53 protein-coding genes and 1 riboswitch (1 of these 54 only partly in view) are annotated in these 56,496 nt (G+C 65.9%); of the genes, 31 read left to right on the top strand and 22 right to left on the bottom strand.

Features of this window, described 5'->3' with window-relative positions; genetic code table 11:
• Positions 1-1,277, bottom strand: the 5' portion of a protein-coding gene (mutS, locus tag ACK41U_RS08935; RefSeq protein ID WP_409678629.1) for a DNA mismatch repair protein MutS. Its footprint begins 1,348 nt before the window's first position; the window shows 1,277 of its 2,625 coding nt (coding positions 1-1,277); it begins with the start codon at positions 1,275-1,277; its stop codon lies beyond the left edge, outside the window.
• 59 nt (positions 1,278-1,336) lie between these two features.
• Positions 1,337-1,436, top strand: a riboswitch (TPP riboswitch).
• A gap of 28 nt (positions 1,437-1,464) precedes the next feature.
• Between mutS and ACK41U_RS08930 the strand changes: the two genes are divergently transcribed.
• The 11 genes from ACK41U_RS08930 to ACK41U_RS08880 are packed head-to-tail and all read left to right on the top strand — an operon-like array spanning position 1,465 to position 13,447.
• The gene (locus ACK41U_RS08930) at positions 1,465-2,436 is read left to right on the top strand and encodes a thiamine ABC transporter substrate binding subunit (protein ID WP_409678612.1); all 972 of its coding nucleotides are present in this window, start codon (positions 1,465-1,467) and stop codon (positions 2,434-2,436) included.
• Positions 2,415-3,950, top strand: a complete 1,536-nt coding sequence (locus ACK41U_RS08925; RefSeq protein WP_409678609.1) for a thiamine/thiamine pyrophosphate ABC transporter permease ThiP — start codon at positions 2,415-2,417, stop codon at positions 3,948-3,950. The genes ACK41U_RS08930 and ACK41U_RS08925 overlap by 22 nt, the downstream gene beginning before the upstream one ends.
• Complete coding sequence (locus ACK41U_RS08920; RefSeq protein ID WP_409678606.1) at positions 3,940-4,632, top strand: ATP-binding cassette domain-containing protein; 693 nt, start codon at positions 3,940-3,942, stop codon at positions 4,630-4,632. Before ACK41U_RS08925 ends, ACK41U_RS08920 begins: the two co-directional genes overlap by 11 nt.
• A gap of 54 nt (positions 4,633-4,686) precedes the next feature.
• Entirely contained in the window at positions 4,687-6,261 is a 1,575-nt protein-coding gene (locus ACK41U_RS08915) for an FAD/NAD(P)-binding protein (protein ID WP_409678603.1), read from the top strand.
• A complete protein-coding gene (gene fni, locus ACK41U_RS08910) occupies positions 6,258-7,340 on the top strand; it encodes a type 2 isopentenyl-diphosphate Delta-isomerase (RefSeq protein WP_409678600.1) in 1,083 nt (360 codons plus the stop codon). The genes ACK41U_RS08915 and fni overlap by 4 nt, the downstream gene beginning before the upstream one ends.
• A 3-nt stretch (positions 7,341-7,343) precedes the next feature.
• Positions 7,344-8,093, top strand: a complete 750-nt coding sequence (locus tag ACK41U_RS08905) for a fatty acid desaturase (protein WP_409678597.1) — start codon at positions 7,344-7,346, stop codon at positions 8,091-8,093.
• The gene (locus ACK41U_RS08900) at positions 8,090-8,614 is read left to right on the top strand and encodes a sterol desaturase family protein (RefSeq protein WP_409678594.1); all 525 of its coding nucleotides are present in this window, start codon (positions 8,090-8,092) and stop codon (positions 8,612-8,614) included. The genes ACK41U_RS08905 and ACK41U_RS08900 overlap by 4 nt, the downstream gene beginning before the upstream one ends.
• Before the next feature lie 6 nt (positions 8,615-8,620).
• Positions 8,621-9,883 carry a glycosyltransferase gene (locus ACK41U_RS08895; protein ID WP_409678591.1) on the top strand — a complete coding sequence of 421 codons (1,263 nt, stop codon included), beginning with the start codon at positions 8,621-8,623 and terminating at the stop codon, positions 9,881-9,883.
• Positions 9,880-11,052: a lycopene beta-cyclase CrtY gene (crtY, locus tag ACK41U_RS08890; RefSeq protein ID WP_409678588.1), complete on the top strand. Its 1,173-nt coding sequence runs from the start codon at positions 9,880-9,882 to the stop codon at positions 11,050-11,052. The genes ACK41U_RS08895 and crtY overlap by 4 nt, the downstream gene beginning before the upstream one ends.
• A complete protein-coding gene (locus ACK41U_RS08885) occupies positions 11,049-12,533 on the top strand; it encodes a phytoene desaturase (protein ID WP_409678585.1) in 1,485 nt (494 codons plus the stop codon). The genes crtY and ACK41U_RS08885 overlap by 4 nt, the downstream gene beginning before the upstream one ends.
• Positions 12,530-13,447: a phytoene/squalene synthase family protein gene (locus ACK41U_RS08880; RefSeq protein WP_409678583.1), complete on the top strand. Its 918-nt coding sequence runs from the start codon at positions 12,530-12,532 to the stop codon at positions 13,445-13,447. Before ACK41U_RS08885 ends, ACK41U_RS08880 begins: the two co-directional genes overlap by 4 nt.
• Here the strand turns inward: ACK41U_RS08880 and ACK41U_RS08875 are convergent.
• From ACK41U_RS08875 to ACK41U_RS08860, 4 genes are all read right to left on the bottom strand, one after another.
• Positions 13,444-14,331, bottom strand: a complete 888-nt coding sequence (locus tag ACK41U_RS08875) for a polyprenyl synthetase family protein (RefSeq protein ID WP_409678581.1) — start codon at positions 14,329-14,331, stop codon at positions 13,444-13,446. The two genes, ACK41U_RS08880 and ACK41U_RS08875, sit on opposite strands and share 4 nt — an antisense overlap.
• A gap of 184 nt (positions 14,332-14,515) precedes the next feature.
• Entirely contained in the window at positions 14,516-18,994 is a 4,479-nt protein-coding gene (locus tag ACK41U_RS08870) for a translocation/assembly module TamB domain-containing protein (RefSeq protein WP_409678578.1), read from the bottom strand.
• Complete coding sequence (locus ACK41U_RS08865; RefSeq protein ID WP_409678575.1) at positions 18,994-20,862, bottom strand: autotransporter assembly complex protein TamA; 1,869 nt, start codon at positions 20,860-20,862, stop codon at positions 18,994-18,996. The genes ACK41U_RS08870 and ACK41U_RS08865 overlap by 1 nt, the downstream gene beginning before the upstream one ends.
• Before the next feature lie 90 nt (positions 20,863-20,952).
• On the bottom strand, positions 20,953-21,906 hold the full coding sequence (locus tag ACK41U_RS08860) for a glucokinase (RefSeq protein WP_409678572.1): 954 nt from the start codon (positions 21,904-21,906) through the stop codon (positions 20,953-20,955).
• 236 nt (positions 21,907-22,142) lie between these two features.
• Between ACK41U_RS08860 and ACK41U_RS08855 the strand changes: the two genes are divergently transcribed.
• Positions 22,143-22,562 (top strand): hypothetical protein, encoded by a 420-nt coding sequence (locus ACK41U_RS08855; RefSeq protein ID WP_409678569.1) that lies wholly within the window; start codon positions 22,143-22,145, stop codon positions 22,560-22,562.
• Here ACK41U_RS08855 and ACK41U_RS08850 read toward each other — a convergent pair.
• Entirely contained in the window at positions 22,541-23,185 is a 645-nt protein-coding gene (locus ACK41U_RS08850) for an enoyl-CoA hydratase/isomerase family protein (protein ID WP_409678566.1), read from the bottom strand. The two genes, ACK41U_RS08855 and ACK41U_RS08850, sit on opposite strands and share 22 nt — an antisense overlap.
• A 75-nt stretch (positions 23,186-23,260) precedes the next feature.
• Between ACK41U_RS08850 and ACK41U_RS08845 the strand changes: the two genes are divergently transcribed.
• The 3 genes from ACK41U_RS08845 to ACK41U_RS08835 all read left to right on the top strand — a co-directional run bounded on the left by ACK41U_RS08845 (position 23,261) and on the right by ACK41U_RS08835 (position 27,060).
• Positions 23,261-24,820: a DUF2125 domain-containing protein gene (locus ACK41U_RS08845; protein WP_409678564.1), complete on the top strand. Its 1,560-nt coding sequence runs from the start codon at positions 23,261-23,263 to the stop codon at positions 24,818-24,820.
• Between the two features lie 109 nt (positions 24,821-24,929).
• Positions 24,930-26,294, top strand: a complete 1,365-nt coding sequence (locus ACK41U_RS08840) for a TldD/PmbA family protein (RefSeq protein ID WP_409678561.1) — start codon at positions 24,930-24,932, stop codon at positions 26,292-26,294.
• Positions 26,281-27,060 (top strand): inositol monophosphatase family protein, encoded by a 780-nt coding sequence (locus ACK41U_RS08835; protein WP_409678558.1) that lies wholly within the window; start codon positions 26,281-26,283, stop codon positions 27,058-27,060. Before ACK41U_RS08840 ends, ACK41U_RS08835 begins: the two co-directional genes overlap by 14 nt.
• Here the strand turns inward: ACK41U_RS08835 and ACK41U_RS08830 are convergent, their stop codons facing one another.
• The 7 genes from ACK41U_RS08830 to ACK41U_RS08800 are packed head-to-tail and all read right to left on the bottom strand — an operon-like array spanning position 27,061 to position 33,801.
• Positions 27,061-27,702 (bottom strand): membrane integrity-associated transporter subunit PqiC, encoded by a 642-nt coding sequence (locus ACK41U_RS08830; protein ID WP_409678555.1) that lies wholly within the window; start codon positions 27,700-27,702, stop codon positions 27,061-27,063. It lies immediately after the preceding gene.
• A 2-nt stretch (positions 27,703-27,704) separates the two neighbouring features.
• On the bottom strand, positions 27,705-29,771 hold the full coding sequence (locus ACK41U_RS08825) for an intermembrane transport protein PqiB (protein ID WP_409678553.1): 2,067 nt from the start codon (positions 29,769-29,771) through the stop codon (positions 27,705-27,707).
• Between the two features lie 39 nt (positions 29,772-29,810).
• Complete coding sequence (locus tag ACK41U_RS08820) at positions 29,811-30,467, bottom strand: paraquat-inducible protein A (protein WP_409678550.1); 657 nt, start codon at positions 30,465-30,467, stop codon at positions 29,811-29,813.
• Positions 30,464-31,159: a paraquat-inducible protein A gene (locus tag ACK41U_RS08815; RefSeq protein ID WP_409678547.1), complete on the bottom strand. Its 696-nt coding sequence runs from the start codon at positions 31,157-31,159 to the stop codon at positions 30,464-30,466. The genes ACK41U_RS08820 and ACK41U_RS08815 overlap by 4 nt, the downstream gene beginning before the upstream one ends.
• A 53-nt stretch (positions 31,160-31,212) precedes the next feature.
• The gene (locus ACK41U_RS08810) at positions 31,213-33,003 is read right to left on the bottom strand and encodes a sensor histidine kinase (protein WP_409678544.1); all 1,791 of its coding nucleotides are present in this window, start codon (positions 33,001-33,003) and stop codon (positions 31,213-31,215) included.
• A gap of 14 nt (positions 33,004-33,017) precedes the next feature.
• Complete coding sequence (locus ACK41U_RS08805; protein ID WP_409678541.1) at positions 33,018-33,614, bottom strand: RNA polymerase sigma factor; 597 nt, start codon at positions 33,612-33,614, stop codon at positions 33,018-33,020.
• Positions 33,615-33,654: 40 nt separating this feature from the next.
• Positions 33,655-33,801 carry a NepR family anti-sigma factor gene (locus ACK41U_RS08800; RefSeq protein WP_409678539.1) on the bottom strand — a complete coding sequence of 49 codons (147 nt, stop codon included), beginning with the start codon at positions 33,799-33,801 and terminating at the stop codon, positions 33,655-33,657.
• Positions 33,802-33,897: 96 nt separating this feature from the next.
• Here ACK41U_RS08800 and ACK41U_RS08795 point away from each other — a divergent pair, with 96 nt between their 5' ends.
• The gene (locus ACK41U_RS08795) at positions 33,898-34,701 is read left to right on the top strand and encodes a response regulator (protein WP_409678536.1); all 804 of its coding nucleotides are present in this window, start codon (positions 33,898-33,900) and stop codon (positions 34,699-34,701) included.
• Here the strand turns inward: ACK41U_RS08795 and ACK41U_RS08790 are convergent, their stop codons facing one another.
• From ACK41U_RS08790 to ACK41U_RS08775, 4 genes are all read right to left on the bottom strand, one after another.
• Complete coding sequence (locus tag ACK41U_RS08790; protein ID WP_409678533.1) at positions 34,702-35,610, bottom strand: YihY/virulence factor BrkB family protein; 909 nt, start codon at positions 35,608-35,610, stop codon at positions 34,702-34,704.
• Positions 35,611-35,671: 61 nt separating this feature from the next.
• Entirely contained in the window at positions 35,672-36,379 is a 708-nt protein-coding gene (gene dnaQ / locus ACK41U_RS08785; RefSeq protein WP_409678530.1) for a DNA polymerase III subunit epsilon, read from the bottom strand.
• Positions 36,372-36,959, bottom strand: coding sequence for a dephospho-CoA kinase (gene coaE / locus ACK41U_RS08780; RefSeq protein WP_409678527.1), 588 nt, complete (start codon positions 36,957-36,959; stop codon positions 36,372-36,374). The genes dnaQ and coaE overlap by 8 nt, the downstream gene beginning before the upstream one ends.
• Positions 36,956-37,810 (bottom strand): shikimate dehydrogenase, encoded by an 855-nt coding sequence (locus ACK41U_RS08775; RefSeq protein ID WP_409678524.1) that lies wholly within the window; start codon positions 37,808-37,810, stop codon positions 36,956-36,958. The genes coaE and ACK41U_RS08775 overlap by 4 nt, the downstream gene beginning before the upstream one ends.
• Before the next feature lie 486 nt (positions 37,811-38,296).
• Between ACK41U_RS08775 and ACK41U_RS08770 the strand changes: the two genes are divergently transcribed.
• From ACK41U_RS08770 to ACK41U_RS08740, 7 genes are all read left to right on the top strand, one after another.
• The gene (locus ACK41U_RS08770) at positions 38,297-38,743 is read left to right on the top strand and encodes a CopD family protein (protein ID WP_409678521.1); all 447 of its coding nucleotides are present in this window, start codon (positions 38,297-38,299) and stop codon (positions 38,741-38,743) included.
• 128 nt (positions 38,744-38,871) lie between these two features.
• Positions 38,872-40,143 (top strand): transcription termination factor Rho, encoded by a 1,272-nt coding sequence (rho, locus tag ACK41U_RS08765; RefSeq protein WP_409678518.1) that lies wholly within the window; start codon positions 38,872-38,874, stop codon positions 40,141-40,143.
• 10 nt (positions 40,144-40,153) lie between these two features.
• Positions 40,154-41,419, top strand: coding sequence for a tRNA uridine-5-carboxymethylaminomethyl(34) synthesis GTPase MnmE (gene mnmE, locus ACK41U_RS08760; RefSeq protein ID WP_409678515.1), 1,266 nt, complete (start codon positions 40,154-40,156; stop codon positions 41,417-41,419).
• 13 nt (positions 41,420-41,432) lie between these two features.
• A complete protein-coding gene (mnmG, locus tag ACK41U_RS08755; protein WP_409678512.1) occupies positions 41,433-43,295 on the top strand; it encodes a tRNA uridine-5-carboxymethylaminomethyl(34) synthesis enzyme MnmG in 1,863 nt (620 codons plus the stop codon).
• Positions 43,292-43,882 (top strand): 16S rRNA (guanine(527)-N(7))-methyltransferase RsmG, encoded by a 591-nt coding sequence (gene rsmG / locus ACK41U_RS08750; RefSeq protein WP_409678509.1) that lies wholly within the window; start codon positions 43,292-43,294, stop codon positions 43,880-43,882. The genes mnmG and rsmG overlap by 4 nt, the downstream gene beginning before the upstream one ends.
• A complete protein-coding gene (locus ACK41U_RS08745; RefSeq protein ID WP_409678507.1) occupies positions 43,875-44,660 on the top strand; it encodes a ParA family protein in 786 nt (261 codons plus the stop codon). The genes rsmG and ACK41U_RS08745 overlap by 8 nt, the downstream gene beginning before the upstream one ends.
• Positions 44,660-45,562 carry a ParB/RepB/Spo0J family partition protein gene (locus ACK41U_RS08740; protein WP_409678504.1) on the top strand — a complete coding sequence of 301 codons (903 nt, stop codon included), beginning with the start codon at positions 44,660-44,662 and terminating at the stop codon, positions 45,560-45,562. The genes ACK41U_RS08745 and ACK41U_RS08740 overlap by 1 nt, the downstream gene beginning before the upstream one ends.
• A 40-nt stretch (positions 45,563-45,602) precedes the next feature.
• Here ACK41U_RS08740 and ACK41U_RS08735 read toward each other — a convergent pair whose 3' ends face one another.
• Genes ACK41U_RS08735 through rph form a run of 5 tightly spaced genes read right to left on the bottom strand, consistent with a single transcriptional unit; the run spans position 45,603 to position 48,806 of the window.
• Entirely contained in the window at positions 45,603-45,956 is a 354-nt protein-coding gene (locus ACK41U_RS08735; protein ID WP_409678501.1) for a YbaN family protein, read from the bottom strand.
• Between the two features lies 1 nt (position 45,957).
• On the bottom strand, positions 45,958-47,124 hold the full coding sequence (gene hemW / locus ACK41U_RS08730) for a radical SAM family heme chaperone HemW (protein ID WP_409678498.1): 1,167 nt from the start codon (positions 47,122-47,124) through the stop codon (positions 45,958-45,960).
• The gene (locus ACK41U_RS08725; RefSeq protein ID WP_409678495.1) at positions 47,121-47,495 is read right to left on the bottom strand and encodes a RidA family protein; all 375 of its coding nucleotides are present in this window, start codon (positions 47,493-47,495) and stop codon (positions 47,121-47,123) included. The genes hemW and ACK41U_RS08725 overlap by 4 nt, the downstream gene beginning before the upstream one ends.
• Entirely contained in the window at positions 47,488-48,096 is a 609-nt protein-coding gene (rdgB, locus tag ACK41U_RS08720; RefSeq protein ID WP_409678492.1) for an RdgB/HAM1 family non-canonical purine NTP pyrophosphatase, read from the bottom strand. Before rdgB ends, ACK41U_RS08725 begins: the two co-directional genes overlap by 8 nt.
• Complete coding sequence (rph, locus tag ACK41U_RS08715) at positions 48,093-48,806, bottom strand: ribonuclease PH (RefSeq protein ID WP_409678490.1); 714 nt, start codon at positions 48,804-48,806, stop codon at positions 48,093-48,095. The genes rdgB and rph overlap by 4 nt, the downstream gene beginning before the upstream one ends.
• Before the next feature lie 71 nt (positions 48,807-48,877).
• On the opposite strand from rph, the gene hrcA reads away from it, so the two are divergent.
• From hrcA to ACK41U_RS08675, 8 genes are all read left to right on the top strand, one after another.
• Positions 48,878-49,933: a heat-inducible transcriptional repressor HrcA gene (gene hrcA / locus ACK41U_RS08710; protein WP_409678488.1), complete on the top strand. Its 1,056-nt coding sequence runs from the start codon at positions 48,878-48,880 to the stop codon at positions 49,931-49,933.
• 7 nt (positions 49,934-49,940) lie between these two features.
• Positions 49,941-50,471 carry a nucleotide exchange factor GrpE gene (locus tag ACK41U_RS08705; RefSeq protein ID WP_409678485.1) on the top strand — a complete coding sequence of 177 codons (531 nt, stop codon included), beginning with the start codon at positions 49,941-49,943 and terminating at the stop codon, positions 50,469-50,471.
• A 104-nt stretch (positions 50,472-50,575) separates the two neighbouring features.
• A complete protein-coding gene (gfa, locus tag ACK41U_RS08700; RefSeq protein ID WP_409678482.1) occupies positions 50,576-51,160 on the top strand; it encodes an S-(hydroxymethyl)glutathione synthase in 585 nt (194 codons plus the stop codon).
• A gap of 106 nt (positions 51,161-51,266) precedes the next feature.
• Positions 51,267-52,397: an S-(hydroxymethyl)glutathione dehydrogenase/class III alcohol dehydrogenase gene (locus tag ACK41U_RS08695; protein ID WP_409678479.1), complete on the top strand. Its 1,131-nt coding sequence runs from the start codon at positions 51,267-51,269 to the stop codon at positions 52,395-52,397.
• An 81-nt stretch (positions 52,398-52,478) separates the two neighbouring features.
• The gene (locus tag ACK41U_RS08690; protein WP_409678477.1) at positions 52,479-53,117 is read left to right on the top strand and encodes an ATP-dependent Clp protease proteolytic subunit; all 639 of its coding nucleotides are present in this window, start codon (positions 52,479-52,481) and stop codon (positions 53,115-53,117) included.
• Positions 53,114-53,635: an N-acetyltransferase family protein gene (locus tag ACK41U_RS08685; RefSeq protein WP_409678474.1), complete on the top strand. Its 522-nt coding sequence runs from the start codon at positions 53,114-53,116 to the stop codon at positions 53,633-53,635. The genes ACK41U_RS08690 and ACK41U_RS08685 overlap by 4 nt, the downstream gene beginning before the upstream one ends.
• Positions 53,625-54,458 carry an S-formylglutathione hydrolase gene (fghA, locus tag ACK41U_RS08680; RefSeq protein ID WP_409678471.1) on the top strand — a complete coding sequence of 278 codons (834 nt, stop codon included), beginning with the start codon at positions 53,625-53,627 and terminating at the stop codon, positions 54,456-54,458. The genes ACK41U_RS08685 and fghA overlap by 11 nt, the downstream gene beginning before the upstream one ends.
• A 168-nt stretch (positions 54,459-54,626) precedes the next feature.
• Entirely contained in the window at positions 54,627-56,429 is a 1,803-nt protein-coding gene (locus tag ACK41U_RS08675; protein WP_409678468.1) for a methanol/ethanol family PQQ-dependent dehydrogenase, read from the top strand.
• Positions 56,430-56,496: the final 67 nt, after the last annotated feature.

Raw genomic sequence — 56,496 nt, 5'->3', positions numbered from 1 at the left:
ACAAAGCCACCATCGCGGGCCAGCAGCGGCGGCTCGGCCACAAGGGCCGCGTCCAGCAGGGCGATCAGCGCATCGTGCCCCACCAGATCGGCGGCGGCATCGCGCAGCGCCGGCGGCGCGTCGCCCGGCAGGCGCGCGGCAATCGCCGCCCCCTGCACCAGCCCCGCCCGGACCGAGGCCAGATCGCGCGGCCCGCCCCTCTCCAGCGCCAGCCGCGACAGCGCCCGGTCCATATCAGGCACCCGCGCAAAGGCCGTGCGCAGATCGGCCATCAGCCGGGGATCGCCCGCCAGCGCCGCAACCGCATCATGCCGCGCATGGATCAGCGCCAGATCGCGCGAAGGCGCGCTGACCCGGCGTTCCAGCAGCCGCGCGCCGGGTGCGGTCACGGTGCGGTCGATCGCGGCCAGCAGCGACCCCTCGCGCCCACCCGACAGCGCCTGCGTCAACTCCAGATTGCGCCGGGTCGCCGCGTCGATCTGCATCGCGCCGCCCGCACGTTCGCGGACCGGAGGCCGCAGCAGCGGCAGCTTGCCCTTTTGCGTCATGTCCAGATAATCGACGATGGCGCCCATCGCGGCCAGTTCCGCGCGGCTGAAATGGCCAAACCCGTCCAGCGTGTCCACGCCATACAGCGCGCAGAGGCGCCGCGCTCCCGCGCCGCTGTCAAAGGCGCTGGCATGCAGGTCGGTCATCGCGGCGCCGGCCTCGGTGACCAGTTCCTCCAGCGCGGTATCGCAGCACAGCACCTCGCGCGGGGCCAGCCGGGCCAGTTCGGGGGCCAGACGCGGCAGCGGGCAGTCCATCACCTGAAACGCGCCGGTGGAAATATCGACCCAGGCCAGCGCGCCCTCATCCCGCACGACGACGAAAGCGGCCAGATAATTGTGCCGCCGCGCCTCCAGCAGCGATTCCTCGGTCAGCGTGCCGGGGGTGACCAGCCGCACCACGTCGCGCGCCACGACCGATTTGGACCCGCGCTTTTTCGCCTCGGCCGGGTCCTCCATCTGCTCGGCAATGGCCACGCGGAACCCTTTGCGGATCAGCGTCAGCAGATAGCCTTCGGCGGCATGGACCGGCACGCCGCACATCGGGATCGGCTGACCCAGATGGGTGCCGCGTTTGGTCAGCGCAATGTCCAGCGCGGCGGCGGCCGCGACCGCGTCGTCAAAGAACATCTCGTAGAAATCGCCCATGCGATAGAACAGCAGCGCACCGGGATTCGCGTCGCGGATCGCCAGATACTGCGCCATCATCGGGGTCGGCTGGTCGGTCATGTCCTTGGTCATGGCGCTGGTTCTAGCGGCTTGCGCGTGGCCGCGAAACCTCTACATTCGTGCCCACCTCGGGGTGCCCCTCACGGGCTGAGACGCAAGCGCGGACCCGTTGAACCTGAACCGGCTGATCCCGGCGGAGGGAAGGTGCGGTCCATCCTTCTTTTCGTGACCAATGAAAGGAGGCGCCATGAAACTTGCCCTGTCCCTGACCGCCCTGATCGCCACGCCCGCTTGGGCACAGGACCGCGTGCTGACCGTCTATGCCGAGGATTACACCGCCAGCGAATGGGGCCCCGGCCCGGCGATCAAATCCGGCTTCGAGGCGTTCTGCGACTGCGAGCTGCGCTTTGTCACCGGCGACATCCTGCCCCGCCTGCTGATGGAGGGTGCGGGCACGCAGGCCGATGTGGTCTTTGGCCTGAACACCGACGTTCTGGCGCGGGCGCGGGCCTCGGGTCTGTTCACGCCGCACGGGCAGGACACCTCGGATATGTCGCTGCCCATCGACTGGGATGACCCGATTTTCCTGCCCTATAACTGGGGCGAGACCGCCTTTGTCTATGACGAGACGCGGCTGGAGAACCCGCCCGCCAGCTTTGCCGAATTGCTGGAGGCGGAGGATCTGCGCATTGTGATCCAGGACCCGCGCAGCTCGATCTCGGGTCTGGCGCTGCTGCTGTGGGTGCGGCAGGTCTATGGCGACGACGCGCCCGCGGCATGGGCGAAGCTGGCGCCCAAGGTGCTGACGGTGACGCGCGGCTGGTCGGAAAGCTACGGCATGTTCACCAGCGGCGAGGCCGATATGGTGCTGTCCTTCACCACCTCGCCCGCCTATCACATCGCCGCCGAGGAGGACCCGACCAAAAAGGCCGCGATCTTCCCCGAGGGGCATTATTTCATGACCGAACTGGCCGCGCAGCTTGCAGGCACCGACCAGCCCGAGCTGGCGCAGTCCTTCATGGACTGGATCGTGACGCCCGAGTTTCAGGCCGAAATCCCGCTGGCCAACTGGTCGCTGCCCGCGAAACTGCCGCCGCAGGACTGGCCGCAGGTCCTGCGCGACCTGCCACGCCCCGACCTGACGCTGTTCTACGATGAGGATCAGGCCGAGGCGCTGCGCCAGCCCGCGCTGGACGAATGGCTGCGGGCCTTCAACTGAGCCCCGGTCACGCCGTCGCAGCCGCCCTTGGCGCGGCGATCCTGGGCACGCTGGCGGCGGTCGCATGGGTCGCGGGCGGGCTGACCAGCCTCAGCGAATGGGACTGGCGCGCGGTGCGCTTCACGCTGTGGCAGGCGGCGCTGTCGGCCACGATCTCGGCGGTGCTGGCGGTGCCGGTGGCGCGGGCGCTGGCGCGGCGCCGGTTCCGGGGGCGCGGGCTGCTGGTCACGCTGCTGGGGGCGCCGTTCATCCTGCCAGTGATCGTGGCGATCATGGGGCTGATCGCGGTGTTTGGGCGGAATGGCGCGATCAATCAGGCGCTTGGCGCGATGGGCCTGCCCGAATTCTCGGTCTATGGCTGGCAGGGCGTGATTCTGGCGCATGTGTTTTTCAACCTGCCCTTGTCCGTGCGGCTGATCCTGCAAGGCTGGCAGGCGATCCCGGCCGAGCGGTTCCGCCTTGCGGCCAGCCTGAATTTCGCGCCGTCTGATATTGCGCGCCATCTGGAACGCCCGATGCTGCGCGCGACTTTGCCGGGCGTCTGGCTGGCCGTGTTCCTGGTCTGCCTCACCTCGTTCACCGTTGCCTTGGCCTTGGGAGGCGGCCCGCGCGCCACCACGGTCGAGCTGGCGATCTATCAGGCGTTCCGCTTCGATTTCGATCTGGGCCGGGCGGCGACACTGGGGCTGGTGCAGATCGCGCTGTGCATCGGCGCGCTGCTGGCCGCGCGCTGGATCGCGGTGCCTGCAGGCTTTGGCGCCGGGATGGACGCGGCCCCCCTGCTGCCCGCGCCCGGTGGCTGGCGCCGTTGGGGCGACATTTCTGTGATCACACTCGCCTCGGCCTTTCTGCTCTGGCCGCTTCTGGCTGTGATCACAATCGGCCTGCCCCGCATCCCGTCCCTCCCGCCCGAGGTCTGGGACGCGGCGCTGCGTTCAGTCGTCATGGCGGTGATCTCGGCGTTTCTGGCGATTGCCGCCTGTCTGGCGCTGGCGCTGGCCATTGCGCGCGGCGCCGGGCGCTGGGTCGAGGTCGCGGGGATGCTGCCGCTGATCGCCTCGCCTCTGGTGCTGGGAACGGGGCTGTTCATCCTGCTGCGCGGCGCGGCCAGCCCGCAGCAGATGGCGCTGCCGGTCACGGTGGCGGTGAATGCCGCGATGGCGCTGCCCTTCGGGCTGCGCGCGCTGATCCCGGCGGCGCAGGCGCTGCAGGCCGATTACGGGCGGCTGGCCGCATCGCTGGACCTGCGCGGATGGGCGCGGCTGCGGCTGCTGGTGCTGCCACGTCTGGCGCGTCCCCTGGGCTTTGCGGGCGGGCTGGCGGCGGCGCTGGCGATGGGCGATCTGGGTGTGATCACGTTGTTTGCCAGCGACCAGCCGACGCTGCCGCTGAAACTATATCAGTTGATGAACAGTTACCGCATGGCCGATGCGGCGGCGGCATCGGTCCTGCTGATGGCGCTCAGCTTTGCGCTGTTCTGGGCGTTCGACAGAGGGGGCCGGCTTGAGCCTTGAGTTCCGCAATATCCTGATCCGGCAGGGCGATTTCACCCTCGCGGCCGCGCTGACCCTGCCCAGAGGGCGCTATGCGGTCATCGGCGCCTCGGGGTCCGGCAAATCGACGCTGCTGTCGCTGATCGGGGGCTTTCTGGCGCCCGCGCAGGGGCGGCTGATCTGGGACGGGCAGGACATCACGGATATGGCGCCGGGACAGCGCCCCGTTTCGATGCTGTTTCAGCACCACAATCTGTTTCCGCACCTGACAGTGGCGCAAAATGTGGGGATGGGCCTGCGCCCGGACCTGCGGCTGGACCGGGCGCAGAAGGGCCACGTGGCGCAGGTGCTGGATCAGGTCGGCCTGACCGGCATGGATGACCGGCGCCCCGGCGCGCTGTCGGGTGGCCAGCAAAGCCGCGTCGCACTGGCCCGCGTGCTGCTGCGCGCCCGCCCCCTGCTGCTGCTGGACGAGCCCTTTGCAGCACTTGGCCCGGCGCTGAAATCCGAGATGCTGGCCCTGCTGGCGCAGATCTCGGACCAGACCGGCGCGACGGTGCTGATGGTGACCCATGACCCCGCCGATGCCCGCGCCTTTGCCCCCGACACGCTGCTGATCGAGGATCACCGCGCCCATCCGCCCCGCCCGACCGGCCCGCTGCTGGACAACCCGCCCCCCGGCCTGCGCGCCTATCTGGGCTGAACCTTGCAGGACCGCCCGCCACCCCTCTGCCGCGCCCATCAGACAGGAGCCGCCATGCCGCTGCCCACCCTTGCCATCATCGGCTCCGGCCCCCGCGCCCTTGGCGCGCTGGAGGCGCTGGCCCGGACGGGGCTGGCGGCAGAGGTGACCCTGTTCGACCCGCAGCCTGATCCGGGCGCCGGGCCGAATTTCGCGCCCGGTCAGTCGGATCTGATGCTGCTGAACATCCCGCTGCGCGCCATCGACCTGCCACCCGCGCCGGTCGCGGGCTTTCCCGATCTGGCGGGCTGGCTGGGCGATGCGGACCCCGAAGCCTACCCCTCGCGCGCGGAACTGGGCGCCTGGCTGGCGGCGCGGTTTGACGCGCTGGTCCAGCACGGGCCGCTGCGGATCAGCCATTGCCGCGATGTGATCACAAGCATCGCGCCGCTGGATGGCGGCTGGCAGATGGCCGGGCGGCGCTTTGACGCGGTGCTGCTGACGCCCGGCCAGCCCGCCACCGCGCCCGACGATCAGCTGGCCCGCTGGCAGGATCACGCCGCCCGGACCGGCGCCGGTCTGCGGCCCGTCTATCCCGACGCGGCGCTGCTGGCTGCCGCGCAGGGCTGGGCGGGCACGCAGGTCGGCATCCGGGGCCTTGGCCTTGCCACGCTGGACGCGCTGCGCCTGCTGACCGAGGGGCTGGGCGGGCGGTTTGCGGCGGGCCGCTACCACCGCTCGGGGCGCGAGCCTGCGCGCATCCTGCCGTTTTCCCTGAACGGCCTGCCGCCCTTTCCCAAACCCGCGACCGCCGCGCTGGATGCAGCCCTCGACCCGACCGACGCCGAGACCGCCGCATTCGAGGCCGCGCTGGCGCAGGCCCTGACCCTGCCGCCCGATGCCGCCTTGCGCGCCCTCTGTGCACCTCTGGCCGATGCGGCGGCGCGCATTCTGGGCACCCGGCCCGATGACTGGCTGGCGGCCGAACGCGCGGCGCCGGGGTCGCAGCATACCGATGGCCCGGTCCGGACCCTGCGCCACGCCATCGCCATGGCGCGTGGCGACGCGCCGCCCGATGCCGGCCATGTCATCGGCGCGCTGTGGCGCAAATGGCAGAACCCGCTGCGGCGCGGCTTTAACCCCGCGCGCCTGCCCGACCCCACCGCCGAGGCGCTGATCGGCTTTGACGAGGGGCTCAAGCGCTATTCCTATGGCCCGCCCCTGTCTGCGGCGGAGCGCCTGCTGGCGCTGATCGGGGCCGGGCTGGTCGATCTGCGCGCCACCGACGATCCCGACATCCGCCTGACCCCGCAAGGCTGGCAGCTGCACGAGGGCAAGACGCGGGCCGAGGTGACGGCGATGGTCGACGCGGTGCTGCCCTCGCCCCGGCTGGACGCGCTGTCGGACCCGCTGTTTGCGGACCTGCGGGCACAGGGGCTTATCCAGCCCACAGGTCAGGGAATGGGCGCGCGGCTGGCCCCCGATGGCAGGCTGATCGCTGCGGACGGGCAGCCGGTGACGGGGCTGGCGCTGCTGGGCCGGATGGGTCTGGGCTGCGTGATCGCCGTGGACAGCATTCACGATTGCTTTGGCGCTGCAGCCACCCGGTGGGCCAGCGGCGTTGTGCTGCAGATGAGGGCACAGACATGAACGACATCACCAGCCGCAAATCCGAACATCTGCGCATCGTCACCGAGGGGCGCGGCCAGCAGCACCGGCAGGGCACCGGCTTTGACGGGGTGCAGTTCCTGCACAACGCCCTGCCGGATCTGGATTTCGACCTGATCGACATGGGCACGCGGCTGCTGGGCCGGACCCTGCGGGCGCCGCTGCTGGTCTCGGCCATGACCGGCGGGCCGTCCGAGGCGGGGCGCATCAACGCCCATATCGCCGAGGCGTGCCAGCATCTGGGCATCGCGCTGTCGGTCGGCTCGCAGCGGATCGCAGTCGAGCAGGGGGCCACCGGCGGTCTGGGGCGCGATCTGCGCGCACGGGCGCCCGATATTCCGATCATGGGAAATATCGGCGCGGTGCAGCTGAATTACGGCTTTGGCGCTGATGAGGCGCTGCGCGCGGTCGAGATGATCGGCGCCGATGCGCTGATCCTGCACCTGAACCCGCTGCAAGAGGCGATCCAGCCGGGCGGTGACCGCAATTTCGCGGGCCTTCTGCCCCGGATCGAGGCACTGGTGCGCGCGCTGCCGGTGCCCCTGGGGATCAAGGAGGTCGGCGCGGGGCTTGCCCCGCAACTGGTGCAGCGCCTGCTGGATGCCGGGGTCACGATCATCGACGTGGCCGGGCTGGGCGGCACCAGCTGGGCACGGGTCGAGGCGGAACGCGGCCCCGAGGCCCTGCGCCGGATCGCCGCGCCCTTCCACGACTGGGGCATCCCCACGGCGGATGCGCTGCGGATGGCGGCGCCGCTGATGGCGGCCGGGCAGGTGCTGGTGGCCTCGGGCGGGGTGCGGCACGGGCTGGATGTGGCCCGCGCGATCCGGCTGGGCGCCGATCTGGCGGGGCAGGCGGGTCACGCGCTGGCCGCCGCGCGCGACAGCACCGGCGCGCTGGTCGCGCATTTCGACGAGGTGATCGCGCAGTTGCGGATTGCCATGTTCTGCACCGGCTCGGGCGATCTGGCGGCGCTGCGGGCTGCGGCACTGCTGCGACAGGATGAAGGCTGGCAAAGCGACGGCCACGGCGCTAGCCTTGATCCCCAAGGCAGGACATAGGCCATGACAATGCCCGACCTCATGCACCCCACCGAGGCACGCACCAGCCTGACGCTGGCCGCTGTCGTCACCGCCCTCTGGCTGGGGCTGCATGTGCTGGCGGTCTGGCATCTGGAGGCGCAGGCCCAGCCACTGCTGGCGCTGGCCGCTCTGGCGGGGCTGACATGGCTGTCGACGGGGCTGTTCATCATTGCCCATGACGCGATGCACGGCACCGTGGCGCCGGGCCGCCCGCGCCTGAACGCCGCCATCGGTCAGGTCACGCTGTGGCTGTTTGCGGGCTTTTCGTGGCGCAGGCTGATCGTCAAGCATATGGCCCATCACCGCCATGCCGGCACCGATGACGACCCCGATTTCGGGCCGGATGCGGGCCGGGGCGGCGCGGCCCGCTGGTATCTGAAATTCCTGCGCACCTATTTCGGCTGGCGCGAGGCGCTGCTGCTGGGCGGGGTGACGCTGCTTTACGCGCTGATCCTGGGGCCGCGCTGGCCCTATATCGCCTTCTGGTCGCTGCCCGCGATCCTGGCCTCGATGCAGCTGTTCTATTTCGGCACCTATCTGCCCCATATGCCGCGCGAGACCGGTGATTTCCCCGACCGCCATCGCGCCCGGTCGTCGCGGATGAGCGATCCTGTCTCGCTGCTCAGCTGCTTTCACTTTGGCGGCTATCATCACGAGCATCACCTTTACCCGCATGTCCCGTGGTGGCGCCTGCCGCGCACCCGATGCCCCCACAAGGAGGCCGCGAAATGAGCTGGGCGATCCCTCTGGCTATTGTGATCACAACCGTCGGGGTCATGGAACTGGTCGCCTATTCGGTGCATCGCTGGATCATGCACGGATCGTTCGGCTGGGGCTGGCACAAGTCGCATCACGACGAACATGGCGACCATCAGGGCGGGTTCGAGAAGAACGACCTTTACGGTCTGGTCTTTTCGGTGATCGCGGCGGGGCTGTTCATCCTGTCAGATGGCTGGCTGTGGTGGGTTGCGGTCGGCATGACGGTCTATGGCGTGATCTATCTGCTGCTGCATGATTGTCTGGTCCATCAGCGCTGGCCCTTCCGCGCGATCCCGCGCCGGGGCTATCTGCGCCGCGTCTATCAGGCGCACCGGCTGCATCACGCGGTCGAGGGGCGCGAGGGCTGCGTCAGCTTTGGCTTCATCTACGCCCCCCCGGTCGAGCGGCTGAAGAATGAGCTGCGCCAGACCGGCGGGCTGCGACAGGACCGGCAGGCGGCGGATGCGGATGCCGCCCGCGATCAGACCCGCTAGGCAGGGATGGCGCGGATCGTCCTTTGCCTGCCTGCGATGCGGGGCCATCTGGGCGCCCATGCGCCGCTGGCCCGCGAGCTGGCGCGACGCGGGCATGACTGCGTGTTGCTGGGCAGCGCCGGGCTGGGCGATCTGTCCAGCGGGCAGGGGGTACCGGTCCGTGTTCTGCCCTGGGCCGAGCCTGACCTTGGCGGCGCGGGGCTGGCGCTGACGCTGTGGCGCACGGCGGCGGCCACGCGCGGGGTGATCCGTCACGCGCCACAGGTGCTGCGCGACCTGCGCCCCGATCTGGTCATCGCCGATCAGGCCGAGCCGGGCTATGCGCTGGCCGCCGAGGCCGCAGGCGTGCCCCTGCGCGCCACGCTGACACCGGGCCTGCCTGTCGATGACGACCCCGCCGCGCCGCCGCCCTTTCTGGACTGGCCGCACGGGGACGGCCCGAAGGCGCGGCGCCGCAATGAGGGCGGCTGGCGGGTGGCGCGCGCGCTGATGGTGCTGCAGTCGCGGGCTCTGGCGCAGGGCTGCCGCCGCCACGGCCTGCCGTTGCGGACGGGCATCGCGCAATGGACCAGCCCGGCGCTGGAGCTGCGCCAGCTTGTCCCCGCGCTGGACTTTCCCCGCGACTGGCCGCGCGCTGCGGTGGGCCTTGGACCTCTGCGCGACCCGCATGACATGGGGGCGCGGCCCACAGACCTGCTGCGCCCGGACCTGCTGCCCCCGGACCTGATGCAGGACGACCGACCGCTGGTCTTTGCCTCGCTGGGAACGCTGGCGGGTCGGCGCAGGCGCCTGCTGCATGCGATCTGCGAGGCTGCGGCCCGCCTGCCGGTGACGCTGGCGCTGGCCCATGCCGGGGCGCTGACCGAGGCCGAGGCCGCAGCGCTGCCGGGCCGCCCCCATGTCCGCGCGCTGTGGCCGCAGCAGGCGATGCTGGCCCGCGCCTCGGTCTGCATCACCCATGGCGGGCTGAACACCGTGCTGGATTGCGCGGCGGCGGGCGTGCCCATGCTGGCCCTGCCGCTGGCCTTCGAGCAGCCGGGCATCGCCGCCCGGATCGAGGCGCACGGGCTTGGCCTGAGCCTGAAGCCCGTGCAGGCGGGTCCACAGGCCATTGCGAAGGCGCTGCATCATCTGCTGGAGGCGCCGCAATGGCGTGACACCCTGTCCGCCATGTCGGGGGAACTGCGCGCGGCAGGTGGCGTTCGCAGGGGGGCTGATCTGATCGAGGGGCTGCTGGCAGGTGACAGGCTGCAACAGGCTGCGCCATGAACGCTGACGGCGTGGGCGCTGACATCATCATGGCTGGCGCGGGTCTCGCGGGCAGCCTGATCGCGCTGGCCCTGCGCCGGGCGCGGCCCGATCTGTCGGTGCTGATGCTGGATGCGGCGCCCGGCCCTTCCGAGGCGCATACATGGTCGTTTCACGGCCCCGACATCCCGGCCCGCTGGCACGCGATGCTGGCCCCCGCCAAGCGCGGCGACTGGCCGGGGCAGGAGGTGCGCTTTCCCGCCCATTCGCGCCAGCTGCGCGCGGGCTATTCCTCGATCGACGGTCCGGGGCTGGCGCGGCTGCTGGATCAGGCCGGGGTGCGGATCCGCTATGGCACACGGGTCGACCAGCTTGGCGCCGGTCACGCGCGGCTTGCGGACGGCGCGGAACTGACCGCGCCCTGCGTGCTGGACGCGCGCGGTGCGCAACCGGGGCCGCATCTGGTCACCGGCTTTCAGAAATTCGTAGGCGTCGAGATCGCCTGCGACGCCCCCCACGGCATCGACCGCCCGGTCATCATGGACGCGACCGTCCCGCAGGTGGACGGCTACCGCTTTATGTACCTGCTGCCTTTCACCGACCGGCACATCCTGATCGAGGACACGCGCTACAGCGACGGCGCCGGTCTGGACGATGCCTCGCTGGCGCAGGCCGTGCTGGATTACGCCGCCGCGCGCGGCTGGCAGGGCCGCGAGGTCCGGCGCGAGCGGGGCGTGCTGCCCATCGCGCTGGCCCATGACGCGCCGGGGTTCTGGGACGCGCATCGGGCGGGCGCGGTGCCGGTGGGCCTGCGCGCGGGGCTGTTTCACCCGGTCACCGGCTATTCGCTGCCCGTCGCGGTTCAGACAGCCGACCTGATCGCGGCCACCGCGCCGCTGACCACGGATGCGGTCCGCGACCGGCTGCGCGCCTTTGCGCTGGCGCGCGCGCGGCAGGACCGGTTTCTGCGCCTGCTGAACCGGATGCTGTTTCACGGCTGCCCCGGACCCGACCGCTATCGCCTGCTGGAGCGATTTTACCGCCTGCCGGAACCGCTGATCGAACGCTTTTACGCGGGCCGGCTGACATGGGCCGACCGGGCGCGGATCGTGACCGGAAAACCGCCCATTCCCATCAGCCGCGCCCTGCGCTGCCTGCCCGAGACACCCCTGCTGAGAGGTAAGACATGACGACAGCCATCGTGATCGGCGCAGGCTTTGGCGGCCTTGCGCTGGCGATCCGCCTGCAATCGGCGGGCATCGCCACGACGCTGGTCGAGGCCCGCGACAAGCCGGGCGGGCGCGCCTATGTCTGGCACGATCAGGGCCATGTCTTTGACGCGGGCCCCACGGTCATCACCGATCCCGACGCGCTGCGCGAACTGTGGGCGCTGTCGGGGCAGGACATGGCGCGCGACGTGACGCTGATGCCGGTCTCGCCGTTTTACCGGCTGATGTGGCCGGGCGGGAAGGTGTTCGACTATGTCAACGAGGCGGATCAGCTGGAACAACAGATCGCGCGCTTCAACCCCGACGATCTGGAGGGCTATCGCCGCTTCCGCGATTACGCCGAGGAGGTTTACCAGGAGGGCTATGTCAAACTGGGCACCGTGCCGTTCCTGAAGCTGGGTCAGATGCTGCGCGCGGCCCCCGCATTGATGCGGCTGGAGGCGTATCGCTCGGTCCATTCCAAGGTCTCGACCTTCATCAAGGACCCCTATCTGCGGCAGGCGTTTTCCTATCACACGCTGCTGGTGGGCGGGAATCCGTTCTCGACCAGTTCGATCTATGCGCTGATCCATGCGCTGGAGCGGCGCGGCGGTGTCTGGTTCGCCAAGGGCGGCACCAACCGGCTGGTTGCGGGGATGGTGGCGCTGTTTGAACGTCTGGGTGGGCAGGTGATGCTGAACGCCCGCGTGGCCCGGATCGGGACCGAGGGCGCGCGCGCGACCGGGGTGACGCTGGCCGATGGCCGCGTGCTTGCCGCTGATATGGTCGCCAGCAATGGCGATGTCATGCACAACTACCGCGACCTGCTGGGCCATACGGCGCGGGGGCAGGGGCAGGCCCGCGCGCTTGGCCGCAAGCGTTGGTCGATGTCGCTGTTCGTGCTGCATTTCGGCCTGCGCGAGGTGCCGAAGGACATCGCCCATCACACGATCCTGTTCGGCCCCCGCTACAAGGAACTGGTGAACGAAATCTTCAAGGGCCCGGACCTGCCCGATGATTTCTCGCTCTATCTGCATTCGCCCTGCGCGACCGACCCCGACATGGCGCCGCCGGGCATGTCCACCCATTACGTGCTGGCGCCGGTGCCGCATCTGGGGCGGGCGGACATTGATTGGGCCGTCGAAGGCCCCGCCTATGCCGACCGCATTCTGGCCAGCCTTGAGGACCGGCTGATCCCGAACCTGCGCGCCAATCTGACCACGCAGCGCATCTTTACCCCCGCCGATTTCGCCAGCGAACTGGGCGCCCATCACGGCAGCGCCTTTTCGGTCGAGCCGATCCTGACGCAATCGGCATGGTTCCGGCCCCATAACCGCGACAGCACGTTCCGCAATTTCTATCTGGTCGGCGCGGGCACCCATCCGGGGGCGGGCATTCCGGGCGTCGTGGGCAGCGCCAAGGCCACGGCGCAGGTGATGCTGAGTGACGCGGGGATGGCATGAACCAGACCGTCGCCGCCGCGCAGGACGCCATCGCGAAAGGCTCGCAGAGCTTCGGCGCCGCCGCCCGGCTGATGCCAGCGGGTATCCGCGAGGATACGGTCATGCTGTATGCTTGGTGCCGCTACGCCGATGACGTGATCGACGGGCAGGATCTGGGCGGCCGCCCGGACGGCGCCGATGATCCCGCGGCCCGGCTGGCGGGCCTGCGCGCGGACACGCTGGCGGCGCTGCACGGCACGGCCCCGATGTCGCCCCCGTTCGAGGCGCTGCGCGCCGTCGCCCGCCGCCACGATTTCCCCGAACGCTGGCCGCTGGACCTGATCGAGGGTTTTGCGATGGATGTGAGCGCGCGCGACTATCGCTCGCTGTCCGATACGCTGGACTATTCCTATCATGTCGCGGGCGTGGTGGGGGTGATGATGGCGCGCGTGATGGGTGCGCGCGATCCGGCGGTGCTGGACCGTGCCTGCGATCTGGGGCTGGCGTTCCAGCTGACCAATATCGCGCGCGATGTGATGGATGATGCCGCCATCGGGCGGGTCTATCTGCCGGGCGACTGGCTGGATCAGGCGGGCGCCCGGATCGAAGGCACAACCCCGTCACCCGCGCTCTATGGCGTGATCCTGCGGCTGCTGGACGCGGCTGAACCCTATTACGCCTCGGCCATGGCGGGCCTGCCGGCGCTGCCGCCGCGCTGTGCCCTGTCGATCGCCTCGGCGGCACGGATCTATCGCGCCATCGGCACCCGCATCCGCGCAGGCGGCCCCGGGGCCTATCGCGCGCGCATTCGCACGTCGGGCGCGGCCAAGGCGGGGCTGGTGCTGCACGGCGGCTGGGATGTGATGCGCAGTCGCGGACCCGGCGCCGCGCCCCCCCGCGACGGGTTGTGGACCCGCCCCGACGAAGGCGGCTAGGCGCTGCGCTGCAGCCGGTGTGGCAGCACGCGGGCCAGCAGCGCCTGCATCTCGGGGTGGTGAACGCGGCGGCCCTGCAGCATCTCGTCCAGCTCGGCGCGGCGCTGTTCGTATCCGCGCGACACCTCTTGCAGGCTGGCCACGGCCAGCGCGCCGCGCGCCGGACCCGCGGCCGCCTGATCGCGGCCCGTGTCCTTGCCGATGCTGGCGCTGTCGCCCGACAGGTCCAGCAGATCGTCATAGGACTGGAACACCCGGCCAAGCTGGCGGCCAAAGGCCGTCATCGCGTCCAGTTCCTCCTGATCCAGCGACTTGATCGCGGCCAGCATTTCCAGCCCGGCGACAAACAGCACGCCGGTCTTCAGATCCTGTTCGCGCTGGACCCCTTCGGGCGTCTTTTCCGCCGACAGGTCCAGATCCTGCCCCGCGCACAGGCCAAGCGGCCCCAGCGCATGCGACAGGATCGCCACCAGCCGCGCCTGCACCTGCGGCGGGGCGCCGCGCGCGGTGGACAGAAGGCGCATCGCCTCGGTGATCAGCGCAATCCCGGCCAGCACCGCGCGGCCTTCGCCATGCACGATGTGGCTGGCGGGCTTGCCGCGCCGCAGCCGGGCGTCATCCATGCAGGGCAGGTCGTCAAAAACCAACGAGGCCGCATGCACGATCTCCAGCGCCGCAGCCGCATCGACGGCGGCATCGCAGGCCCCGCCTGCCGCTTCGGCGGCCATCAGCAGCAGCACGCCCCGGAACCGCTTGCCCGAGGACAGCGCCGCGTCCTCCATCGCGCGGCCAAGCGCCGGAGAGGCCGCGCCAAATCCCGCCGCCACCTGCGACAACCGTGCCTCAAGACCTGTCCGCAACCTGTCTGAAAGGGTATCCGTCACGCCACCTGCCACCATTTGAAACCGGTCCTGCGACCAAAGAATTTCTGCGCCGCATACCGGGCAACGCACATGCCCGTTATCGGTTCAACTTCCACGCCTTGCGCGACGGCCCCGGTGGCGCCGCATCCGTCAGCGGATCGCGCCTTTGCGGTCGGGGCAGGGCAGCGGGGCGCAGGGCCGCCCCTCAGTAGTCGCGCTCGAAATAGACGCCGATGCTGCTGCTGCCGTCACTGCCGACCGAGCCACGGGCACGCAGGCTTTGGCTGATGTCCAGATTGAGATTGATCGTGCTGCGCCCGCTTTCGCCCACGGACACGTCGGTATAGACGTTCTCGCTGAGATAGCGGCCCGCGCGCAGTTCGACATTGCCGTCCTCATCGGTGGTCAGGTCCAGATCGTCCAGTCCGGCGCTTCTGCGCAGATTGCCGATGATCCCTTCGCCGCCCCGCCCCGCCAGCACCGCAATCGCATTGGCAAGCTGGGCGGCCTGCAGCGGCGTGATGCTGTCCAGCCCGCGCCCGAACAGCAGCTGCGACAGAACCTCTTCCTGCGGCAGTTCGGGCGAGGATTCAAAGGTGATCTCTGGGTCGCGGACCTCTCCGTCGATGATGATGCGGGTGGTGATGCCGCCGCGATCGGTTTCCGCCACCAGCCGGATCACCGGGATCAGGCTGCCCTGCAGCTCGACCAGCCCCTCGGTCAGGTTAAAGCGGTTGCCCAGCAGATCGACCCGGCCCCGGATCAGCTCCAGATTGCCGACGGGCACGACATTGCGGATGGTGCCCTGAATGCGGAAGCTGCCGCCCAGTTCGGCATCGACCCCGCGCCCGCGCACAAACACCCGGTTGGGGGCGTCGATCACCAGATCGAGACGCGGCGGGTTTGCGGGCGGGGTCGACGGTGGCCCGGCCAGACCGGCGGCGCTGGCGGCAGGGCTGGGATAGCCCTCAAGCCCGGCGCGCGCGCGGGTGGCGCGGACCGGCGGGCGCTGATTGCCGACATGGCGGATATCAGGGATACCCCGCGCGCCACCCAGCCCGGTCGAGGGAATGCGGATCTCGGTCTCTTCCAGCACGATCCGGCCTGACAGCAGCGGCCCCGCCGCCAGTGTCCCCGAGATGCGGATGGCCCCGTTCACCCGCGCCTCATAGAGGTTGGGGTCACGCAGCACGGCGTTGTTGAGGTTCAGCGCGATGTCCAGTGTTCCGCCCCCCAGATCGACCGGCCCGGAGACAGTCATCCGCCCGCCAGCAGCAAAGGCGCCGCCGCCATCGACCCGCAGCTGTCCGTTCTGGAACGCCGCCGTCACGCCGATCTGCTCCAGCCGGACGCCAAGGCCGGGGTCGGACAGTTGCCCGCCCTCCAGCCGCACCTGCCCGCCAAGCGACTGCAGCGCCAGCGGTCCGGCCAGCCGCAGGTCGATCGCCAGAGGCCCCGAGATGCTGCGGGTGCGCAGCGCGGTATTGGCCAGCGCGGAATCGGCGCTGCCGGTGATCGCCAGATCGGCGGTCGACCCGTCGCGCGCGGCGGTTCCAGCGATGCGCAGACTGACGCTGCCCGGTGCGGTCGCGGCCAGATCCATCACGAAATTCGTGCCCTGTTCGCGCAGCGTGCCGGTCACCGTCGCCGGGCCGGGAAATTCCGGCACCAGCAGGCCCAGATTGGCCAGCCGCGCGTCAAGGTTGATCCCCGAGGCCGGATCGCCGCTGCCCTCGACCCGGATCTGGGGGTTGTTCACCAGCAGACGCTGCACGCTGAGGCCGCCATCGCCCTGCGTCGCGGCCAGATCAAAGCTGGTCTGCCCCGCCAGAACCGGATCAACCCGCGCCTGCCCGATGCGCAGCCCGTTGGCGGTGCCGGTCGCGGTGACGCGCCGCTGCGCGCCGTCATCGACCAGCCGCCCCTGCGCCTGCACCGCGCCGCCAAAGCCCGCGCCCAGAAAGCGCAGATCGCTGGCCTGAACCTCGGCCTCGACATCGGTGGCGCCTGCGCCCACCTGTCCGGTCGCGGTGCCGGTCAGGCGGGGGTTTTCGATCCGTGCGGTCTGGATCGAGAAGATGCCGTCAGCCTCGGTCCCGGTCAGGGCCAGACGCGTTTCGCCCGACAGCGCGCCATCGACCTGCGCCTGACCAAAGGCCAGATCGCGCCCGGTGCCGGTCACATCCAGCCGGCGCACCCCGTCGCCCGCCTCGGCAAAGCTGCCGCTGGCAGTCAGCGCGCCGCGCCAGCCCGGACCAAAGGGCGCCAGCGAGGCCACCTCCACATCGGCGGTCAGGTCGGTCACGCCCTCGCCAAAGACGCCTTGCGCCGTCGCGCGCAGCTGATCATTCGTCACCTGCACGTCGCGCAGAGTCACCACGCCGTCGGCCTCTTCCGCCCGCACGCGCAGGGCGGTGCGCCCGGTCAGCGCACCGTCGACGCCGCCCTGCCCGAAGGCCAGATCCTGCCCTTCGCCGGTCATGTCGATCAGGCGGCGGCCCTCCTCTTCGGTCAGCCGCGCCTCGGCGGTCAGGCTGCCGGTCCAGCCGGGGTTCAGCGCCGCAAGGCTGGGGATGGCGACGTCCGCCACCGCATCCAGCGCGCCGCCCAGAAAATTGCCCTGACCCGAGGCGGTGATCTGCGGGTTGCTGACGCGGAAGCTGTCCAGCTGATAGCCTTCGTCGGTTTCGCCCGCGATCAGGGTCAGGCTGGTCATGCCCGCCAGCGCGCGGTCCAGCGCCTCGATGCCGATGCGCAGGTCCTGCGTCTCGCCGCTGACGGTCACGCGGCGGGTGCCGCGGGCGCCGTTCAGCCGCGCCTCGGCCTCGAGACTGCCGCCATAGACCGGATCGGCCTCGGCCAGCGAGGGCATCGAGATGCGCGCGACCAGATCGCTGGACAGGCTGGACAGCCGCCCGGTGGCCTCGGCGGTCAGGCGCGAAGCCGCGATGGTCAGCTCCTCGACCTCGATCCCGGTTTCGTCGCGGCGGATCTGGGCGGTGATGTCCGAGCGCCCGCCCAGCAGGCGGTCCAGCTGCGGCTGATCCAGCATCAGATCGGTCGCGGTGACGCGCGCATCAAGGTCAAAGCTGCGGTTCAGCACGATGTAATAGCCGCTGATCTCGGCCTCGGCCACGCCGGTCAGATCGCGCCCCGACAGGGTGGACAGGCGCGACAGATCGCTGTGCTGCGCATTGGCCGCGACGGACAGGGTGATGCCGCTGGACAGGCCCGCAACCAGAAAGTCGCCGGTCAGGCCGTAATCGGCGCCCTCGACGCGCACGTCGAAAATGTCCAGCACGTTGCCGGGGGTAAAGTTGAACCCCGCCCGCCCCTCGATCGCCGTGCCGATCGCCTCGGCCATGCCGGGATCGGCGAAGGCCATCGCGCGGGTGCCGAAATCCAGCGCGCCGGTCACCTCGGACAGCGCGCCATCGTCCAGCACCACCTCGCCGCCGCCGTTCAGCGCCAGCTCACCGATGGTCACATCCCCCCGGTCGACCTGCCCGACACGGCCCGCCAGGGTCCAGCCCTGACCTTCGGCAGCGTCATAGGACAAGTCCAGCCGCCCGCTGTCGACGGTGGTGCCATCGGCAAAGGGCAGCGCGACGGGCAGTTGCGGCGCCTCGGCGTCGCGGCCCAGCAGGATCTGCAGTTCGGCCCGCTGCGGCGCGCTTTGATCGTTGGTCGAGAACGAGCCGGACATGCTCAGCGCCTCGGTCTGCAGGCTCAGCTGCGGAACCTCGATCCGCCCGGTCTCGGCCCGCCAGCCCTCGGCCAGCAGGCGGGTGTCGCGGCCAAAGAAGGCGCGGTCCTGCGGGCGCAGCAACGAGGCGACATCGCCGCCGATCCGGATGCCAAAGGCGGTGCCGGGGGTGCCATCCTCGCCGGGGCGGGCATTGGCGCTGAGACGTCCCGTGATGCGCGGCTGACCATTGGTCGCCAGCCGGATGTCGGCGCCAAAATCCGCAATCGCGCCTTCGCCGCTGATCTGCGCGGTCAGGGCAGGGCGTTCATAGAGGTCGATCAGGTTCGCCAGCACCCCGTCGGCCGCCTCGTCCAGCCCCAGATTCAGCCGCAGCACCTGCGTCTCGTTCGAATAGGCGGTGTCCAGCACGAACTGGCCGCGCGGCCCGTCAAGGCGGTTGATGGTCAGCTGCGTCTCGCCCTCGCCATCGTCCAGACTGAGGCTGCCGTCGATCTGCAGCGCGGCCTCGATGCCGAGCACCGGCTCGCCCAGGGACACGCGGCCTGCGCGTATCTGGTCGATCTTCAGCGACACGGGCAGTTCGGGCAGGGCAAAGACCGGCGCCTCGGCCTGCACGCCGGTCGCCTCGCCCGCGGGCAGACGGGGCAGCAGGATCTCGGCGGCGGACAGTTCGGCAATCTCGATCCGGCGGCGCAGCAGGGCGCTGCGGTTCCACTGGATCGCGCCGTCGCGCAGGGTCAGCCAGACGCCCTCCTCATCGGAAATGCGCAATTCGCGGAAGGTCGCGCGCGAGGACAGTGCGCCCTCGAACCCCTCCAGCACGACCGTCCGGCCCGCGCCCGACAGGTTGCGCTCCAGCAGGCCGGTCAGAAAGCCGCGGTCGTCGTCGATCTGTTCGGACAGTTCGGCGGCGGTCTGCGCCAGAACGGCCAGCGGAAACAGCAGCGCAAAGATGGTGATCCAGAAAAGACGCATCAGAATGCCTGCCCAAGCCCGAGGTAAAGTTGAACGCCGCTGCCGGTATCGCCAGCGACCGGCCCGGCCACGTCAAAGCGCAGCGGCCCGACCGGCGTGTCATAGCGGATACCGATGCCCGCGCCCGAGTGATCGCCGGTGACCCCCTCGAAACCGCCCTCGGACCAGACGCGCCCGTAATCGGCAAAGGCCACCAGCCCGATATTGTCGCGCACCTGAAAGCGGATCTCGGCGGTGGCATTCGCCACGCTCATGCCGCCGGTGCGGATCGGGCCGTCAGGGCCGGGGATCACCTCGGCGCCAAGGCTTTGATAGGGCTGCCCCCGGACCGAGCCCCCGCCGCCGGAAAAGAACAGATAGCCGCGCGGGGTGGTGTCGATCTCGCTGCCAAGAATGCTGCCGAACCGCCCGCGCCCGGCCAGCGTGAACCGGTCATCCTCGCCAAAGGACAGATAGCCGCGCCCCTCGGCCAGCGCCCGCAGGCCCGACCCGGTGTCTTCAAAGCCGTAGAAGGGCGTCGCCTCGGCCGACAGCCAATAGCCACGCTTGGCGTTGTTCGGCTCGTCCCGCCGGTCCCAGATGATGTCCGAGGGCAGGGCCAGCACGCGGAAATCGGTGCGGCCATTGGCGTCGAACACGCGGCTGATGCGGTATTCCGCCGACACATCGGCGGTCAGGCGTTCGCTGAAGATATGGTTGAAGCCAAGCGCCAGGCTGGCGCTGTCCTCGTTGTAATCCTCTTCGCGCATGCGGGCGATGCTGGTTTCCAGATAGCCGGTCGTGTCCGCCGTGATCGTCGCGGGCCGGTCGATGCGCAGCTTGATCTCATCGTCGCGGTCGCTGGTATCCGAGCCGATGTCCTGAACCTTCGCGTCAACGCGCAGCCGTTCGCCGCCACCCAGCAGGTTGCGGTGCATCCAGTAGGCCGACAGCAGAATTCCATCGGTGTTCGAGATTTCAAAGCCAGCGCCGATGCGCCGGGGGCTTTGTTCCACCACGGTCAGGTCCACGTCCAGCGTGTTGCCCTGCGACAGATCATCGGCCTCGGTCAGGGTGATGGCGGAAAAGACGCCGCTGCGGCGCAGGCGGCGTCGCACGGTTTCCAGCTCTTCGGGGTCAAAGCGCTGACCTTCGGGAAAGCCCGCGATCTTGCGCAGGCGGCGTTCGTTCAGGCGCTGGTTGCCGCTGACGCGCATCTGCCCAAAGCTGACGGCCGGGCCGGGGTCCAGACCGATGCGGCTGTCCACGCTGCTGGTGTCATGTTCCGCGGTGATCTGCTGATCGGCGATATCGGCCTTGGCATGGCCCGCACCGCGCCAGCCATCCACCCCGGCCAGCGCCGCGCGCCGCATGGTGCCGGTGCCCGCAACCTCGCCCGCCGCATATTCTTCGGGAATGTCACTGCCCGGCGCGACCGGCGCGATCTGCGCGCGCGAAAAGCGAAAGCGCGGGCCGGGATCGACCGCGATCACCACCCGGCGCACCAGTTCGGGGGCGTCCAGCGGTGCGACCTCGGCGGCCTCGGTTCCGTCAAGCTGGATGCTGACCTCTCCCGCGTAATACCCCTCATCATAGAGGACACCCAGAATGCGGGCATAATCGGCGCGGGCGGCGGCAAGGATGTCCTGCCCGGTGATACGGTCCTCGGCCAGCGCGCCCGAAATCAGCGAGGTGTTTCGAAAGGCGCGTTCCAGCCCGTAGTCATCGCCCGCCACGCGAATGTCGAAATCGACCGGGCTGTCGCTGTCAGCGCGCCCGAACCACCCCGAAAACGGAGACGAGGATTGCGACTGCGCCGCACCCGTCGCCACGAGCACGCCACCCATTGCCGTCGTCGCCGCCAGCACCGCCCCGATCAATCGCCGCATCGCCCTGCCTGTCCTTTTGTTCTTGGACCAATAGAAGCAGGAACGGGCCGCGAAATCCAGCAATTCCCCGGCCAGATCACGCGCTGTCGCTTAACCTTTGCGTGCCTGCCCCGCAGGCTGCCCAAGGGCCGCCAGACAGCCATGCAGCGCGGCCATATCATCGCGGATCAGGAAAAGCGGCGTGTTTTCCGGGATGTGGCGCATATGTGCCTCGGCCAGAAAGGCCGGTTCGAACAGGCGCATCCGGTCGGCGATGCTGCGGCCCACGCTGCCGGCCAGAAACAGCCCCTCCAGCGGCATGAAGCGCAGCGCCAGCTCGCGGCACAAAAGACCGACCAGTTCGGCAAAGAAATCATAGGTGGCGGTGGCCTGCGGATCGCCCGACTCGGCGGCACGGGCGATCTCTTCGCTGCGGACGGGATCGGTACCGGTCATGGCGGCGTGCAGGCGCGACAGCCCGCGCCCGGCGAATGTCTCTTCGGTCGAGAAAAAGCCCGCCGCCGCATCGGTGCCCACGCGATCCACCAGCCGGGCCATGATATTGGCGGGCAGGTGGGTGTGACCCTCTTCGGCCTCCAGCGCGGTGATCGCGCCGCCGGGCAGCACGCGGACGGCGCAGACGTTGAACCCGGTGCCCAGCCCCACGACCAGCGCCTGACCGTTGCGGGCGCGGTCCACCGGCGCCTCGCGCAGGGTGGCCACGCCGTCGCCTGTCAGCGCGGGCGTGGCATAGCCAAGCGCGGTCAGATCGTTGATCAGCCGCACCTGATCGGCATCGGTCAGCCGCGCCAGCTGATCCTCGTCAAAGGACCAGTCGCGATTGGTCAGCCGCGCACGTCCGCCGCTGACCGGCCCCGCCACGGCAATGCACATGGACGAGATATTGGGCTGATGCTGTTCGGCCATGAACTGGCGCACCACATCGTCGAAGGTGGCAAAATCATCGCCGCGATACCGCGTGACGGTGCCCGCATCTATGCTGCCGTTCCGCGCGATCGCCAGCCGCGCATTGGTTCCGCCCACATCACCCAATAGCATCGCCATTCCGTCACCCCGTCAGTTCAGCCGCTCTGGTTCCTTTACGCGAGACAGACAACAGTTTCGAGAGGTGGAATGCCAGCGCAAACATGGCCCCTTGCGACCCGCGCTGCGGGACGACGCTGCGCCCTTCTGCGCCGTCGTGAAACACGCCCTGACGGGACGTAACGGGAACCTTGCCGCAAAGACCCGCGTTTTGCCTGTGTCAATCCGTGACGACAGGACAACGAAAGGCCAGACCCATGACCCGCACCGCCCCCCGCCTCGGACTGGCCGGCAGCGCCGCGCTGCTGCTGGCTCTGCCGGCCATGGCCTCGAACCACACCGAACAGCCGGTGCAAAGCTGGTCCGCCATGGAGGGCATCGAGGTGGCCACGCTGCTGGATCAGATCGACACCCTGCCTGTCTCGGACCTGGCGGTCGACGATCAGCCCTATTGCGCCAGCGACGCCGAGATCGCGCAGACACTTCGGCACGATTTCGCCGAAGCGCCCGTCCTGACGGCGGGGCTGGGCGGGGCCGAACTGTGGGCCTCGGACGTGATGGGGACCTGGACGCTGGTGGCCCCGCGCGCCGATGAAACAAGCTGTATCATCGCGTCCGGCATCGGCTTTGAAGAAGAGCTTGACGCCAACGTCTATTACAGCAGCGCCGGGCTGTAACAGGTCTGAACGCGCGCCTTGATCGCGGCGATATGATCACGCGAGGCGCCAAGACATGTCGCTGCCAGCGCAGCGGCGCCATCCATCAGATCAGGTGCGGGCAGGATGCGGTCGATCAGACCCCATGACACCGCCTCGGGCGCGGCAATCCGGGCCCCTGCCATCAGGATCATCCTGGTCCGTGCCGGGCCGATCAGTTGCACCATGCGTTCCGGGTCGCCCTGCGGCGGCTGATAGCCAAGCCGCATGACGGGATAGAAGAACTCTGCCTCGGGAACGGCCAGCCGGATGTCGCAGGCCAGCACCATTCCGAACGCACCCCCCGCAAGCGTCCCGTTCAGCGCCGCAATCGTCAGGCAGGGCATCGAGGCCATGCGCCCCGACAGCGCGGCCCACGCATCCGATTGCGCCAGCCCCGCGCGGGCCGCCTCCAGATCGGCACCCGCCGAAAAAACCTTGCCCCTGCCCGTCAGGATCACCGCCTTGGCGCCCGCTTGCGCCAGCCGCTCCAGCCCTTCGGTCAGATCGCGCAGCATCTGTTCGGTCAGCGCATTGGCCTTGCCGGGCCGGTCGATGACCAGCAGCGCCATTTCGCCACCCGCTTTCTGCTCGATCCGGATCATGCCGTCATGCCTTTCACTTTACGCCTGCCTGTGTCAGAAATCGGGCTGAATGCAGTACTGCGAAAGGTATCAGTCATGTTTCGTCCCCTTGCAACCTCGGCCCTTGCTCTGATCCTGGGTGCCGGTGCCGCACTGGCCGACCTGACCCCGGCACAGGTCTGGGAAAACGTGGAACGCAGCCTGACCGACGCGGGCAGCGAAGTCGAAATCGGGTCGCGCGACGACAGCGGCGACCGTCTGGTGCTGGAGGATGTCGTCCTGCGCGCACCTGCCGAGGCCGAGGGCCGCTTTTCGGTGACCTTCCCGCGGATGGTATTCGAAGATGCGGGCGACGGGCAGGTCCGCTCGGTCGTCGAGGGCGACATGCAGTTTGTTGCCCGCAGCACCGATATGTCGGGCGAGGAAAGCGGCTTTGACATGGTCGTGCAGATGCCGGGCAACGAGACGATCTCGTCCGGCACGGTCGATGATATGCGCCATGTCTATACGATCCCCGAACTGCGCCTGACCGGCTCGGCCGCTGATTCCGAGGGCGAGGCCCCGGTGACCGTCAGCATGACCGATATCGCGGGCAATCAGACAATTCGTCTGCTGGAAGACGGCGGCAACGAACAGACCTATGAGATCAGCGCCGCCGCGATGGACATGACCATCGCAGCCGAAAGCACCGCAACCGAGATCGACGATGCGGCCGAAGGCGAAGACAGCGCAACCGACGGCACGGCCCCCGGCGCGACCGACAGCTTTGAAGGCACGTTCCGCATCGAAAACATGACCATCACCGGCGAGGGCACCACCCCCGGCGGCGTGGCGGGCTTTGACGTGGACCCGGCCGAGGCGCTGCGTGCGGGCATGGATGGCACCGCGACGTTCGCCGTGGGACCGATGACCGGCGCATTCAAAAGCATGACCTCGGACTATGCAGGCCAGCAACAGGAAGGGCGCGGCAGCTTTTCGGCAGAAAGCGGCGAACTGACCGCGGCCCTGTCGGCTGCGGGCCTGACCCTCGACACCAAGGGCGTGAACTCGAACGTCAAGATCCAAAGCTCGGGGATGGACATGATGCCGGTGTCCTATGGCATGGCGGAATGGGCCTTTGGCCTGGTCCTGCCAATGCTGGCCGACGAGGCCGAGCAGCCCTTTGGCCTGACCTACCGGATCGGTGGCCTGACGCTGGACGACGCGCTGTGGTCGATCTTTGATCCCGAGGCAAAGCTGCCCCGTGACCCGGCCAATCTGGATATCGACATTGACGGTCAGGCGGTTCTGGTCGCCGACCTCATGGACCCCGAGGCGGTCGAGGCCGAGGATATGCCGTTCCTGCCGCGCAGCCTGACGGTGAACAGGATGTCGCTGGATGCCGTCGGCGCCTCGGCCGAGGTGACCGGCGCGCTGACCTTTGGCGATGACCCGACCCAGCCCGTGGGCAGCATCACGGGCAATTTCACCGGCATCGACGCGCTGATGGACACCATGGTCGCGATGGGCCTGCTGCCACAGGAACAACTGATGGGCACGCGCATGATGATGGCGATGTTCGCCCGCCCGGTCGATGGCGACGCCAACCGCCTGCGCACCGAGATGGAGTTCCGCGAGGATGGCTCGATCTTTGCGAATGGCCAGCAGGTGAAGTGACCTGCCCCGGCAGTGACCATCAGGCCGGGGCGCGCAGATGCGCCCCGGCCTTTTTCCGTTCCTGTCCCGCCCGCAGGTGGGACAGGGCAGCGCAAGGGCCTGATCCGCGATGAACCTTCACACCCCCGACCGTGACCGTCTGAAACGTCTGGCCGAAACGCTGGTCGACATGGCCCGCCGCGCGGGCGCCGATCAGGCCGATGCGCTGGCCGTTGACGGCCGCTCGGTCAGCATCGACATGCGCGCGGGCACACTGGAACAGGCCGAACGCGCCGAGGGGCTGGAGATCGGGCTGCGCGTCCTGATCGGCGGGCGGCAGGCGGCCGTGTCCTCGTCTGATCACAGCGAGGCGGTGATGGCGCAGATGGCCGAACGCGCCGTCGCCATGGCCCGCGAGGCGCCGGTGGACGACACTCTGGGTCTGGCCGATCCCGGCCAGCTGGCACAGATCCGCAATGCAGCCGCGCTGGAACTGGCCGAGGATGCGCCCGAGCCCGACCCCCAGCATCTGCAGGATCTGGCGCAGCGCGCCGAGGCTGCGGCGCTTGAGGCCAAAGGCATTTCTCAGGTCGAGGGCGCGAATGCCAGCTATAGCCACCGGCGCATGTGGCTGGCCGCCTCGAACGGGTTTTCGGGCGGCTATGCGCGCACCGGCCATGCGCTGTCGGTCATCGCCATCACCGGCGAGGGGCTGGGGATGGAGCGCGACTATGCGGGCGAATCCCGCGTCTTTGCCGCCGACCTGCCCGCCCCCGAAGAGATCGGGCGACTTGCCGCCGAACGCACGCTGGCACGGGCGGGCGCGCGCAAGCCGCCGACGGGGGCCTTTCCGATCCTCTATGACCGGCGCGTGTCGGGCACGCTGATCGCGCATCTTCTGTCGGCGGTGAACGGCAGCGCGGTGGCGCGGGGCGCCAGCTGGCTGCGCCGCGATCTGGGCCAGCCGGTCCTGCCCGAGGGGATGGACCTGACCGAAGACCCGCTGCGCCCGCGCTACCCCTCATCGCGCCCCTTCGACGCCGAGGGGCTGCCCACACGCGCGCGCCAGATCGTGGCGCAGGGCGTGCTGCAGGGCTGGACGCTGGATCTGGCCTCGGCGCGCAAGCTGGGCATGGACAGCACCGCATCGGCGGCGCGCGGTCTGGCCTCGGCGCCCGCGCCCGGCCATTCCAATGTGATCCTGACGCCGGGGCAGGGCGACCAGCAGGCGCTGATTGCGCAGATGGGGCGCGGGCTGATCGTGACCTCGATGCTGGGCGCCTCGATCAATGGCACCACGGGCGATTATTCGCGCGGCGCGGCGGGGTTCTGGGTCGAGAACGGGCAGATCGCCTATCCGGTCAACGAATGCACCATCGCGGGCAATCTGCGCCAGATGCTGATGACGCTGATCGCCGCCGATGACGCGCTGCCGTGGCGCGGCATCGAAGTGCCCAGCCTGCTGGTCGGGGGGATGACCGTTGCGGGCGCCTGAGGCCGATCTGGCCCTGCTGGAGGCCGCCGCGCGACAGGCGGGGCAGATCGCGCTTGGCTATTGGCGCCGCGATCCCAGGGCATGGGACAAGGATGACGGCGCAGGCCCGGTGACCGAGGCCGATCTGGCCGTGAACGTGGCGCTGGAGGAATTGCTGCTGACGGCCCGGCCCGGTTACGGCTGGCTGTCCGAGGAATCCGAGGCCAATGCCTCGCGGCTGGATGCGCAGCGTTGCTTTATCATCGACCCGATCGACGGCACGCGGGCCTTTATCGACGGGCAGGACAGTTTCTCGCATTCGCTGGCGATTGCCGATGGCGAACGGATCATCGCCGCCGCCGTGCATCTGCCCGCGCGCGATCTGACCTATACCGCCTTTGCCGATGGCCCGGCGCTGCTGAACGGCCAGCCGATCGCGCCGACCGATGCCGGGATCGACGGCGCGCGGGTGCTGACCTATCGCGCCGTGACCGAGGCGCAGAACTGGCAGGGCGGCGTGGTCCCGCCCTTCCGGCGCGAGTTCCGGTCATCGCTGGCATGGCGGCTCTGTCTGGCCGCCGAGGGGCAGTTCGACGCCGCCCTGTCGCTGCGCGCGGCGTGGGAATGGGACATTGCGGCGGGCGCGCTGATCGCGGAACGGTCGGGCGCGCGGGTCAGCGACCGGCGCGGCGGGGTGATGCGCTTCAACAGCCCGCGCGCCATGGTCGACGGGCTGGTTGTCGCCGGGCCGCGCCTGCATGGCGAATTGCTGGCGGCGCTGGCCTGATCAGAACAGCGGCGGCAGGTCGAACGGGTCCAGCGCCGCAGGCGCGCGCGTGGCAATCGTGGCGCCCGGCCCCGACAGCGTCGCAATCTGCTGCGCCAGCACCGAAATCGCCTGAGACAGCGCCACCGCCGTGCCGCCGGGTGTCTGCGCGCTCATCGGGACCGAGATGTCAAAGCTGCGCGCATGGTTCGTGCCGCCCCCCGAGCGTCCGTCATCCGCCACGAAATAGCGCCCGCTGAGACGGTAGATGCCATTGGCCTGCGCCAGCGCACGCTCGACCCGCACCTCGACCTCGCGCTGGGGCGGCTCGGCCAGCGGCCAGGGCTCGCCGATGACGGTGGCGCCCGAGACCTCGGTGATGGCGCGGGCCAACGCGGTGGTGAAGGCGCGGCCCGGACTGTCGGCCCACAGATTGTCGGGGGTCGAGCGGACAGCCCCGTCCCCGGTCTGGAACGCGACCTCCTGATCCGAGGCATATTGCGGCAGGCTGACATCCTTCAGCACCGCCGAGCCCAGCCGGTTGGGCACCTGCACCCCCGCCGTGGGCGGGTCGATCAGGAAACGCGCGGTCTTTTCCGGGTTGGAACAGGCGCCAAGCGCCAGAACGGCGGCCAGCGGGATCAGCGTCAGGTGTTTGGTCATCATCAACGTCCCAGAATAAAGGCGCGGGGGTTTCGTTCGATCATGCGCGCCAGCGAGCCGAACGCCTCGGTCGCGCGGCGCAATTCGCGCAAGGTGCCGATTGCTTCGTTGTTGAAGGCCGACCGGTCGCCATAGCTGGACAGCACCCCGTCCGCCCGCGAGGCCGTGACCTGCAGCCGCTGGATCAGTTGCGGCAGCTGCTGGACCGAGCGGGCGATTTCATCCGCCGCCGCACTGGCCGAACCAAGCGCATTGTTCAGGTTGCCCGCCGCATCGCCATCACGCAGATCGTTCAGCAGGCCAGTCGCCGCCTCCAGCGTGTTCGACAGGTTGCGCGGCAGCTGTTCAGCATCCTCGCTGCCCAGCATGGCGCGCAGATCGGCCAGAATCCCCTCGACCTGCGCGCTGACCTCGGCAAACCCGAACTGCTCGACCGCCGCCGCCGCCGCGTCGATGCGGTCGACCATTTCGGGCACGTCCACGGCGGCATCCGTGACCGCCTGAAAGGCCGCCGATGCATCCTCCAGCACCTGCGCCAGCGTCTGACCGCTGTTGTTCTCGCGCAGTTCCGCCGTGATCGCGCTGAGATCGGACAGCGCCAGCCGGCCGTCCTCGATCGCCTCGCGCAGGGCGGTGGGAATGGCGCGGGTGTCCTCGCTGCGGGTGATGGCGGTGATGCTGTCCAGCATGTCGCGGGCCGAGTTCATCAGCTCTTCGATCGGCAGGCTGCCGATGCGGTCGATGAACCCCTGCGCGCTGGCCGAGAAATCCTCAAGATCGCCCTCGACCGAGGGGATCAGCGGGTTGGGATCGGTGGTCAGATCCAGCGTGGCGTCGGGCGCGTTGGGGATCTCGACCAGTTCGACCATCAGCGAGGTGCCCAGAAAACCCGCGCTGGCGATGCGGGCGCGCAGCCCGTCCTCGACCGCTGTGGACAGGAAGGCCAGCGCATCCTCGGCCAGCGCGTCATCGGCCAGCCCCAGCCTGCTGGGCGAGATCGACAGGGTGACAAGCTGGCGCAGCTCGGGGCGGCCATCGGCCCCTTCGGTGGTGATGACGGCCAGATCGGTGACCTGACCCACGCGCAGCCCCTGAAACTGCACATCCGCGCCGCGCGTCAGACCGCGCAGTGAATCGTCAATGATCATGCCAAGACGCAGCGGCTGGGTGTCTTCGTCGCCGGTGAACAGCAGGTTGCGTGCCGTGGCTTCGTCGGGCTGGACGGAAAAGACCTGCTGCGTCTCGACCGGGCGGCCCCCGCTGACCAAGGTGTCAAAGGCGATCCCGCCCTGCAGGATCGAGGCCAGCGAATTGACGTTGAACGACAGGCCCTGCGCGCCAAGCGACAGCGAAAAGCCGGATGTGTCCCAGAAGACCGTCGCACTGGTCAGCCGCGCGTCATGGGGCGCGGCGACAAAGGCATCGGCCAGAACCCGGTCCGAGGCGGTATCGAGGCGGATATTCTCGATCCGGCCCACGCCGACGCCCCGGAACAGGACCGGCGCCCCCTCGTTCAGGCCATCGGCAACCTCCATCGACAGGGTGACCCATGTGCCGGGCTGGTCGTTGCGGATCAGCGGCGGGCGTTCCAGCCCGACGAAATCCGTCGTCAGGGCGCTGACATCAGCGTCCCAATACCCCTCGATGAAGGCGCCGGTCAGCACCGTGTCCAGCCGCGTGACGCCCTGCGCCGTGACCTGCGGGCGCACGATCCAGAAGCTGGCCTCATCGTCGATATATTGCGCCACGTCCGGGTCTACCCGCACCGCCACCAGCACGCGGCTGAGGTCATCGCTGAAGCGCACCGATTCAACCCGGCCCACGATGATTTCGCGAAAACGCAGCGTCGTCTCGCCCGCCGTGATGCCGGTGGCATCCGCGAATTCGATCTCGATCAGACTGCCCCGGTCGCGGAAGGCGTTCCAGGCAATGGCCAGCGTCACCACCAGCGCGATGATCGGCACGATCCAGATGACGTTTATACCGGCCTGTGCCGCACGGGCGGCGGTCTTGCGCACCGGGCTGGCGGGCGTCAGGGGCGGCGTCGTGTTGGGGGGGGTGTCACTCATTAACTGGGTCGTCCTTGGCGGCGCGTTCTGCCGGGGATGTCAGGGGCGGCGGCTGCGCAAGGGCAGGCCGCGCCAGATCAACCGGGCATCAAAACTTTGCGCGGAAAGCATGGTGAAGGCAACAGACAGCGCAAATGACACTGCCGCCGGGCCGGGATGGATCGAGGCCACGAACCCCAGCTGCACCAGCGCCGACAGGATCGCCACGACGAACACGTCGATCATCGACCAGCGGCCGATGAACTCGACCACCTCATAGACCTTCAGCCGGGTATGCGCCTGATCGGTGCTGGCGGGCCGACCGGCGACAGTGGCCAGCCACGCAATGGCGATGAACTTGCCCACCGGCACGATGACCGAGGCGACAAAGACGATGATCGCAATGTCATAGCTGCCGTAATGGATCAGCTCGATCACCCCGCCCAGGATCGTCGCCTCGGAATTTCCGGCCAGCCCGGCAAAGGTCTGGGTGCGCATCATCGGAAAGAGATTGGCGGGGATATAGGCGATGATGCCCGCGATCAGCCAGGCCCAGACCGCCTGCAGCCCGCGCCGGTCGGGCGGCACCAGTTCGGCGCCGCAGCGATGGCACTGCGTTTCCTCCAGCGGCCAGACGCGCCCGCAGCTGCGGCAGCCGATCAGCCCGGCGCGATGGGCGGTCAGAACGGGGCCGTGCCCCTCGGAGGGCACGCTCATGCGTGTGGCTCAGGGGCTGGCGCATCAGAGGGCAGGATGCCCGCATCCTCGATCGCGTCCCAGATCGAGGTCTGGCACATGAAGGCGCGGCTGGCGATGTTGACGAAAATCAGCGCGCAAAAGGCCCAGAAGGCCGGACCCAGATGGACCGTGGCCAGCCCTGCGACCTTGACCAGCGCGACGGCGGTGCCGATCACGAATATCTCGGCCATGGACCATGGGCGCAGGATCTCGGACCAGCGAAAGGCGCGGGCGGCGTGGCGATAGGGGCTGCGGCCCTGCGCCAGCGGCGCCAGCGTATAGACCAGCAGGAACGACCGGGTGATCGGCAGGCCGATGATCATCGCCAGAACCGCCAGAACCAGCGGCAAAAGCACCCCATCGGCAAAGGCCAGCGCCACATCGAACAGCGAACTGGCATTGCCAAAGCCAAAGGTCGACACCTCAAGAAACGGAAAGAACACCGCGCCGATCAGCAGCACCATCGAGGTGAAGGCCAGCGCGATCAGTTGCACGAACGCGCCCTCGCGCGGTTTGGCCAGCACATTGCCGCAGCGGATGCAGCGCGCGGTCTGACCCGGCGCCAGATCCTCGCGCAGATGCAGCGCGTCGCAACGCGGGCAGGCGATCAGCCCGCGCCCGGTGGTCAGGTCATGCCCGATGGGCAGGTTGTGATTGTGTTCGGCGTTCATGCTGAGAAGATAGACCGGAAGCGGCCCGGCGCAAGCACGACATTGCGCCCGGATCAGTGCCGTGATCCGGCCCGCGCGGCGGAGGTCAGCACCACCTTGCGTCCGTCCGGTCCCGGTGCAAAGCCGCCGCGCATCACGTCAAAGCTGATGGCCATACGGTGCACGCCGTCGCTGCTGCCTTGCTCGACCTGTGCCTCAAGCTGCATGGCGAACGCCTCGATCAGCTGACTGCCCAGCCCGGTGCCGCTTTCGGTGCCGCCTTTGCCAACCGAGTTCGTCACCTCAAGAAAGCCCTGCCCGCTGCCGGTTACCTGTAGCACGACGCGGACCCAGGCGGTGCCGCTGTCCTGATCGGGGCGGGCGTATTTCATGGCATTCGTGAAAGCCTCGGTCGCCAGCAGGGTCAGCGGAACGGCCTGATCGGGCAGCATGGTCATGGGTTCGATCCGGGTGTCGATGTCCAGCTTGCGGCCGGTGGCAGCGGTGACATTCGCCATCTGGCTGATGATGTCGCCCAGCAGCCGGTCAGCCTGCACCTCGTCCAGCTGGTCGGCCTGATAGAGGTTGCGATAGATCGTCGCCAGCGCCGCCACCCGGTCCTGTACCGAGCGCAGCACCCGCTTGGCATCGGGGTCGTCGATCAGCCGGCTTTGCATGTTGATGATCGAGGCGATGAGCTGGAGGTTGTTCTTGACCCGGTGATGAACCTCTTTCAGCAGCACGGTCTTTTCCGCGACCGATCGCTCCATCGCTTCTTCGTCGCGGATCAGGATGCGGGCCATGTTGTGGAAAGTCTGGCTGACATCCATGATTTCGGTGGGCGCGCCTTCCAGGACCGGCGGGGCCGTGTCGCGCGCACCGATGGCGAAACGGCGCATCTGGCCGCGCAGGACGCTGATATGACGTAAAACCAGACGGAACACCGCCAGATAGGCGACCGCCAGCGACACGACCCACAGGGCGATGGGCAGCATCACCGCCCCGACCCGCGACAGCTGGAAGGCACCGAACCCTGCGGTCTTGGGGCTCCAGCTGCCGATGGCATAGACCAGTCCGGGCACGACCGGCACCACGGTAAAGACGCGCTGTTCACCATTGTTGGCCGGGCCACGGAATGAGGATTCGCTGCGCCGGGTCAGGGTTTCCAGCGACATGCCCATCGGCAGAAGATCGGTGGCGATGCCTTCGAGCAGGCTGTCCGAGGTCAGGATGTCGCCGTGGTTGCTGAACGTCATGATCCGCGCGCCTTCGGTCCCGAAGCTCATCGCATGGGTCGAGCGCAGCAGGTCCTGACTGAGAGCGATCGCCGTATAGCCCAGCAATTCGGCGTCACGATACAGGGGCTGCAGCACAATGACGATGGGCTGACCGCTGATCGGACCGCGCGGCAGCGCCACCACGCGTGTCCGGGGCGCCGAGAGAAACTCGGACAGAACAGGCGACCCGCGCAGATCAAGCCCCACATCCGATTGCGGACGAGAGGTGCATTCCGCAATCCCGTCGATGGGCACGAAGGCCGCCGCCACATAGGTCGCGCTGCGCTCGACGAAATTGCGCATCAGATCGGCACAGGCCTGTGGCTGATCCAGATTGTCCAGCACCGCCGGACCCAGCGCGTCAGCCGAACCCAGCGCGCTTTGCAGCAATGCCCGTTCGCCTGCCGCCGCCGAGGCCGTGCGCCCCAGCAGGGCGATTTCGGCGCTGCGCTCGGCCTCGCGGGACAAGTGGAGGTTCTGGACCAGTGAGATCAGACCAACCGGCAGGATCGCGATCGACAGCAACGCACCGAGGCGAAAGCCGAGTCGCCGGGTGAAATCCAGCCGTTCGGTGATCCTGCGCAGCACAGCCGCCGCCGCCTCTAGCGAGAGGTGCTGTGGTGGTTTTGCGCCATAACGGCCAGGGTGGCCTGATCAGTCATCTCCAGCTCCTCTCCGCTTTCCATATGCAGCAGCTCTGCCAGCTTGCGACGCCCGCGATTGGCGCGTGACTTCACGGTCCCGACCGCCACACCGGTCATGCCTGCAGCCTCTTCATAAGAAAAGCCGGATGCGCCGACGAGGATCAGCGCCTCGCGCTGTTCGTCGGGCAGCAGGGCGAATGCGGCGCGGAAATCGGTCATCGCAAGACGGCCATCGTGGTCGGGCTTGGTCGCCTGCCGCGCGGCATGAATGCCGTCAGTGTCGCTGACCTCACGCCGGGTCTTGCGCCGGGACGAGTAGAACGTGTTGCGCAGGATCGTGAACAGCCAGGCGCGCAGGTTCGTACCGGCCTGAAACTTGTCCATATTCGTCCATGCCTTGACGATCGTGTCCTGGACCAGATCGTCGGCCGACGCCCCCTCGCGCGTCAGGGACAACGCAAAGGCCCGCAGCGCGGGAAGATGATCGACCAGCTGGTCACGCGGTTCGCGTGTATCGGCCGTTTTGGGGCGGTTCGACGGTTGGGCGCGGGTCATTTATGTGTCACCATGCCGCTGACGGCCTGAGGGAGAAGCGTCATTTCTGCTCTTTCAGCTTCTGGAGCAGTTCGAGAAAGCGATCGGGAACTTCGTCCGTCGCATCCTGTTCGTAAACCCGCTTGAGGTTTTCATCTATCTGCTTTTCCACTGCCGCCCTCCGACGGTCGTCACGTTTCGCTGGCATGTTTTTGCTTGGTCCCGAAAATCTTGTGCGCACCCGATGCAACCGATAGGGCTTTACAAAGGTTCCTTGCAAGTTACGAAATAAGAGGACTGATCCATGAGTGCTGCCGATCTGGCCCAATCCATCGGGCGCGAGCTTCCGTTTCTGCGCCGCTATGCGCGCGCGCTGACCGGCAGTCAAAGCGCCGGTGACAACTATGCCGCCGCAACTCTGGAGGCGATCCTGACCGACCGTTCCGTTCTGGAAGCCGAGGAAGATGTGCGGATCGGGCTGTTCCGCACCTTTCACGTGATCTGGCAAAGTTCGGGCCAGCCCGTTCAGGATCAGGATCTGACCACCCGCGAACGCCGGGCCCAGGACCATCTGCGCGGCCTGACGCCCAATTCACGCGAGGCCCTGCTGCTGCGCACCATCGAGGAATTGCGCCCCGACCAGATTGCCCGCGTCATGCAGATCGAGGTGGCAGAGGCCGAAGAACTGGTGCAGATCGCCCTGAACGAGATGGGCAGCGCGATCCGGGGCAAGGTCATGGTGATCGAGGATGAGATGATCATCGCGATGGACCTGAAAGGCATCGTGCAAGCCATGGGTCACGAGATCACCGGCGTCGCGCGCACACATACCGCCGCCATCGAACTGGCCGGAAAACATCGCCCCGACCTGATCCTGGCGGATATCCAGCTTGCCGACGGATCGTCGGGCGTCGATGCGGTGAACGAGTTGCTGCGCGATCTGGGCGACATCCCGGTCATTTTCATCACCGCATTCCCCGAGCGGCTGCTGACGGGCGACCGGCCCGAGCCGGCGTTCCTGATCTCGAAACCCTATAGCGAGGAGCAGGTCCGTTCGGCTGTCAGTCAGGCGATGTTCTTTGCCTCGACCGAGGGGCTTGAGGCCTGATCAGGCCTGGCCGCGCCCGGCATCTTCGTCGGGCGCGGCGTCTTTCTGTGCCTGCTGGCGCAGCGCGCGGGCGGCGCGCATCCGTCTGCGACGGGCACGCTCGACATTGATCAGCGCGCCCAGCAGGACGGAAAACCCCGCCAGGTAGAACCACATCAGCAGCGCCACCACGGTCCCGATCGATCCATAGATGCGGTTATAGCTGTTGAAGCTGGACAGATAGGCCGAGAACGCAATGGACCCCGCCGACCACAGCAGGGCGGCGAACAGTGCACCGACCGTAAAGATCGGTGTGCGCGGGGTTTTCACGTTGGGCCCGTAGCGATAAAGAATGCCGATGGTCATGATGACCAGCAGGAACATCCCCGCCCGGGGCGGCGCTGGGACCAGAAGCCCCCGAACCGGCGCAAACACGAAAAAATTCAGCATGATGGGGACGATGACGATCGTTGCCAGCCCGGCCAACGAGATGCCCACGATCACCAGCGTCAGCAGGTAGGCCAGAACGAACCCGAAGATCGTCGAATGCGCGCGCACGCCATAGGCCGCATTCAGCCCCCGGATCAGAGCATCGACCCCCGCCCGCGCCGCGATCGTGGCGATCATGAAGGATATGAACGAGGTCCAGCCCATCGAGGTCTGCCCGCCCTCGGTCAGCGACAGAACCTGATCGTCGACGATCTCTGCGGCGCCGTCGGGCAGGAACTCATGCGCGACATTCAGATAGGTCAGCACGACCGCCGGGTCGAACCATAGGCCCCACAGCGCCACAATCGCCGCAAGTCCGGGAAAAACCGCAAACATCGCATAGAACGCGACGCCCGCAGCGATCAGCGTCATATGCGTCTTGTCCATACGCTCGAAGATCGCCATCCAGAACGACCCGAATTCCCGTATCAGAGTCAGCATCCGTCCTCGCGCGGCTTTTGCCCAGCATGCGCAGTGCAGGTCGCGCCGTGCAACCCTGCCGTCACGAGGTGCCGAAACGTGCCCAGACTGCGCCCTCGCCCAGCCCGGCGACAAAGGCGGCATGCGTCTCGGCCTCGGTCTCGGTCAGGCGCGGGGGCAGGGCACGCGGACGCGGTGCGCGGCGGCGAGCGCCCGAGGCGCCGTCGCCTGCATCATCGGACCCGGTGGCGGGCCGGTCCAGAACCAGATCGGGCTGGCGACCGCCGATCAGCTCAAGATAAACCTCTGCCAGCAGTTCAGAGTCCAGCAGCGCGCCGTGCAACTCGCGCCCCGAATTATCCACGCCAAAGCGGCGGCACAGCGCATCCAGTGTTGCCGGAGAGCCGGGAAACCGCTTTCGCGCAATCTCCAGCGTGTCCAGCGCGCGCAACATGGGCAGGACGGCCAGATTGGCGCGGCGCAGCTCGGCATTCAGAAAGCGCATGTCGAAGGTGGCGTTATGGATCACCAGCCGCGCATCCGGGCCGATGAAGTCGATGAAATCGCCCGCGATCTGTTTGAATTTCGGCTTGTCGCGCAGGAAATCATCGCCAAGCCCATGCACCTCGAACGCGCCCTGGGGCATGCTGCGTTCAGGGTTGATATAGACGTGAAAGGTCCGGCCCGTCGGCAGGTGGTTGACCAGCTCAAGTGCGCCGATCTCGACGATCCGGTCGTCGCCTTCGGCGTCAAAGCCCGTGGTTTCGGTATCCAGAACAATCTCACGCATGGGTCGTGACCTCCCTGGCGATGGATGCGACGGCGGCGCGGGCGCCGTCAAGGTCATCGGTCGGAATGATCCAGTCGGCGCGCGCCCGTTTTTCGGCATCGGGCATCTGACGTGCAAGGATCATGTCCAGCGTCGCGGTGGTCATCCCCGGACGGGCCAGAACGCGCGCGCGCTGGGTCGCGGCATCGGTGCTGACCACGGCAATGCCGTCAAGGTCCGGGGGCGCGCCGCTTTCGAACAGCAGCGGGATGTCGAGGACGATCAGCGGGGCGTCGGCATGCGCCACAATGAACGCCTCGCGATCCTGTGCCACCAGCGGATGAACGATGCGTTCGAGCCGCGCCAATGCGGTGGGATCGCCGGACAGCGCTGCCTTCAGGCGCGTGCGGTCAATGCCGTCGCCCTCACGCGCCGTGGGAAAAGCCCCGGCAACCGCATCCACCGCCGCCCCGCCCGGCGCATAGAGGCGATGCACCGTGGCATCCGCATCCCAGACCGGGTGGCCCAGATCGCGGAACATCTGCGCTGTGGTCGATTTTCCCATGCCGATGCTGCCGGTCAGCCCCAGACGGAAGCTCATCCCAGAACGACCCGGCGGGTTTCCTCGTCGATCTCGGGACGATGGCCGAACCAGCGCTCGAACCCCGGTGCGGCCTGGTGCAGCAGCATCCCCAGCCCGTCAACGATCCGGCAGCCCCGCGCCTGAGCCTCGATCAGAAGGGGGGTCATCAGCGGCGTATATACAAGATCCGTCACCAGTGCCTGAGGTGACAGCGCGTCCAGCGGAACCCGCAAGGGCTGCTTGCCCAGCATCCCCAGAGAGGTGGCATTCACGACGGTGGCCGCACCCTCCAGCATATTGCCGACCTGCGCCCATTCGTAGACCACCAGCCGGGCGCCGAATTCGGCCTTGATCTGTTCGGCCCGCAGGCGTGTCCGGTTGGTGATGCGCAGTTCACGGACCCCGGAATCCAGAAGCGAGGCGACCACGGCGCGCGCCGCCCCACCGGCACCGATCACCACCGCTGGTCCTGCATCCGGCTGCCAATCCGGCGCGTTCTGACGGAGATTGGCGATGAACCCATAACCATCTGTATTATCTGCGTGAATTTTTCCATCTGGCCGGAAGATCAGCGTATTGGCCGCCCCGATCAGTGCCGCACGATCGGTCACCGTATCGGCCAGCGTCAGCACGGCTTCCTTGTGCGGGATCGTCACGTTGATGCCCACAAAGCCCGCGCGGGGCAGGATGCGCAGCACCTCGGCCAGATGCTCGGGCTGCACCGGCATGGGCACATAGTGACCGGCAAGACCGTAGCGTGCCAGCCAATGGCCATGAAGCCGCGGCGAGCGTGAGTGGGCGACAGGCATCCCGATCACACCGGCAAGCGGCGCATGAATGATCGCACTGTCGGAATTGTCATCGGTCATCTTGATTTCTGCACTTGTCATTCTTTGGACAGACTAGACGCGCCGGCCTCTGGAAAAAAGGGTAAACAAATAGAGAGGTTAACCCCTGTGGCAAGGACGGCGCAGCCGCTGTGGACGAATCCTGGGAGGAATCGGGTCGAATCGGGCGCATAAAACAGGGCATGGGGCACAGAGCAAAAAATCCGCTTGGAACGAGGGTGTGGCAAGTGCCTGTCATCCACAAGTGGAAAGAGCCATCACCCGCGCCGCGCGCGCCTGTGGGTAACCAAGTTGCGCTGCAGATATCCCCGAAGTTATCCACAAATCATCTTATTGATAAAAAACATAATTTTTGCATTCTTGCCGTGCTTGAAACCTGTTGTCCACATTGGATGATTCTGGGGATACAAGATCGGGAATCGGCGTAATTCCGTTGTCCACAGGCCCTATTACAACAACATTCCTTTTTCTCTTCTTCTTATTTAAGTGAAGAAAAGAGAGGTTCCGATGCTCGACTGGCTTCCCCTGATCTATCCCTATGTGAAGGCGTTTCACGTGATGTCCGTCATCTCGTGGATGGCTGGGCTGTTCTACTTGCCCCGGCTGTTCGTCTATCATGCTGAACGCGGAAGGGCCGGGAACGAGCCTATCACCAGCTTTGTGATCATGGAGGACAAGCTGCTTCGCCTGATCATGCGCCCGGCGATGATCGCAACCTGGCTCAGCGGCCTGACACTGGTCATGACACCGGGAATTGTCAGCTGGCTGTTCCTCTGGCCGTGGTTCAAGGCGGCAGCGGTGCTGGGAATGACATGGTTTCACATGTGGTGCGCGCAAGAGCGGCGGAAGCTGTCCACGGGCGCCGTACGGGCCGGCAGGTATTACCGGCTGATGAATGAAGTCCCGACGCTGTTCATGGTCGTGATTGTCAGTGCTGTGATCATCAAGTTCTGACGCGAAAGATTGACTCGTGGGTCCGGGGGGCATATGAGCCGCGCAACCCCGTCCGTCCGGAGCGGGATTCTCCGAAGATATGCCCGTTGCCGCAGATACCGTCTGCGCCACCCAAAGCTGGTGAGCGAATGACCGAAGAACGTTTGAACCTGTCCGATCTGAAAGCCAAAAGCCCGGCCGACCTTTTGTCGATGGCCGAGGAATGGGAGATCGAGAACGCCTCGACCATGCGCAAGGGCGAGATGATGTTCTCGATCCTCAAAGAGCATGCCGAAGAGGGCTGGGACATCGGCGGCGGCGGCGTGCTGGAGGTTGTGCAGGACGGATTCGGCTTTCTGCGCTCGACCGAGGCGAACTATCTGCCGGGACCGGATGATATTTACGTGAGCCCCGACATGATCCGGCAGCATTCGTTGCGGACCGGGGATTCGGTTGAAGGTGTGATCCGTGCGCCGGGCGAGAACGAGCGCTATTTTGCGCTGACCAAGGTCGAGAAGATCAACTTTGAAGACCCTGAGAAGGCCCGCCACAAGGTTGCATTCGACAACCTGACGCCGCTCTATCCTGATGACCGGCTGAAAATGGAAATCGAAGATCCCACGATCAAGGATCGCAGCGCCCGGATCATTGATCTGGTGGCGCCGATCGGGAAGGGGCAGCGGTCGCTGATCGTTGCGCCGCCGCGAACGGGCAAGACGGTGTTGCTGCAGAACATCGCCAATTCGATCGAGAAAAATCACCCGGAATGCTATCTGATCGTTCTGCTGATTGACGAGCGGCCGGAAGAGGTCACTGACATGCAGCGATCGGTCAAAGGCGAGGTCGTTTCGTCGACCTTTGACGAGCCCGCCAGCCGTCACGTCGCCGTGTCCGAGATGGTGATCGAAAAAGCCAAACGACTGGTCGAACACAAGCGAGATGTTGTTATTCTTCTTGATTCGATCACAAGACTTGGTAGGGCGTTCAACACTGTCGTTCCCAGTTCCGGTAAGGTTCTGACTGGCGGCGTCGATGCGAATGCGCTGCAACGTCCGAAACGGTTCTTTGGTGCTGCACGGAATATCGAAGAGGGCGGGAGTTTGACAATCATCGCGACTGCGTTGATCGACACCGGCTCGCGCATGGACGAGGTCATTTTCGAAGAGTTCAAGGGCACCGGCAACAGCGAGATTGTTCTGGACCGGAAGGTTGCGGACAAGCGCGTTTTCCCTGCTATGGACATTCTGAAATCAGGCACGCGGAAGGAAGAGCTTCTGGTCGATGCGAAAGACCTGCAGAAAACCTATCTGTTGCGGCGCATTCTGAACCCGATGGGGACGACCGATGCCGTCGAATTTCTGATATCGAAGCTGAAGCAGACCAAGACAAATGCGGATTTCTTCGATTCCATGAACGCCTGACGGGACCGACATGGACCTGATCTTTGCTGAAGCCACTCCGCCGGGGCGGGGTGGCATTTCCATTATCAGACTTAGCGGAAGCGGTGCGCGAGATGTCGCCGAGCGACTTGTCGGACCCTTGCCGGTCGCACGGCGGACCTATTGCCGGAACATATCCGAAGACGGAGATGTGCTTGATCAGGCCTTGGTTTTCAGGGCTGAGGAAGGTGCGAGTTTTACCGGCGAAGACCTCTGCGAGTTTCATCTTCATGGGGCGCCGGTTGTTGTGCGGCGGGTCAGTGCTGCGTTGGCGCGCGCGGGTGCCCGACCTGCTCAGGCCGGAGAGTTTACGCGCCGGGCCTTCCTGAACGGCAGGCTTGATCTGGCTGAGATTGAGGGCCTGGGTGATCTGCTTGCCGCAGAGACAGAAGCGCAACGTCAGCAGGCGATCCGCAGTTCGAGTGGCGAACTGGCGCAGAAGGCAGCAGAGTGGCGGAAGATCCTTGTCCGCGCGGGGGCGTTGGTTGAGGCGAGCGTCGATTTTGCGGAAGAGGATGCGCCGGACGAAGTGCCGGCGGAAACCTATGGGCTGATCGCAGACCTGACCAAGCGACTGCAGGACGAGTTGCAAGGTTTCGCCGCGGCTGAACGGGTTCGACTTGGATTTGAGGTTGCCATCATTGGTCCGCCCAATGCTGGGAAGTCCAGTCTGTTGAACCGCCTTGCACGGCGGGATGCGGCGATCGTGTCTGAGATCGCCGGGACAACCCGCGATGTCCTCGAACTGAGGATGGACCTTCGCGGGTTGGCGGTCACCGTTCTGGATACCGCAGGTATTCGGGACGCGGGCGATGACATCGAGCGCATGGGTATCGACGCTGCTCGAAAGAGAGCGCAGGCGGCGGATCTGCGGATTCACCTTTCCCCGTCTGGTGCACGCGTTGATGATCTGTGGCGAGATGGTGACCTTGTCGTCCAGTCGAAGTCTGACCTGTTTGATCCGCAGGTCGATCTTGCAATTTCGGCGTTGACGGGAAGTGGAATAGCGGAAGTCCTGACAAGTTTGTTCGAAATTTTGTCGTCGCGCGTGTCCGGGGCTGGATTGATTAGCCATGAACGTCAGTTCAGGGAGTTGTCCGAGGCCCTCGCTGCGCTTGATGGCGCGGCAGACTATCCGGCCGAGATTCTGGCAGAGCAACTGAGGATGGCCGCGTTTTCGTTGGACCGACTGCTTGGACGAATCGACTCGGAAGACTATCTTGATGTGATATTCTCGTCGTTTTGCATCGGAAAATAGGGATACGTTTCACGTGAAACATTTTGATGTTGTGGTGATCGGGGCGGGCCATGCCGGTGTAGAAGCGGCCGCAGCCGCAGCGCGCCTTGGTGCGGCTGTTGCGCTTGTTACGATGAGAGAAAATGATATCGGGACGCTCTCTTGCAATCCGGCCATCGGGGGGCTTGGGAAGGGCCACCTTGTGCGAGAGGTTGACGCTTTCGATGGGCTGATGGCGCGGCTTGCCGATCGTGCGGGTATTCAATTCCGTCTGTTAAATCGTCGGAAGGGCCCTGCGGTACAGGGGCCGCGGGCGCAGATGGATCGTTCCATTTACAAAGCAGCGGCAATAAAGGAAATAATGAGCTACCCGGGGATAGAGGTTTTCTTCGATGAGGCTATCGGTCTGTCGGGTGACGCAAGCGTCGTCTCTGGTATTGAGCTGCGTGGAGGGGAGATTCTCCGCTCTGCCGCTGTTGTTGTTACGACCGGCACCTTTCTGAATGGTACGATCCATATCGGAAGCGAAAAGAGATCTTCTGGCCGATGGGGAGATGAGGCCGCGACACGTCTTTCATCTTCGCTGGCAAGCTTTTCGTTGCCGTTTGGTCGGCTGAAGACGGGGACGCCGCCGCGTATTGACGGTCGCAGCATTGATTGGTCGGTACTCGAAATGCAACCGGGCGATGAAATCCCAAGCATGTTTTCATATTTAAGCGATAGCCCACCGTCAGCACAGATTTGCTGTGGAATTACACACACAAACACTGAAACGCATGAGATCATCCGGCAAAACATGCATCTATCTGCGATGTATGGAGGGCACATTTCCGGTCGTGGCCCGAGGTACTGCCCGTCAATCGAGGATAAAGTTCTGCGTTTTTCTGATAAAGACGCGCATCAGATATTCTTAGAGCCGGAAGGCCTGGACACCGACACTATTTATCCCAACGGGATTTCGACTTCACTTCCGGAAGAGGTTCAAGAGCGCTATTTGCGCTCTATTGTTGGTCTGGAGCAGGCCGTAATTCTGCAGCCCGGCTATGCGGTTGAATATGACTATGTCGACCCGCGCTGCTTGACGCACCAACTCGGTGTTCGTGGCGTCAGAGGCCTTTTCCTTGCGGGCCAGATAAATGGGACGACGGGATATGAAGAAGCGGCGGCGCAGGGCCTCGTTGCCGGACTTAGTGCGGCTTCTCTTGCGCTGCGGCGTGAGGAGGGTTTAACCTTTAGTCGCGCAGACAGCTATATTGGCGTGATGGTGGATGACCTGGTGACCAGGGGCGTCACCGAGCCATACCGGATGTTCACGTCTCGGGCGGAATTCAGACTGACCCTACGAGCTGATAATGCTGACCAGAGACTGACGCCCGCGGCGATCAGACTCGGTTGTGTGTCCAGTGAACGTAGAAATGCCTTCGAAACGCGGCAGTCGAAATATCTGGCCGCGCGCGAAGCGCTGCTGCGCACCGAATTCACACCTACGCAACTTGAGAAAGCCGGAGTTCCGGTAAGACAGGACGGCCAGCGTCGGTCAGTCTTTTCTTTGTTGGGGAGTCAAGATCTCGATATTCTGACTGTCCCGGCGATAGGCGATGCCCTGGATGGAATCTCGTCCGACACGTTGTCGCAGATCAGGAATGACGCGATATATGCGCAGTACACTGATCGGCAACAGCGCGACGCAGACGCGGTTCGGACCAACGAGAACCTTTTGCTGCAAGGCGTCGATTACTCCATGCTGGGTGGCCTTTCCGCCGAGTTGCGCCGTAAGTTGGCTGAACAGATGCCGGAGAGCCTTGCTGATGCTGCGCGGATCGAAGGTATGACGCCGGCCGCTCTTACGTTGATCCTGTCCGCGGCGAAAGGACCCGCGCGAGTTCGCTCCCAATGAGTGTTTCACGTGAAACAATACAGAAGCTCGAGCGATATGCGGCCTTGGTTGAACGATGGAATCAAAAGATAAATCTGGTTTCGGCAAAGACGCTGCCTGATTTCCGTGAACGCCATATTGCTGACTGTCTTCAGCTTGCCAATGCGGTGGGGGATCTGCGCGGGCGTTGGGTAGATATGGGTACAGGAGCCGGGCTTCCGGGCATCGTTCTTGCGATTTCCCTTGCTCAACGGGGCATCCAGTTCACTCTGCTTGAGAGTGATCGCCGAAAGTGCGCATTTCTCAGGACCGTCATCCGAGAATTGGAGTTGCATAACACTCTGATAGTGACCGAGCGGATCGAACTCTCTGTACCCCAGAAAGCGGACGTGGTCAGCGCGCGTGCCTTAGCGCCGCTTCCGTTGCTTTTGTCCTACGTCGACAGGCATATGAAGCCCGACGGCGAGGCCTGGCTGATGAAGGGGCGCAGTTGGCGGCAAGAAATTGATGAGGCGGCGCTGATTTGGAGGTTTCAGACCGAGATATTTCCAAGTAGTACTGATCCAGAAGCGGCAATCCTCAAGATCAGCGGAGTCTCGCATGCGTGATAAGCATATCGTTGCGATCGCCAATCAAAAGGGCGGTGTGGGAAAAACAACAACCGCGATAAATCTGGGGGCCGCACTTGCAGAGGCCGGCCACCAGGTCATTCTCATTGACCTGGATCCGCAGGGGAACGCGTCCACCGGCCTCGGGATCGAAGTTGATCAGCGAACGGTGTCGGTCTACGATTTGCTCACTGGAGACAGCGATCTTCTGACCGCTGCGCAGAAAACGGCTGTTCCCGGCCTTAGGGTGGTTCCCGCGACGCCCGATCTGTCATCCGCTGACGTGGATTTTTCTCAGACCTCCGAGCGTACGCGCCTTCTGTCGCGGCAACTTGAAGCTGCACCCGAGGGCGTGATCGTTTTGATCGATTGCCCACCCGCGCTGGGTCTTCTCACTGTCAATGCAATGGTCGCCGCACACTCAGTTCTGGTTCCGTTGCAGGCCGAATTTTATGCACTTGAGGGTCTGTCTCAACTTCTTGCGACCGTCAGGGATGTTCGGTCGTCCGCAAATCCCGAGCTGCGAATTAACGGTGTTGTGCTGACGATGTCCGATTACCGCAACAACCTTTCGCAGCAGGTCGAGGCGGATGCACGCGCAACTCTTGGTGATCTCGTCTATCCGACTGTTATTCCAAGGAATGTGCGGGTCTCTGAATCGCCGTCCCATGCCAAGCCTGTTCTGACGTATGACTCGACGTCAAAGGGCAGCATTGCCTATCGCCAGTTTGCAACCGAATTCGCATCCCGCCTCAAACTTGTTCCGGAGATCGCCTGATGTCAGAGCCCAAGTCTGTAAAACGGGGCCTTGGTCGCGGTCTGTCAGCTCTGATGGCGGATATTGCCGTAGATGTTCCGCCGGTCGCCACCCAACCAGGCCGCGACCGGACGCTGATCCCGATTGAGCAGATCACAGCGAACCCGAACCAGCCGCGCCGCACGTTTGATCCGCAGGCGCTTCAGGAACTTGCAGATTCGCTGCGCAGCCGCGGTGTTCTTCAGCCTCTGATTGTTCGACCCCACCCGGATGGGCAGGACCTTTACCAGATCGTTGCGGGTGAGCGCCGATGGCGTGCGGCGCAGATGGCGCAGTTGCACGAGCTTCCGGTCATTGTCCGGGACTTTTCTGACACCGAAATGCTCGAAGTCGCGATTATCGAAAACATTCAGCGCGCTGACTTGAATGCTATCGAAGAAGCCGCGTCGTTCAAGCAACTGATGGAGCGTTTCGGTCACACGCAAGAGCGTCTTGCAGAGGCGCTGAACAAAAGCCGCAGCCATATTGCGAATCTTCTCAGATTGCTGAACCTGCCTGATCCGGTTCAGGACCTTGTCAAAGAGGGAAAGCTGACCGCCGGACACGCCCGCGCCCTCATCACCGCACCTAACCCTGCGCAGCTTGCGCGGAAGGTTGTCGACAAGGGGATGTCGGTTCGCGAAACAGAAGTGATGGTTCGCAAACTGGCTCAGGACAAACCTGAGGGTGAAGTGCCCCGGCGCAAGTCCAGGCAGCCGGACACAGACAGCGATACTCGTGCGCTTGAAGGCGATCTTTCCGCCCACCTTCGGATGCAGGTCCAGATCCGTCATGCTGGGATGGATGGCGGTCAGGTGATTATCTCGTATAAAGACCTGGATCAGCTTGATCAGCTATGCCAGCTTCTCGGCGGACATGGATAGCTACAACATATGGTTGTAGTGCCACCGAAGCGGCATATATCTATGCCTTCGGACGTGTCAGAAGGAATATCGCGACCAGGCCGCAGATTGTTCCCTGAGCGACAACGATCCAGACCGGGACATTCATCCAACAAGACAGCAGGACACCGCCAGACATGGCTGTGATCGCCCATATCCTGGCGACAGGCCCGACGACGCCACGCTCCTGCCACGCCCGGACCGGGGGGCCATAAGTCGGGTGATCCAGTATCCTTTGTTGCAGGCCAGGTGACGAACGGGAAAACGCCCAGGCTGCGACCAGCAGAAAGGGAACGGTCGGGACAACCGGCAATGCGATCCCGACGATGCCCAAGGCGACAAAGGTCCACCCGACTGCCAACCACAAGCGCCGCATGTCAGACCGCCAGTTCTCGCAGGATCGCATTGAGCAACGGTCGACCGGCACCAGTTGTGCGCAACCGGCCATCTTCGCGGACGACCATGCCCATCTCGGTCAGGCGCTGGACACGGATTTCGTCCAGCGGACGCCCGGCCAGTCGACCAAAACGTGCCTCGTCAACTCCGTCGGTCAGCCGCATGCCCATCAGCAGGTATTCCGTCGCCTGTTCATCCAAGGGCACCAACGCGCGCAATGACTCGCCCGTTCCGCGCCTCTCGACAGCGTCAAGCCACGCCCCCGGCGTCAGATGAGCCTCGGTCGCGACGCGGCCCCCGTTCAGCGTCAGCCGACCATGAGCGCCTGGCCCGACAGCCGCCCAATCGCCCTGTCGCCAATAGATCAGGTTATGACGGCATTCCGACCCCGGCCGCGCGTGGTTGGAAATCTCATAGCCTGCCAGCCCGACCGCAGAGCATATCTCCTGCGTGTCGGCATACATATCGGCGGACAGATCCTCGTCAGGCAGATCCCGCAACCCGCCCGCCGCCGCCCGGCGACCAAAGGCAGTGCCCGGCTCGACGGTCAGCTGATACAGCGACAGGTGATCCATGGCCATGCCAAGCGCCTCGCGCAACTCGGTCTGCCACGCGTTGCGGCTCTGCCCCTGACGCGCATAGATCAGGTCAAAGCTGACGCGGTCAAAGGCATTCCGGGCAATATCAAAGGCCGCGCGCGCCTCTGCGACGCTATGCATCCGGCCAAGGCGGCGCAGATCATCGTCGCGCAGCGCCTGAATGCCCATCGACAGCCGGTTGATCCCGGCCTCGGCAAAGCCACGAAAGCGCCCGCCCTCGACGCTGGTCGGGTTAGCCTCCAGCGTGATCTCGATCTGGTTGCCAAAGCCCCATGCCGCACGCGCTGCGCGCAGAACCACATCCACCGTCTCGGGCAGCATCAGCGAGGGCGTACCGCCGCCAAAAAAGATGCTGTCCAGATGGCGGCCCGGCAGTTCTTCGGCCAGCCGTGTGATTTCTGACGCAAGCGCGCGTGCCCAACGGGCCTGATCGACCGCGGCAACGACATGGCTGTTGAAATCGCAATACGGACATTTGGCCGCACAAAATGGCCAGTGGACATACAGCCCAAAGCCGCCATGCCGCCAGTCCGCGCCCGGAACGGTCATCCGCGCAGCGCCGTGACTTCGATTTCGACCTTCATTTCGGGGCGGATCAGGCCTGCGACGATCATGGTTGCAGCAGGCCGGATCCTGTCCAATGCCTCTGACAGGGCAGGGGCGATGACATCGACCAGAGCCGGATCGGTGATCGTATACTGGACCCGCACGATGTCATCCGGCGCAAAACCGGCCTCGTCCAGAACCGCGAAAATAGTGGTAAAGCAGTTGCGGGCCTGTTCGGCGGCGTCACTGGGCATGATCATCCGCGCATAGTCATAACCTGTCACGCCCGACACAAAGCACCAGTCGCCCCTGACCACTGCCCGGCTATAGGCCAACTGCGCCTCAAAGGGCGATCCGGTTGAAATCCTACGCAAAAACTGCTCCGATCATCTTTTCCACCGCCAGCGCCCGATGGCTCAGCCGGTTCTTCATCTCGGCAGACATTTCGCCAAGGGTCGTCTGATGCCCGTCCGGCATGAAGATCGGGTCATAGCCATGCCCTTCGGCGCCGCGCGGCGGCCAGACGACCTGTCCGGGCAGCACCCCCTCGAACAGCTCGTCATGCCCGTCCGGCCACATCAGCACCAGCGTGCAGCGGAACTGCGCGTGATAGGGGGCCGGGGCGCCGCTGGCCTGCAGCGCGTCCCAGGTGCGCTGCATCGCCATCGGGAAATCGCGGCCCGATCCGGTTTCGGCCCAATCGGCGGTGTAAACGCCGGGCGCGCCGTCCAGCGCATCGACCGAGATGCCGCTGTCATCGGCCAGAACCGGCAGCCCGGTCGCCTCGACCGCGGCGCGCGCCTTGATCCGGGCATTGCCCGCAAAGCTGGTCTCGGTCTCGGCGGGCTCGGCCAGACCGGCCTCGGCGGCGCCGGTCACCTCGACGCCGTAGGGGGCCAGCAGCGCGCGCATCTCGGCCAGCTTGCCCGCGTTATGCGTGGCCACCAGCAGCCGCCTTTCCGCAAAGACCCTCATGCCAGCGCGGCCTTTTGCGCCGCGACCAGCTCAGCCATGCCTGCCTCGGACAGGTCCAGCAGCTTGCCCATCTCATCGCGCGAGAATGTCGCACCCTCGGCGGACATCTGCACCTCGATCAGGCGACCGGCGCCGGTCAGCACGAAATTGCCATCGGTTCCGGCTTCGCTGTCCTCGGCATAGTCCAGATCCAGCACCGGCTGACCGGCATAAATGCCACAGCTGATGGCGGCAACGTGATCGAGGATCGGGTCGCTGACGATTGCCCCCGCTTTCAGCAGCTTGTTCACCGCCAGCCGCAATGCAACCCAGCCGCCGGTGATCGAGGCGCAGCGGGTGCCGCCATCGGCCTGAATCACGTCGCAGTCGATGGTGATCTGGCGTTCGCCAAGCGCGCTGCGGTCGATGCCCGCGCGCAGGCTGCGCCCGATAAGCCGTTGAATTTCTTGTGTCCGACCGGACTGTTTTCCCTGCGCCGCCTCGCGGCGGTTGCGGGTGTTCGTGGCGCGCGGCAGCATGCCGTATTCCGCCGTGACCCAGCCCAGCCCGGTCCCCTTCAGAAAACGCGGGGTGGACTCTTCGATCGAGGCGGTGCACAGAACATGGGTCTCGCCGCACCGGATCAGGCACGATCCTTCCGCGTGCCGCATGACCCCGGTTTCGATTGAAATCGGACGCATTTGGCTTAGATTCCGGCCTGAGGGGCGCATGAGTCATCCTTTTCGTGAAGATGCCTGCCCCATACCGCCCGAGGGCACCGTCACGCAACCCCATGAGGGCCATGAGCCAGGAAACGCTGCTGGATGAAATGAACGACCGGTCCCGCGAAGTGTTTCGCCGGGTGGTCGAGTCCTATCTGGAAACGGGCGAGCCTGTGGGCTCGCGCACTCTGACCCGCGCGCTGTCGGAACGGCTCAGCGCCGCGACGGTCCGCAACGTGATGCAGGATCTGGAAATTCTGGGTCTGCTGGACAGCCCGCATGTCTCGGCGGGGCGGCTGCCCTCGCAGATGGGGCTGCGGCTGTTTGTAGACGGCATGATGGAGGTGGACAGTCTGGACGCCACCGACCGCGCCGCCATCGACCAGACGCTTGGCAATGACGACCCCGATACCGGCGTGCTGCTGGACCGGGTCAGCACCGCGCTGAGCAGCCTGACGCGCGGCGCCTCGCTGGTGCTGATGCCCAAGCATGAGGCACCGATCCGCCATATCGAGTTTGTCAGCCTGGGCCCTGACCGGGCGCTGGTGGTGCTGGTCTTTGCCGATGGCCATGTCGAGAACCGCATCTTTACCCCGCCCGCGGGCCAGACGCCGTCCTCCATGCGCGAGGCGGGCAATTTCCTCAACGCCATGGCCGAGGGGCGCACGCTGACCGAATTGCGCGCCCAGATCGCGCTGCAGGTCGACAAGCGCCGGGCCGAGCTGGACGTGATGGCGTCCGAACTGGTCGAATCGGGGATCGCGCTGTGGGGGCAGGAAAGCAGCGATCCGCGGCTGATTGTGCGGGGCCGGTCCAACCTTCTGGCCAGTGAGATTGCCGATCTGGACCGGGTGCGGGTGCTGTTCGACGACCTCGAACGCAAGCGCGACATCGTGGAATTTCTGGAGCTGGCGGAAAAAGGCGACGGGGTGCGCATTTTCATCGGCTCCGAGAACAAGCTTTTTTCACTTTCGGGTTCCGCTCTGGTGGTTTCCCCCTATATGAATGCCGACCGGAAAATCGTAGGCGCGGTGGGTGTGATCGGTCCGACACGGCTGAACTATGGCCGCATCGTGCCCATCGTTGACTATACCGCGCAACTGGTCGGGCGGGTGCTGTCCGGCCGGAAAGGATGAAGAGACAATGACCGAGCAGAACGAACAGCCACTGGACGATATGTTGGACGATCCGCTGGCCGATCCCGGCGATGAGATCGCGCGCCTGACGGCGGAACGCGATGAGATGCGCGACAAGTTCATGCGCGCGCTGGCCGATGCCGAAAACTCGCGCAAGCGCGCCGACAAGGACCGCCGCGACGCCGAGCAATATGGCGGCTCGCGTCTGGCCCGCGATCTGCTGCCCGTGCATGACGCGCTGACCCGTGCGCTGGATGCGGCAGGCGACGAACAGCGCGCGGCGGCGGCGGCGCTGATTGAGGGGGTCGAACTGACCCTGCGCGAGCTGGACAATGTCTTTGCCAAGCACGGCATCACCGTGATTCGCCCTGCAACGGGTGACAAGTTCGATCCGACCTTCCACGAGGCGATGTTCGAGGCCCCGGTGCCCGGCACGATCGCGGGTCAGATCATTCAGGTGATGGGCAACGGCTTTCGTCTGCATGACCGGCTGCTGCGTCCGGCCAAGGTGGGCGTGTCCTCGACCCCGGCCAGCTGACCGGCGGCCCTGGCCGCTGTGGTGCTACAACCTTCCTCCGACTTGCCGAATGTCTGCAACGGCGCGACCTTGGCAGCACATCCGGTGTATCGGAGGAGGGGGCTATGACAAGCACGAACGAAGTGACGATCCACCCGGCGGTGGATCACGGGATAAAACCGGGCGCTTCCGGGTTTTCGGGCGGGGTGCTCAGTTGCCGTTGCACCGCGAACCCGGTCCGTGTCCGGATTTCGGCGCAGACGGCCCATAACCACGTCTGCGGCTGCACCAAATGCTGGAAGCCCGACGGTGCGGTGTTCAGCCAGATTGCCGTCGTGTCCCGCGAAGCGGTCGAGGTGCTGGAGGGCGGAGACAAGCTTGAGGTCGTCGATGCCAGTGCCGCGATCCAGCGCCATCGCTGCCGCGACTGCGGCGTGCATATGTATGGCCGCATCGAGAACAAGGACCATCCGTTCTACGGGCTGGATTTCGTGCATACCGAACTGTCGCAGGATCAGGGCTGGGCGGCGCCGGAATTCGCGGCCTTTGTCAGTTCTGTCATCGAATCCGGGGTAGACCCGTCGCGGATGGCCGGCATCCGGTCGCGCCTGCACGAGCTGGGGCTGGAGCCCTATGACGCCTTGTCGCCGCCGCTGATGGATGCGATCGCGACCCATGTTGCGCGCAGGTCCGGGGCATTGCACGCCTGAACCCGCGCCAGACCCGCAATCGCAGGGGGCCGCCCGTCGGCCCCTTTGCGCTGACCAGCAGACTGTCCGACACACCGCCAGACCGACCGAGCCAAAGGAGAAAAAGATGAGAACCCGTGCCGCCGTAGCCCTTGAGGCAGGCAAGCCGCTGGAAGTGATGGAGGTCAATCTCGACGGCCCCAAAGAAGGCGAGGTGATGATCGAGATCAAGGCGACCGGCATCTGCCACACTGACGAATTCACCCGCTCGGGCGACGATCCCGAAGGCATTTTCCCCGCCATCTTGGGCCATGAAGGCGCAGGCGTGGTGGTCGAGGTCGGCCCCGGCGTCACCTCGCTGAAGGTCGGCGACCACGTGATCCCGCTCTATACGCCCGAATGCCGCGAATGTGCCTCGTGCCTGTCGGGCAAGACGAACCTCTGCACCAGGATCCGGGCGACGCAGGGCAAGGGCCTGATGCCCGATGGCACGACGCGCTTCTCGATGCTGGATGGCACGCCGATCTATCACTACATGGGCTGCTCGACCTTCGCCAATCACACGGTTCTGCCCGAAATCGCCGTGGCGAAGGTGCGCAAGGACGCGCCCTTCGACAAGATCTGCTATATCGGTTGCGGCGTGACCACGGGCATCGGCGCGGTCATCAACACCGCCAAGGTCGAGATCGGCGCCAAGGCGGTGGTCTTTGGTCTGGGCGGGATCGGTCTGAACGTCATTCAGGGCCTGCGGCTTGCGGGCGCCGACATGATCATCGGCGTCGATCTGAACAACGACAAGAAAGAGATGGCCGAGCGCTTCGGGATGACGCATTTCGTCAACCCCAAGGAAATCGACGGCGGCATCGTCCAGCACATCGTCGAGATGACCAAGACCCCCTTCGACCAGATCGGCGGCGCGGATTACAGCTTTGACGCCACCGGCAGCACCAAGGTCATGCGCGACGCGCTGGAATGCACCCACCGTGGCTGGGGCGTGTCGGTCATCATCGGCGTGGCGGCGGCAGGGGCCGAGATCAGCACCCGCCCGTTCCAGCTGGTGACGGGCCGGATCTGGAAGGGCACGGCCTTTGGCGGCGCCCGCGGGCGCACCGATGTGCCCCGGATCGTGGACTGGTACATGGACGGCAAGATCGAAATCGACCCGATGATCACCCACACCATGCCGCTGGATGACATCAACAAGGGCTTCGATCTGATGCATCATGGTGAATCGATCCGGTCGGTCGTCCTTTACTGATCCTTAAGGGCTGCTTAGGTATCTGTACGGCGGGGCCGCATGGTCCCGCCGTCGCCATGAGAACGAACAAGGAGCAGGCAGATGCGCCATCAGTGGCTGGATGACGACGACGATCACGAGGAAGACGACGACCACCGCCACAAGGGCGACAAGGACACCGGCCTCGGACTGCCCGAGGGCGACAAGATCGCCAAGCTCTATTTCAAATCGCGGACCGTGATCGTCGCGGGCGCCATCAACGACAAGCTGGCGCAGCGCACCGTGGCGCATCTGCTGGCTTTGGCCGAGGAAAGCGAAGATCCGATCAACATGCTGATCAGCTCTCCGGGCGGCCATGTCGAATCGGGCGATATGATCCATGACGTGATCAAGTTCATCCGTCCGACCGTGCGCACCGTCGGCTCGGGCTGGGTGGCCTCGGCGGGCGCGCTGATCTTTGTCGCGGCGAAAAGGGAAAACCGCTACTGCCTGCCCAACACGCGGTTCCTGATCCACCAGCCCTCGGGCGGGATCGGCGGCACCTCGTCGGACATGATGATCCAGGCCGAGCAGGTGCGCCTGATGCGCGACCGCCTGAATCAGGTCTTTGCCGAAGCCACCGGCCAGTCGGTCGAGCGGATCGAAAAGGACACGCAGCGGGACTTCTGGCTGAACACGCAAGAGGCGCTGGATTACGGCCTTCTGGGTCAGGTGATCCGCACCGTGGACGACCTGAAATGACGGCACGCGGGGAGGTGAGCATCCGCCCCGCGACCGCCACCGACCATGATGCGATCTGGGCCATCCTGAAGCCGGTCTATCGCGCCGGCGAAACCTATTGCATGCCGCGCGACGTGACGCGGGACGAGGCGCTGGCAGACTGGTTCGCCGCGCCCTTCACCGCCTTTGTCGCGCAATCGGGTGGGCAGGTGCTGGGCACCAGCCATATCGGCGCGAACCGGGCAGGCGGCGGCGCGCATGTGGCGAATGCCTCCTTTGCCACGGCAGAGGCGGCACGGGGGCGGGGCGTGGCACGGGCGCTGGCAGGCCACGCCAAGGTCTGGGCCGCAGCGCAGGGCTTTCGGGCGATGCAGTTCAACTTTGTCGTGTCCACCAACGAAGATGCCGTCCATTTGTGGCAGAAATCCGGATTTGCCATTGTGGGCCGCCTTCCGGGCGCGTTTCTTCACCCCCATCATGGGCCGGTCGATGCGCTGGTCATGTTCCAGACGCTGAAGGGAGAGACTGATGAGCCTTGAGACCCTATCCGAGAACCGCAGCTTTGGCGGCACGCAGGGCGTGTATCGCCACCGCTCGCAGGCCACGGGCACCGACATGACCTTTGCCGTCTACCTGCCGCAGGACGCGCTGCTGGGGCGCGTGCCGGTGCTGTGGTATCTGTCGGGCCTGACCTGCACGCATGAAAACGCGATGACCAAGGCCGCCGCCCAGCAATGGTGCGACGAGGCGGGCATCGCCATGATCTTTCCCGACACCTCGCCGCGCGGCGAGGGTGTCGCCAATGACGAGGCCTATGATCTGGGGCAGGGCGCGGGCTTTTATGTCAACGCCACGCAGGACCCGTGGAAGCCGCATTTCCGCATGTGGGATTATATCGTCGACGAACTGCCCGCGCTGGTCGCCGAGAATTTCGCCATCGACCCCGCCGCCATGGGCATCACCGGCCATTCGATGGGCGGGCACGGCGCGCTGACCATCGCCATGACCCATCCCGACCGCTACAAATCCGTCTCGGCCTTTGCGCCGATCGCCAACCCGACGGAATCGGACTGGGGCCGCAAGCAGTTCACCGCCTATCTGGGCGAGGACAGCGCAGCATGGCGCCCCCATGACGCGACCCTGCTGATGACCGAAAAGGGCTATCCCGGCGAGGTGCTGATTGATCAGGGCAGCGCCGATCAGTTCCTTGATCTGCTGCGTCCCGAATCGTTGGCCCATGCCATGATGGCCCGCCGTCAGCCGGGACAGTTCCGGATGCAGGAAGGCTATGACCACAGCTATTGGTTCGTGCAGACTTTTATGGCCGATCACGTCTTCTGGCATGCCGAGCGGTTGCTTTAACCCGATTGCCAATTATTCCCGGCGGTTTTGCCATTTTCCCGTAAGACTTTAGGGGCAGGTGGCAGGACCGTCGATTGACGCAGCAGGGTGCTGCCCCAACACTCAGATATGGACCGTTGCGGGAGGAGGAAACCGCGACAGGTAATCCAGGAGCGGAGGAGCACTTCAATGAAACATCTGATGAACAGCGCGGCGATCGCGCTGCTTCTGTCGGGCGTGTCGGCTTATGCCAACGAAAGCGTCCTGACAGAATCCGGCAATTCCGGGCAATGGGCCATCCAGACCGGCGACTATGCCAACACCCGCTATTCGGAACTGGACCAGATCAACCGCGACAATGTCGGCGATCTGCGCGTCGCCTGGAGTTTCTCGACCGGCGTGCTGCGCGGCCACGAGGGTGGCCCGCTGGTGATCGGCAACATGATGTATGTCCACACGCCGTTCCCCAACAACATCTTCGCGCTGGACCTGTCGGACAGCGGCCGCATCGTCTGGCGCCATACCCCGCAGCAAGACCCCGAAGTGATCGCCGTGATGTGCTGCGACACCGTCTATCGCGGCGTGGCCTATGCCGACGGCATGATCATCAGCCATCAGGCCGACACCACGCTGATCGCGCTGGACGCGATGACCGGCGAGGAAAAATGGTCGGTGCAGACCGGCGATCCGGCGATTGGCGAGACGAACACCGCGACCGTGATGCCGGTGGGCGACAAGGTTCTGGTCGGCGTGTCCGGTGGTGAATACGGCGTACGCGGCCGGATCACCGCCTACAACCTGTCGGACGGCTCACAGGCGTGGATCGCCTATTCGACCGGCCCCGACGAAGAAATGCTGGTGAATCCCGAAACCACCATGCATCTGGGCCAGCCGGTCGGCGCCGACAGCTCGCTCAACAGCTGGGAAGGCGATCAGTGGAAGATCGGCGGCGGCACGACCTGGGGCTGGTTCAGCTATGACCCGGATCTGAACCTGGTCTATTACGGCACCGGCAACCCCTCGACCTGGAACCCGTCGCAACGTCCGGGCGACAACCGCTGGTCGATGACCATCATGGCCCGCGATGCCGATACGGGCGAGGCCAAGTGGTTCTATCAGAAGACCCCCCATGACGAATGGGACTATGACGGCGTGAACGAGAACATCCTCGTTGACAAGGAAATCGACGGTGAGATGCGCAAGCTGCTGGTCAACTTTGACCGCAACGGCTTTGCCTATACGCTGGACCGCGAAACCGGCGAACTGCTGGTCGCCGAAAAGTTCGACCCGGCAGTCAACTGGGCCACGCATGTCGAAATGGACCCCGCGTCCGATCAGTATGGCCGCCCGCAGGTCGTCGCTGATTACTCGACCTCGGAGAATGGCGAGGACGTGAATACCGAGGGCGTCTGCCCGGCCGCCCTTGGCACCAAGGACCAGCAGCCGGCGGCCTACTCGCCGAAAACCGGACTGTTCTATGTGCCGACGAACCACGTCTGCATGGATTACGAACCCTTCCGGGTCAGCTATACCGCCGGTCAGCCCTATGTCGGCGCAACCCTGTCGATGTATCCGGCACCCGACAGCCATGGCGGCATGGGCAACTTCATCGCCTGGGACGCCATCGAGGGTGAGATCAAGTGGTCGCTGCCCGAGAAATTCTCGGTCTGGTCGGGTGCCCTTGCGACCGCAGGTGACGTGGTCTTCTACGGCACGCTGGAAGGCTTCCTGAAGGCGGTCGATGCCGATACGGGCGAAGAGCTTTACAGCTTCAAGACCCCGTCGGGCATCATCGGCAACACCATGACCTACGAGCATGACGGCAAACAGTATATCGCCGTTCTGTCCGGGGTCGGTGGCTGGGCCGGGATCGGTCTGGCGGCGGGTCTGACCAACCCGAACGATGGTCTGGGCGCCGTGGGCGGCTATGCGGCTCTCAGCGACTATACCGAACTGGGCGGTCAGCTGACCGTGTTCGAGCTGCCGGGCTGATCGCGGTAACCCCGCATCATACTTAGGTTCCGCACGCGCGAACTTGATCTGTGAAAGAGCCGCCCCA

It is taken from the genome of Paracoccus sp. (in: a-proteobacteria) (assembly GCF_046289755.1).
Lineage (GTDB): Bacteria > Pseudomonadota > Alphaproteobacteria > Rhodobacterales > Rhodobacteraceae > Paracoccus.
The sequence above is the reverse complement of the archived record's forward strand: the minus strand, read 5'-3'. Positions and strand labels throughout refer to the sequence as shown.

Bases quoted from the DNA above. Each gene is read 5' to 3' on its own strand.
- ACK41U_RS08930 (WP_409678612.1), top strand. From the start codon at position 1,465: ATGAAACTTGCCCTGTCCCTGACCGCCCTGATCGCCACGCCCGCTTGG.
- ACK41U_RS08925 (WP_409678609.1), top strand. From the start codon at position 2,415: ATGGCTGCGGGCCTTCAACTGAGCCCCGGTCACGCCGTCGCAGCCGCC.
- ACK41U_RS08915 (WP_409678603.1), top strand. From the start codon at position 4,687: ATGCCGCTGCCCACCCTTGCCATCATCGGCTCCGGCCCCCGCGCCCTT.
- fni (WP_409678600.1), top strand. From the start codon at position 6,258: ATGAACGACATCACCAGCCGCAAATCCGAACATCTGCGCATCGTCACC.
- ACK41U_RS08905 (WP_409678597.1), top strand. From the start codon at position 7,344: ATGACAATGCCCGACCTCATGCACCCCACCGAGGCACGCACCAGCCTG.
- ACK41U_RS08900 (WP_409678594.1), top strand. From the start codon at position 8,090: ATGAGCTGGGCGATCCCTCTGGCTATTGTGATCACAACCGTCGGGGTC.
- ACK41U_RS08895 (WP_409678591.1), top strand. From the start codon at position 8,621: ATGGCGCGGATCGTCCTTTGCCTGCCTGCGATGCGGGGCCATCTGGGC.
- crtY (WP_409678588.1), top strand. From the start codon at position 9,880: ATGAACGCTGACGGCGTGGGCGCTGACATCATCATGGCTGGCGCGGGT.
- ACK41U_RS08885 (WP_409678585.1), top strand. From the start codon at position 11,049: ATGACGACAGCCATCGTGATCGGCGCAGGCTTTGGCGGCCTTGCGCTG.
- ACK41U_RS08880 (WP_409678583.1), top strand. From the start codon at position 12,530: ATGAACCAGACCGTCGCCGCCGCGCAGGACGCCATCGCGAAAGGCTCG.
- ACK41U_RS08870 (WP_409678578.1), bottom strand. From the start codon at position 18,994: ATGCGTCTTTTCTGGATCACCATCTTTGCGCTGCTGTTTCCGCTGGCC.
- ACK41U_RS08865 (WP_409678575.1), bottom strand. From the start codon at position 20,862: ATGCGGCGATTGATCGGGGCGGTGCTGGCGGCGACGACGGCAATGGGT.
- ACK41U_RS08860 (WP_409678572.1), bottom strand. From the start codon at position 21,906: ATGGCGATGCTATTGGGTGATGTGGGCGGAACCAATGCGCGGCTGGCG.
- ACK41U_RS08855 (WP_409678569.1), top strand. From the start codon at position 22,143: ATGACCCGCACCGCCCCCCGCCTCGGACTGGCCGGCAGCGCCGCGCTG.
- ACK41U_RS08850 (WP_409678566.1), bottom strand. From the start codon at position 23,185: ATGATCCGGATCGAGCAGAAAGCGGGTGGCGAAATGGCGCTGCTGGTC.
- ACK41U_RS08845 (WP_409678564.1), top strand. From the start codon at position 23,261: ATGTTTCGTCCCCTTGCAACCTCGGCCCTTGCTCTGATCCTGGGTGCC.
- ACK41U_RS08840 (WP_409678561.1), top strand. From the start codon at position 24,930: ATGAACCTTCACACCCCCGACCGTGACCGTCTGAAACGTCTGGCCGAA.
- ACK41U_RS08830 (WP_409678555.1), bottom strand. From the start codon at position 27,702: ATGACCAAACACCTGACGCTGATCCCGCTGGCCGCCGTTCTGGCGCTT.
- ACK41U_RS08825 (WP_409678553.1), bottom strand. From the start codon at position 29,771: ATGAGTGACACCCCCCCCAACACGACGCCGCCCCTGACGCCCGCCAGC.
- ACK41U_RS08820 (WP_409678550.1), bottom strand. From the start codon at position 30,467: ATGAGCGTGCCCTCCGAGGGGCACGGCCCCGTTCTGACCGCCCATCGC.
- ACK41U_RS08815 (WP_409678547.1), bottom strand. From the start codon at position 31,159: ATGAACGCCGAACACAATCACAACCTGCCCATCGGGCATGACCTGACC.
- ACK41U_RS08805 (WP_409678541.1), bottom strand. From the start codon at position 33,614: ATGACCCGCGCCCAACCGTCGAACCGCCCCAAAACGGCCGATACACGC.
- ACK41U_RS08800 (WP_409678539.1), bottom strand. From the start codon at position 33,801: ATGCCAGCGAAACGTGACGACCGTCGGAGGGCGGCAGTGGAAAAGCAG.
- ACK41U_RS08795 (WP_409678536.1), top strand. From the start codon at position 33,898: ATGAGTGCTGCCGATCTGGCCCAATCCATCGGGCGCGAGCTTCCGTTT.
- ACK41U_RS08790 (WP_409678533.1), bottom strand. From the start codon at position 35,610: ATGCTGACTCTGATACGGGAATTCGGGTCGTTCTGGATGGCGATCTTC.
- dnaQ (WP_409678530.1), bottom strand. From the start codon at position 36,379: ATGCGTGAGATTGTTCTGGATACCGAAACCACGGGCTTTGACGCCGAA.
- coaE (WP_409678527.1), bottom strand. From the start codon at position 36,959: ATGAGCTTCCGTCTGGGGCTGACCGGCAGCATCGGCATGGGAAAATCG.
- ACK41U_RS08775 (WP_409678524.1), bottom strand. From the start codon at position 37,810: ATGACCGATGACAATTCCGACAGTGCGATCATTCATGCGCCGCTTGCC.
- ACK41U_RS08770 (WP_409678521.1), top strand. From the start codon at position 38,297: ATGCTCGACTGGCTTCCCCTGATCTATCCCTATGTGAAGGCGTTTCAC.
- rho (WP_409678518.1), top strand. From the start codon at position 38,872: ATGACCGAAGAACGTTTGAACCTGTCCGATCTGAAAGCCAAAAGCCCG.
- mnmE (WP_409678515.1), top strand. From the start codon at position 40,154: ATGGACCTGATCTTTGCTGAAGCCACTCCGCCGGGGCGGGGTGGCATT.
- rsmG (WP_409678509.1), top strand. From the start codon at position 43,292: ATGAGTGTTTCACGTGAAACAATACAGAAGCTCGAGCGATATGCGGCC.
- ACK41U_RS08745 (WP_409678507.1), top strand. From the start codon at position 43,875: ATGCGTGATAAGCATATCGTTGCGATCGCCAATCAAAAGGGCGGTGTG.
- ACK41U_RS08740 (WP_409678504.1), top strand. From the start codon at position 44,660: ATGTCAGAGCCCAAGTCTGTAAAACGGGGCCTTGGTCGCGGTCTGTCA.
- ACK41U_RS08735 (WP_409678501.1), bottom strand. From the start codon at position 45,956: ATGCGGCGCTTGTGGTTGGCAGTCGGGTGGACCTTTGTCGCCTTGGGC.
- hemW (WP_409678498.1), bottom strand. From the start codon at position 47,124: ATGACCGTTCCGGGCGCGGACTGGCGGCATGGCGGCTTTGGGCTGTAT.
- rdgB (WP_409678492.1), bottom strand. From the start codon at position 48,096: ATGAGGGTCTTTGCGGAAAGGCGGCTGCTGGTGGCCACGCATAACGCG.
- rph (WP_409678490.1), bottom strand. From the start codon at position 48,806: ATGCGCCCCTCAGGCCGGAATCTAAGCCAAATGCGTCCGATTTCAATC.
- hrcA (WP_409678488.1), top strand. From the start codon at position 48,878: ATGAGCCAGGAAACGCTGCTGGATGAAATGAACGACCGGTCCCGCGAA.
- ACK41U_RS08705 (WP_409678485.1), top strand. From the start codon at position 49,941: ATGACCGAGCAGAACGAACAGCCACTGGACGATATGTTGGACGATCCG.
- gfa (WP_409678482.1), top strand. From the start codon at position 50,576: ATGACAAGCACGAACGAAGTGACGATCCACCCGGCGGTGGATCACGGG.
- ACK41U_RS08695 (WP_409678479.1), top strand. From the start codon at position 51,267: ATGAGAACCCGTGCCGCCGTAGCCCTTGAGGCAGGCAAGCCGCTGGAA.
- ACK41U_RS08690 (WP_409678477.1), top strand. From the start codon at position 52,479: ATGCGCCATCAGTGGCTGGATGACGACGACGATCACGAGGAAGACGAC.
- ACK41U_RS08685 (WP_409678474.1), top strand. From the start codon at position 53,114: ATGACGGCACGCGGGGAGGTGAGCATCCGCCCCGCGACCGCCACCGAC.
- fghA (WP_409678471.1), top strand. From the start codon at position 53,625: ATGAGCCTTGAGACCCTATCCGAGAACCGCAGCTTTGGCGGCACGCAG.
- ACK41U_RS08675 (WP_409678468.1), top strand. From the start codon at position 54,627: ATGAAACATCTGATGAACAGCGCGGCGATCGCGCTGCTTCTGTCGGGC.